Origin of the sequence: Nostoc sp. NMS8, from assembly GCF_017115045.1 — a bacterium.
Taxonomy (GTDB): domain Bacteria; phylum Cyanobacteriota; class Cyanobacteriia; order Cyanobacteriales; family Nostocaceae; genus Nostoc.
Genome location: NZ_JABXKK010000068.1, coordinates 230,454 through 272,110, shown reverse-complemented (window position 1 = coordinate 272,110; position 41,657 = coordinate 230,454). Strand labels below are relative to the sequence as shown.

At 40.4% G+C, this 41,657-nt stretch carries 45 protein-coding genes and 2 tRNA genes; 27 read left to right on the top strand and 20 right to left on the bottom strand.

Annotated elements, in window-relative coordinates; genetic code table 11:
- The first annotated feature begins 702 nt into the window (after positions 1-702).
- The 5 genes from rsmA to HWQ39_RS14055 all read left to right on the top strand — a co-directional run bounded on the left by rsmA (position 703) and on the right by HWQ39_RS14055 (position 4,415).
- Positions 703-1,551 (top strand): 16S rRNA (adenine(1518)-N(6)/adenine(1519)-N(6))-dimethyltransferase RsmA, encoded by an 849-nt coding sequence (rsmA, locus tag HWQ39_RS14075; RefSeq protein WP_292845662.1) that lies wholly within the window; start codon positions 703-705, stop codon positions 1,549-1,551.
- Positions 1,552-1,649: 98 nt separating this feature from the next.
- Positions 1,650-2,603, top strand: coding sequence for a 4-(cytidine 5'-diphospho)-2-C-methyl-D-erythritol kinase (ispE, locus tag HWQ39_RS14070; protein ID WP_292845659.1), 954 nt, complete (start codon positions 1,650-1,652; stop codon positions 2,601-2,603).
- Between the two features lie 237 nt (positions 2,604-2,840).
- Entirely contained in the window at positions 2,841-3,170 is a 330-nt protein-coding gene (locus HWQ39_RS14065; RefSeq protein WP_292845656.1) for a DUF3082 domain-containing protein, read from the top strand.
- Between the two features lie 304 nt (positions 3,171-3,474).
- Positions 3,475-4,080 (top strand): GerMN domain-containing protein, encoded by a 606-nt coding sequence (locus tag HWQ39_RS14060; RefSeq protein ID WP_292845653.1) that lies wholly within the window; start codon positions 3,475-3,477, stop codon positions 4,078-4,080.
- Between the two features lie 263 nt (positions 4,081-4,343).
- Positions 4,344-4,415: transfer RNA gene (locus HWQ39_RS14055), tRNA-Gly, on the top strand.
- Between the two features lie 115 nt (positions 4,416-4,530).
- On the opposite strand, the gene HWQ39_RS34405 is transcribed toward HWQ39_RS14055, so the two are convergent.
- Both HWQ39_RS34405 and HWQ39_RS14045 read right to left on the bottom strand, forming a co-directional pair.
- Positions 4,531-4,656 carry a hypothetical protein gene (locus tag HWQ39_RS34405; RefSeq protein ID WP_366932271.1) on the bottom strand — a complete coding sequence of 42 codons (126 nt, stop codon included), beginning with the start codon at positions 4,654-4,656 and terminating at the stop codon, positions 4,531-4,533.
- A gap of 147 nt (positions 4,657-4,803) precedes the next feature.
- Positions 4,804-4,992, bottom strand: a complete 189-nt coding sequence (locus HWQ39_RS14045) for a hypothetical protein (RefSeq protein WP_292845650.1) — start codon at positions 4,990-4,992, stop codon at positions 4,804-4,806.
- Positions 4,993-5,410: 418 nt separating this feature from the next.
- Here HWQ39_RS14045 and HWQ39_RS14040 point away from each other — a divergent pair, with 418 nt between their 5' ends.
- Complete coding sequence (locus HWQ39_RS14040) at positions 5,411-5,629, top strand: hypothetical protein (protein ID WP_292845647.1); 219 nt, start codon at positions 5,411-5,413, stop codon at positions 5,627-5,629.
- Between the two features lie 420 nt (positions 5,630-6,049).
- Here HWQ39_RS14040 and ftsH3 read toward each other — a convergent pair whose 3' ends face one another.
- The 4 genes from ftsH3 to HWQ39_RS14020 form a co-directional block, all read right to left on the bottom strand.
- The gene (gene ftsH3 / locus HWQ39_RS14035; protein WP_179067843.1) at positions 6,050-7,891 is read right to left on the bottom strand and encodes an ATP-dependent zinc metalloprotease FtsH3; all 1,842 of its coding nucleotides are present in this window, start codon (positions 7,889-7,891) and stop codon (positions 6,050-6,052) included.
- A 140-nt stretch (positions 7,892-8,031) separates the two neighbouring features.
- Complete coding sequence (locus HWQ39_RS14030) at positions 8,032-8,826, bottom strand: aminotransferase class IV (protein WP_292845642.1); 795 nt, start codon at positions 8,824-8,826, stop codon at positions 8,032-8,034.
- A 17-nt stretch (positions 8,827-8,843) separates the two neighbouring features.
- Positions 8,844-9,266, bottom strand: coding sequence for a GNAT family N-acetyltransferase (locus HWQ39_RS14025; protein WP_292845638.1), 423 nt, complete (start codon positions 9,264-9,266; stop codon positions 8,844-8,846).
- A 170-nt stretch (positions 9,267-9,436) separates the two neighbouring features.
- Positions 9,437-10,225, bottom strand: coding sequence for a hypothetical protein (locus HWQ39_RS14020; protein WP_292845635.1), 789 nt, complete (start codon positions 10,223-10,225; stop codon positions 9,437-9,439).
- Positions 10,226-10,834: 609 nt separating this feature from the next.
- On the opposite strand from HWQ39_RS14020, the gene HWQ39_RS14015 reads away from it, so the two are divergent.
- The 3 genes from HWQ39_RS14015 (at position 10,835) to HWQ39_RS14005 (ending at position 13,346) form a co-directional block, all read left to right on the top strand.
- Positions 10,835-11,299, top strand: a complete 465-nt coding sequence (locus tag HWQ39_RS14015; protein ID WP_292845632.1) for a hypothetical protein — start codon at positions 10,835-10,837, stop codon at positions 11,297-11,299.
- Between the two features lie 224 nt (positions 11,300-11,523).
- Positions 11,524-12,399, top strand: a complete 876-nt coding sequence (locus tag HWQ39_RS14010) for a hypothetical protein (protein ID WP_292845629.1) — start codon at positions 11,524-11,526, stop codon at positions 12,397-12,399.
- The gene (locus HWQ39_RS14005) at positions 12,399-13,346 is read left to right on the top strand and encodes a hypothetical protein (protein ID WP_292845626.1); all 948 of its coding nucleotides are present in this window, start codon (positions 12,399-12,401) and stop codon (positions 13,344-13,346) included. Before HWQ39_RS14010 ends, HWQ39_RS14005 begins: the two co-directional genes overlap by 1 nt.
- Before the next feature lie 32 nt (positions 13,347-13,378).
- Here HWQ39_RS14005 and HWQ39_RS14000 read toward each other — a convergent pair whose 3' ends face one another.
- Entirely contained in the window at positions 13,379-14,596 is a 1,218-nt protein-coding gene (locus HWQ39_RS14000; protein WP_292845623.1) for an acetate kinase, read from the bottom strand.
- 110 nt (positions 14,597-14,706) lie between these two features.
- Here HWQ39_RS14000 and HWQ39_RS13995 point away from each other — a divergent pair, with 110 nt between their 5' ends.
- Positions 14,707-15,237, top strand: a complete 531-nt coding sequence (locus HWQ39_RS13995; RefSeq protein WP_292845621.1) for a hypothetical protein — start codon at positions 14,707-14,709, stop codon at positions 15,235-15,237.
- Between the two features lie 4 nt (positions 15,238-15,241).
- On the opposite strand, the gene HWQ39_RS13990 is transcribed toward HWQ39_RS13995, so the two are convergent.
- The 3 genes from HWQ39_RS13990 to HWQ39_RS13980 form a co-directional block, all read right to left on the bottom strand.
- A complete protein-coding gene (locus HWQ39_RS13990) occupies positions 15,242-15,736 on the bottom strand; it encodes a hypothetical protein (RefSeq protein ID WP_292845618.1) in 495 nt (164 codons plus the stop codon).
- Positions 15,737-15,872: 136 nt separating this feature from the next.
- Positions 15,873-16,958 carry a HAMP domain-containing sensor histidine kinase gene (locus HWQ39_RS13985; RefSeq protein ID WP_292845615.1) on the bottom strand — a complete coding sequence of 362 codons (1,086 nt, stop codon included), beginning with the start codon at positions 16,956-16,958 and terminating at the stop codon, positions 15,873-15,875.
- A gap of 112 nt (positions 16,959-17,070) precedes the next feature.
- Positions 17,071-17,346, bottom strand: coding sequence for a hypothetical protein (locus HWQ39_RS13980; protein WP_292845612.1), 276 nt, complete (start codon positions 17,344-17,346; stop codon positions 17,071-17,073).
- A 239-nt stretch (positions 17,347-17,585) separates the two neighbouring features.
- Between HWQ39_RS13980 and HWQ39_RS13975 the strand changes: the two genes are divergently transcribed.
- The 5 genes from HWQ39_RS13975 to HWQ39_RS13955 all read left to right on the top strand — a co-directional run bounded on the left by HWQ39_RS13975 (position 17,586) and on the right by HWQ39_RS13955 (position 21,863).
- On the top strand, positions 17,586-18,464 hold the full coding sequence (locus HWQ39_RS13975; RefSeq protein WP_292845609.1) for a M48 family metallopeptidase: 879 nt from the start codon (positions 17,586-17,588) through the stop codon (positions 18,462-18,464).
- A gap of 318 nt (positions 18,465-18,782) precedes the next feature.
- On the top strand, positions 18,783-19,922 hold the full coding sequence (locus tag HWQ39_RS13970; protein ID WP_292845695.1) for an alpha-hydroxy acid oxidase: 1,140 nt from the start codon (positions 18,783-18,785) through the stop codon (positions 19,920-19,922).
- Between the two features lie 94 nt (positions 19,923-20,016).
- Positions 20,017-20,100: transfer RNA gene (locus HWQ39_RS13965), tRNA-Leu, on the top strand.
- Positions 20,101-20,133: 33 nt separating this feature from the next.
- Positions 20,134-20,385: a hypothetical protein gene (locus HWQ39_RS13960; protein WP_292845606.1), complete on the top strand. Its 252-nt coding sequence runs from the start codon at positions 20,134-20,136 to the stop codon at positions 20,383-20,385.
- A 680-nt stretch (positions 20,386-21,065) separates the two neighbouring features.
- On the top strand, positions 21,066-21,863 hold the full coding sequence (locus tag HWQ39_RS13955; protein WP_292845692.1) for a WecB/TagA/CpsF family glycosyltransferase: 798 nt from the start codon (positions 21,066-21,068) through the stop codon (positions 21,861-21,863).
- Positions 21,864-22,404: 541 nt separating this feature from the next.
- On the opposite strand, the gene HWQ39_RS13950 is transcribed toward HWQ39_RS13955, so the two are convergent.
- Positions 22,405-22,587, bottom strand: a complete 183-nt coding sequence (locus HWQ39_RS13950; protein ID WP_273768282.1) for a CsbD family protein — start codon at positions 22,585-22,587, stop codon at positions 22,405-22,407.
- A 560-nt stretch (positions 22,588-23,147) separates the two neighbouring features.
- Positions 23,148-23,612 carry a hypothetical protein gene (locus HWQ39_RS13945; RefSeq protein ID WP_292845602.1) on the bottom strand — a complete coding sequence of 155 codons (465 nt, stop codon included), beginning with the start codon at positions 23,610-23,612 and terminating at the stop codon, positions 23,148-23,150.
- 257 nt (positions 23,613-23,869) lie between these two features.
- On the opposite strand from HWQ39_RS13945, the gene uvrB reads away from it, so the two are divergent.
- The 4 genes from uvrB (at position 23,870) to HWQ39_RS13925 (ending at position 27,135) form a co-directional block, all read left to right on the top strand.
- Entirely contained in the window at positions 23,870-25,867 is a 1,998-nt protein-coding gene (uvrB, locus tag HWQ39_RS13940) for an excinuclease ABC subunit UvrB (protein WP_292845599.1), read from the top strand.
- A gap of 103 nt (positions 25,868-25,970) precedes the next feature.
- Positions 25,971-26,201 (top strand): hypothetical protein, encoded by a 231-nt coding sequence (locus tag HWQ39_RS13935; RefSeq protein WP_292845596.1) that lies wholly within the window; start codon positions 25,971-25,973, stop codon positions 26,199-26,201.
- Entirely contained in the window at positions 26,198-26,467 is a 270-nt protein-coding gene (locus tag HWQ39_RS13930; protein WP_292845593.1) for a hypothetical protein, read from the top strand. Before HWQ39_RS13935 ends, HWQ39_RS13930 begins: the two co-directional genes overlap by 4 nt.
- Before the next feature lie 107 nt (positions 26,468-26,574).
- The gene (locus tag HWQ39_RS13925; protein ID WP_292845591.1) at positions 26,575-27,135 is read left to right on the top strand and encodes a Uma2 family endonuclease; all 561 of its coding nucleotides are present in this window, start codon (positions 26,575-26,577) and stop codon (positions 27,133-27,135) included.
- Between the two features lie 469 nt (positions 27,136-27,604).
- Here HWQ39_RS13925 and HWQ39_RS13920 read toward each other — a convergent pair whose 3' ends face one another.
- Positions 27,605-28,504: a transposase family protein gene (locus HWQ39_RS13920; protein ID WP_292845689.1), complete on the bottom strand. Its 900-nt coding sequence runs from the start codon at positions 28,502-28,504 to the stop codon at positions 27,605-27,607.
- A gap of 898 nt (positions 28,505-29,402) precedes the next feature.
- Between HWQ39_RS13920 and HWQ39_RS13915 the strand changes: the two genes are divergently transcribed.
- Genes HWQ39_RS13915 through HWQ39_RS13905 form a run of 3 tightly spaced genes read left to right on the top strand, consistent with a single transcriptional unit; the run spans position 29,403 to position 30,663 of the window.
- On the top strand, positions 29,403-29,633 hold the full coding sequence (locus HWQ39_RS13915; protein WP_292845588.1) for a DUF2281 domain-containing protein: 231 nt from the start codon (positions 29,403-29,405) through the stop codon (positions 29,631-29,633).
- Positions 29,630-30,061: a type II toxin-antitoxin system VapC family toxin gene (locus HWQ39_RS13910; RefSeq protein ID WP_292845585.1), complete on the top strand. Its 432-nt coding sequence runs from the start codon at positions 29,630-29,632 to the stop codon at positions 30,059-30,061. Before HWQ39_RS13915 ends, HWQ39_RS13910 begins: the two co-directional genes overlap by 4 nt.
- 20 nt (positions 30,062-30,081) lie before the next feature.
- Positions 30,082-30,663, top strand: coding sequence for a Uma2 family endonuclease (locus tag HWQ39_RS13905; protein WP_292845582.1), 582 nt, complete (start codon positions 30,082-30,084; stop codon positions 30,661-30,663).
- A gap of 35 nt (positions 30,664-30,698) precedes the next feature.
- On the opposite strand, the gene HWQ39_RS13900 is transcribed toward HWQ39_RS13905, so the two are convergent.
- The 4 genes from HWQ39_RS13900 to HWQ39_RS13885 form a co-directional block, all read right to left on the bottom strand.
- Complete coding sequence (locus tag HWQ39_RS13900; RefSeq protein ID WP_292845579.1) at positions 30,699-31,619, bottom strand: ABC transporter permease; 921 nt, start codon at positions 31,617-31,619, stop codon at positions 30,699-30,701.
- A gap of 138 nt (positions 31,620-31,757) precedes the next feature.
- Positions 31,758-32,174 carry an ATP-binding cassette domain-containing protein gene (locus HWQ39_RS13895; RefSeq protein ID WP_292845576.1) on the bottom strand — a complete coding sequence of 139 codons (417 nt, stop codon included), beginning with the start codon at positions 32,172-32,174 and terminating at the stop codon, positions 31,758-31,760.
- A gap of 36 nt (positions 32,175-32,210) precedes the next feature.
- A complete protein-coding gene (locus HWQ39_RS13890; protein ID WP_292845573.1) occupies positions 32,211-32,639 on the bottom strand; it encodes a hypothetical protein in 429 nt (142 codons plus the stop codon).
- Between the two features lie 63 nt (positions 32,640-32,702).
- On the bottom strand, positions 32,703-33,215 hold the full coding sequence (locus tag HWQ39_RS13885) for a hypothetical protein (protein ID WP_292845570.1): 513 nt from the start codon (positions 33,213-33,215) through the stop codon (positions 32,703-32,705).
- A 391-nt stretch (positions 33,216-33,606) separates the two neighbouring features.
- Here HWQ39_RS13885 and HWQ39_RS13880 point away from each other — a divergent pair, with 391 nt between their 5' ends.
- Together HWQ39_RS13880 and HWQ39_RS13875 are read left to right on the top strand one after the other, a co-directional pair.
- On the top strand, positions 33,607-34,158 hold the full coding sequence (locus HWQ39_RS13880) for a hypothetical protein (RefSeq protein ID WP_292845567.1): 552 nt from the start codon (positions 33,607-33,609) through the stop codon (positions 34,156-34,158).
- A 417-nt stretch (positions 34,159-34,575) separates the two neighbouring features.
- Positions 34,576-34,779, top strand: a complete 204-nt coding sequence (locus HWQ39_RS13875) for a hypothetical protein (protein ID WP_292845564.1) — start codon at positions 34,576-34,578, stop codon at positions 34,777-34,779.
- Here HWQ39_RS13875 and HWQ39_RS13870 read toward each other — a convergent pair.
- The gene (locus tag HWQ39_RS13870) at positions 34,776-35,399 is read right to left on the bottom strand and encodes a hypothetical protein (RefSeq protein WP_292845561.1); all 624 of its coding nucleotides are present in this window, start codon (positions 35,397-35,399) and stop codon (positions 34,776-34,778) included. The two genes, HWQ39_RS13875 and HWQ39_RS13870, sit on opposite strands and share 4 nt — an antisense overlap.
- A 120-nt stretch (positions 35,400-35,519) precedes the next feature.
- Between HWQ39_RS13870 and HWQ39_RS13865 the strand changes: the two genes are divergently transcribed.
- From HWQ39_RS13865 to HWQ39_RS13855, 3 genes are all read left to right on the top strand, one after another.
- Positions 35,520-35,999 (top strand): MEKHLA domain-containing protein, encoded by a 480-nt coding sequence (locus HWQ39_RS13865; RefSeq protein WP_292845558.1) that lies wholly within the window; start codon positions 35,520-35,522, stop codon positions 35,997-35,999.
- 134 nt (positions 36,000-36,133) lie between these two features.
- On the top strand, positions 36,134-36,853 hold the full coding sequence (locus HWQ39_RS13860; protein WP_292845555.1) for a rhomboid family intramembrane serine protease: 720 nt from the start codon (positions 36,134-36,136) through the stop codon (positions 36,851-36,853).
- Positions 36,854-36,980: 127 nt separating this feature from the next.
- Positions 36,981-37,652 (top strand): rhomboid family intramembrane serine protease, encoded by a 672-nt coding sequence (locus HWQ39_RS13855; protein ID WP_292845686.1) that lies wholly within the window; start codon positions 36,981-36,983, stop codon positions 37,650-37,652.
- An 80-nt stretch (positions 37,653-37,732) separates the two neighbouring features.
- Here HWQ39_RS13855 and HWQ39_RS13850 read toward each other — a convergent pair whose 3' ends face one another.
- Together HWQ39_RS13850 and HWQ39_RS13845 are read right to left on the bottom strand one after the other, a co-directional pair.
- The gene (locus tag HWQ39_RS13850) at positions 37,733-39,907 is read right to left on the bottom strand and encodes a polysaccharide biosynthesis tyrosine autokinase (protein WP_292845553.1); all 2,175 of its coding nucleotides are present in this window, start codon (positions 39,905-39,907) and stop codon (positions 37,733-37,735) included.
- Between the two features lie 219 nt (positions 39,908-40,126).
- Positions 40,127-41,485: a polysaccharide biosynthesis/export family protein gene (locus HWQ39_RS13845; RefSeq protein ID WP_292845550.1), complete on the bottom strand. Its 1,359-nt coding sequence runs from the start codon at positions 41,483-41,485 to the stop codon at positions 40,127-40,129.
- Between the last annotated feature and the right edge of the window lie 172 nt (positions 41,486-41,657).

The window sequence follows — 41,657 nt, the reverse complement described above, 5'->3', positions numbered from 1 at the left end:
TGTTAAGCATACCGCCAGCGTTCATCCTGAGCCAGGATCAAACTCTCCGTTTTGTTGTGTTTCGAGTTTGTGGCTCTGAAAAAAATATTTTTCAGAATCCTAGTTACAATTTCGATTATCTTTTTGGAAAATTCCAAAACTAAAATCTTTTGACGAGGATTGGTTTTTTCTTAAGCTTTCAAAGTATTATTTTTTTTAGGTTCAGTGGTCGTTTGCGTCTTTCGCTTCCCGACTTAACTAGAGTAACTAGTCATCCCCTAGTTTGTCAAGGGGTAAATTTATTTTTTTTCCTAAAATCGCAAATCGCTTGACTGGTAGTACTTTCAGATGAATTGCTTCAGCAACCAGAGAGAAGCGAAAACAAAGTGGCTAAACCTGACTATGTGAAGAATGCAGCTTGCTTGTCTTCAAATAGGATCTGAACGTAAGTTGAATGATTATCGAAAAAGGCAGGAGATAGTATTGCTAGAGGGATTTATCCTGAATTCTCATACTTGAACTAACTGTACTAAGAAGAGCAGAATTGTTGTGGAGCTTGTGGTTGAAGACTCCTATTCTATAGAGTGAGCCCCACCCCTGTATTTTTGGAGCGTTGGGAATGGAAGATAGGCGTTACAGTGAGTCTAGCGCTGTAGAGGGGCTTCAAAATCTATAATGAATTTTTGAGAAAAAGCTAAAAACTAGACTAGGCAATAAATACAGATGATCCGACCGCGCAAGGTCTTTGCTCAACATTGGCTCAAAAGTGAAAAGGCGCTCAACGCAATTATAAAAGCAGCAGAGTGTACGGAAAGCAATGGCTCCGCCAACGCCAAAAGCGATCGCATCCTGGAAATTGGCCCCGGAACCGGGATTCTGACTCGTCGTTTATTACCTTTGGTGCAATCTCTGATTGCAGTTGAAATAGACCGCGACTTATGCCAAATGCTATCAAAGCAGCTTGGTAAGACTGAAAATTTTTTACTGCTGCAAGGGGATTTTCTCACTCTAGATTTACCATCTTATCTGGCAGCCTTTCCCAATTTCCACAAGCCAAATAAGGTAGTGGCTAATATTCCCTACAATATTACAGGGCCAATCATTGAGAAACTACTGGGTACGATCGCTAACCCCAATCCCGAACCATTTGACTCTATAGTGTTGCTGGTACAAAAAGAAGTAGCAGAAAGGTTATATGCTAAATCAGGCTCAAAAGCTTTTGGAGCTTTGAGTGTGCGAGTGCAGTATTTGGCTGAGTGTGAGTTAATCTGCACAGTCCCAGCGGCCGCATTCCATCCACCGCCAAAAGTGGATTCAGCAGTAGTGCGATTGCGTCCCCGAAACATAGAAATACCAGCGCTTAATCCCCGACAGTTAGAGAATTTCTTAAAGTTGGGGTTTGGTGCCAAGCGTAAAATGTTACGAAATAATTTGCAATCAGTTATAGAACGCGATCGCTTGAGCCACTTACTGGAACAATTAAAAATAAATCCCCAAGCTAGAGCCGAAGACCTCAGCGTTCAGCAATGGGTAATTTTAGCGAATGAGTTGGGAGTGGAGAGTATGAAGTAGGGGACAAGGCAGATTTTTTCCCATTTCTTATTTTCCATTCCCTATTGCCCCTAATCCCCAGAAGGGGCCCCGAGTTCCCCATTCCCCACTCTCAGAAAATGCGTTCTTACAGCCTAATTGCCCCTGCTAAAATCAACTTGTATCTGGAAATCATTGGCGACCGCTCCGATGGCTATCATGAGTTAGCCATGATACTTCAAAGTGTTGGACTTGCAGACCAAATTGATGTGCGTTCCATCAGCACTGAAAATATCCATGTTCATTGCAGCCACCCACAAGTACCGACGGATAAAAGTAATCTGGCATACCGTGCGGCAGAATTAATCGTGAGGCAATTTCCCGAAGCCTTTGCTAAATATGGAGGCGTGGAGATTACCATCAACAAGCAGATTCCTGTCGCTGCTGGGTTGGCTGGGGGTTCGACGAATGCAGCAGCGGTATTGGTAGGGATAGATCTACTGTGGAAGTTGGGGCTAACTCAGTCAGAATTAGAGGAGTTGGGAAGCACACTCGGTTCAGATGTACCGTTTTGTGTGGCGGGTGGAACTGCGATCGCCACAGGTAGAGGTGAACAACTTTCTCCCCTGCCGAGTTTAGATGACATATGTATACTCTTAGCCAAATACCGCAGCTTAGAAGTTTCCACCGCTTGGGCATACAAAACCTATCGACAGCAGTTTGGTCATTCTTATATTAGAGATATCGACAACTTAGCAGCACGTGCTAATGCAGTTCATTCAGGAGCAATAGTAAAAGCTATTCTGAATAAAGATGCGGGAGAAATTGCCCAAAAACTGCACAATGATTTAGAACGTGTGGTATTGCCAGCCTATCCCCAAGTCTTGCAACTGCGGGAAATATTGGCAAATCAGGAAGGCGTTTTAGGAACAATGATGTCTGGTTCAGGCCCAACAGTATTTGCTCTTTTTGAGTCTCAACAGCAGGCAGAAAAAATTAAGCTGCAAGTTCGGGAAGCAATTGTTGATAAAGACTTAGAATTGTTTGTGACTCGGACAATTACACATGGTATTCAGGTGACATCTTCAGTTTAAGTAAATCTTTACGCTTAATTCAAATGGCTAGTAAAGATGCAGAGATGCAATTTTAAGGACGATTAGCTAAGGATATTAACAATTCAAAATTCAAAATTCAAAACATTTCATATGGGGATTTAAACACCGACTGAAATGGTTAATACATGTAGATTGCAGGTTCTTAAACCCTTTAATTTACGATAATTATTTTCTAATCCTCCAATCGAAAATCTAAAACCTAAAATCCCAAAGATTATGAATGACCAAAACCTCACGCCACAAACAGATGCTAAAGAACAGGTTACAGCGAGTCCGTTACGCTGTTTTACGGGGGCGGTGATTTCTGGAGGAATGGGATTTGCAGTATATTCGCTGATGATTGCGATCGCTACAAATTTTGCAACTAAACCTGTCCATTCAATTAATCCCTTGGTGGTGAAGATTTCTTCTGCTGTTCGTACTCTGGTTGTTGGTGTAGTTGCTCTAGGTAGTGGGATATTTAGTATAGTGGCAATTGGTTTGTTGGCTTTGGGAGTGCAATTATTAGTGCAGCAATTGACTAAGCAAAAAAGTAGTGAAAACTAGTAATTTGCTTTAGAGTAAGTAACCTCAAGGCGTAACTAGTAAACCACTAGCGGTTAGGCGATCACAACTGCAAAGCTTCAGTTGAGTATTCTTCTCATCAGTAAAGTAGATTATTTATACCTTTTAATTGCAGCTAGTACAGATACCGTTATACTTGCTGAGTCTCTGTATGTACTGCAATTCTTGACTTTAACAAATTTTGGGTTGACACTTTGTAGAGTGGCTCAATATTCAGAAATTTATGCGGAATTGATACCAGTGACACTGAAATTGATAGCAGCAACATTATTTATAAGCAAAAATTATGAACACAACTCAGAGATATTTTTTACCCTTTATTTTTGTGGCAATCGTCGTCAGCCTCAGCAGTTGTAGTTCTAACCCCACTGCTCGGAATATTGACAGTGGCAAAACATCCCCTACCGTAGCGGCAACGAATAGCTTGCCGTCTCAGACTCCCAGCCAAATTCCTAGCGTAGCTCAGTTGAAAGAAAAATCTCTTAATCAAGAACCTCCTAAGGAAAATACACCTTCCTCATCAACTTCTAAAACTGCCATTAGTAAAACTACCAACGTCACACTATACACAAGTGATGCTCAATGTCAAAAGCTAGTTCCAGAAAAGGTTTCAGTGCCAGCCGAGGAACCAGTGAAAAATGTAGTAAATAAAATCTTAGAAAAACGAGATACAAGCGACTTTAGCTTGTCTGGGTATCGTGTCAACGTCAAAAATGGCATTGCTACAGTTGATTTGCGAATATCCCCTGAGTCAAAGCGGCAAATAGCTTCTCTTTCTAGTTGTGAACAGTTTGCTCTGTTTGGTAGTCTTCGCAAAACCTTAACAAGTAATGCCCAATGGAATATTAAAGAGGTTCGCTTCACTGAGCGAGGTGAGGATATTGTTCTTTAGTTAAATATGGTAGCAAGTACCGTCGTTAACTATAGCGGTTCTCGTTTGGATGCAATACACAATAGGGCACAGCAATGCTGTGCCCCTACAAATGGTCTGTATTCTATGCAATTAAGAACCGCTATAGTTAAAAAAATTTTTCAATCTGAACAGTCACAGGACTTATGCATCAGCATCTCTAAAACAGTGTATGTTATAGCCAATTGAAAACAGCTGTAAATAGTGGTATGCTTAACTTTAAGCCTAGTTTGTGGTAGCAATTCGCGGGTGTAATTCAGTGGTAGAATGTCATCTTCCCATGGTGAACGTCGTGGGTTCGAGTCCCATCGCCCGCTTTAGAAAAAAGTATTATTTAACAAGCGTTTCAAGGATTTGCTTTGTAAACTATTGCCTTGACGAATAAGCCATTTGCTGCACTGAGTAACACTTCTGAATCAATATATGTTATTTTCATTCTTCACTACCTTGTAACCCACCTCTGCGGCTGACAAGTTCTTTTGCTATTTCATCTTCATTTAATAAAGGCTTACCAGAACCAACAATTCTAGACCGAATTTTTCGTAAGCGTACTCCCAAGGGAGGTTTATTTGCAGAGTTTTTTAAGTGAAGAAATTCTACAAAATCTAAAACTTCCTGTTGTTTATCTTAGGGAAGAGAACGCCAGTGTGTTAATAATTCTTGTTCTGCACTCATTAATATTCACTCACTAAGATTACTCATATTTCATATTCTAAATGTTGGCATCCCTACAGAAGAATTAACGGCCTCTACTGCTTCTTCTCCTTCCAGCAATATCATCAAGGCTTCTTTCAATAGAATCCCGCGTAAAGCAGCGAAAACGCCCATCTTCACCCAAGACTTGGAAACCTTCACTGTAGCGTTTGGCTTGGTGCAATGCTCCTTCAGAGACATCTTTACTCTGACACTTGGCTTTCCACTACTCCGACAATCTGCAAGCCACAGAATAAGGCATAGTCGGCTCGTCCATTAGCTGTGGGATATTCTGCGCTCGTCAACTATCCTATGAGGTATTTTATACAAAAAACAAATAAATCTTTACATAGTTATTTAAAGATGATGTAATCTCAGCGTTCAAAATCAAGGCTGTAAAGCTGAGAACTCAACGCCTTACCGTCTATCGGAGGTAGCAAAAGCAAAGGAGAAATGTCAAGATTAGAACATGTACCTTTGGGGAATGATGTCAAGCAGGTGAAATATTTATTAATATTATTAATAGGAAGTGTAAATTCAGCGATAAGAGTCTGAAAAGATTTCTCATGGCGTTATTTCGCATCAATCACCCGATTCTTCACCAACGGAGCAGAAGATCATGAACGACCAACAACCATCAGACTCTAAGAAATTCGTCGGGAATCTCAAGAATGGTATTTGGCTGTTTGGCCTATCATCCTGGGTATTTGGCATTACCGATCGCAGTATTGCTTCATTTGCAGATGGCTATCTATCTGCTTTGGATTTGACGCAACTATTTACCGCTGCGACGTTTTTTGTGGCGTGGCTATTTTTAAAACCGACATCCAGAGTTTAAATTAAGCAACTGATGAGTATCCAGGCACTCTTGATGCCAGTCTGATTAAGATGCATAAGTTGCCAATTTTGCTTCATCCTACCTCTGCATCCAAGAAAAGTGTAGTTAAATTGCGCTTTTCTCTTGCGAAGTCAGAGTTATAGCTCCTGTGATTTTGATGTATCTAGAAAAATTTTTCTAATTTTCTGGAATTGATTACGCTCATGTAGTAGTCTCTATCAGATTACCGATTTATACTGAAACCCTATAATGAACTTTCGGGGAATATAACCCCATTTCGGATTAAAAGCCCAGCCTTCATGGCTGGGCTTTTGACAAGTAATTAAAAAAATTGGGGTAACTCTGGAAAATCCCAGAGTTACCCCGAATTTTAACAGTGATGAATTAAAAACAGTTTTTAACTCATCACTTCTCATGAAATTAGGCAAAGGCGGCGGTTGTCACGTCGTTATTCGATAGAATTTCTTGCAACTCTTCAGCGTCTACGGTTTCTTTATCAACTAACATTTCGGCTATCTGATCTAAAATGTGGCGGTTACGCACCAACACTTCTTTAGCGCGTGTATAGGCTACATCTACAAGTTTGCGGACTTCTTCATCAATGGCGGCGGCGGTTTCTTCAGAGAAATCGCGCTCTGACATGATATCTCGTCCGAGGAACATGTTACCTTGTTGACGACCAAGGGCAACAGGGCCTAAGCGATCGCTCATTCCAAATCGGGTGATCATCTGACGAGCAACACGGGCTACTTGTTGTAAGTCATTAGAAGCACCAGTGGTAACTTCTTCTTCACCAAAGATTAATTCTTCAGCAATCCGACCACCTAAAGCTACAGCCATCTGATTTTCCAGATAAGCGCGGCTGTATAAACCAGTGTCCATCCGGTCTTCGCTGGGGGTAAACCAAGTTAAACCACCTGCACGACCGCGAGGGATGATGCTAATCTTCTGCACTGGGTCATAGTCTGGCATTAAAGCACCAACTAAGGCGTGACCAGCTTCGTGATAAGCTACCAAGGTTTTGCGCTTTTCGCTCATTACTCGGTCTTTCTTCTCTGGCCCAGCTAATACGCGATCAATCGCGTCATTGATTTCATCCATCGAAATTTCAGTCAAATTCCGGCGTGCTGCCAGAATTGCGGCTTCATTCAACAGGTTAGATAAATCTGCGCCAGTAAATCCAGGGGTACGACGGGCGATTTTATCCAAATCCACATCTTTCGCCAAGGTTTTGCCACGGGCGTGTACCTTGAGGATTTCACTGCGTCCGGCGTAGTCGGGACGGTCAACCACAACTTGACGGTCAAAGCGACCAGGACGCAACAAGGCTGCATCTAATACATCGGGACGGTTGGTAGCAGCAATAATGATGATGCCTGTGTTGCCTTCAAAGCCATCCATTTCTGTAAGCAACTGGTTGAGGGTTTGTTCCCGCTCATCGTTACCACCACCTAAACCTGCACCCCGTTGACGACCTACGGCGTCAATTTCATCGATGAAGACGATACAAGGAGCATTGGTCTTAGCTTGTTCAAACAAATCGCGGACGCGGGATGCACCCACACCTACGAACATTTCCACAAATTCTGAACCGGAGATTGAAAAGAAGGGTACACCTGCTTCACCAGCTACAGCACGAGCTAGGAGGGTTTTACCTGTACCAGGAGGGCCAACTAACAGTACACCTTTAGGAATTTTTGCACCAACAGCGGTAAAGCGATCGGCGTTTTTCAGGAAGTCGACGACTTCGTTTAATTCCAACTTGGCTTGGTCAATACCAGCGACATCGCCAAATGTCACCTGAGTTTGTGGTTCCATTTGCACTCTGGCTTTGGATTTGCCAAAGTTCATTGCTTGGCTACCTGGGCCACTTTGAGCGCGACGTAGCAAGAAGAATAAGCCAACCAAAAGTAATACAGGGAAAAATAAGCTGCTCAGTGCCTTAAACCAAAATCCTTCGTCGGTTTGGGGCAAAACAGAAATATCAACGCCTTTAGAAGTCAGAGTATTAATCAAGTCTGGATCGTTGACTAAGGTAACAATCCTTTTTGCTGGGTCATATTTTGGTGTAACCAGTGCTGTAGACCGATCTGCACTCAAACTGACTTTTTCTACTCTGCCTTGCTGAACTTCTTGAATAAAGCGACTGTATCGCCATGTTTCTCTGCTTTGGGGTTGTTTGTCAAAAAATGCTGTTCCCAGCGCAATGACGACAATAAACAGCAGCGCATACAGCCCTGCATTTCTCCATCTTTTATTCACTAAGGTCTATCCTCCGGTATTTTTCGCGCGTTAGCTCTCAGTGGCCGCTTTGCGCGATCGCCTAGCGTCTCTGAATCACAAAGGTGATTATTAAGAATTATGTTAACTTATCTTAAGATATAACAAATTTGGTGTGAGTGTCATGCTAAAAAAAGCTCCCTTATTAGCTGAAAACTTTGATGGTAGGGATTATATTGTAGCGACCCTGAAGGCTGATGAACGGTATGAATGGGAATAATTTCTACCACACTATTAGTGTAGGCGATCGCTTCAAATCTCTGGACTAACTCGACGCTCCAAGTTTTTTCTCGTACTGGCTGCTGATGGTTTTGCAGCCAGTTTACAAGTTGCGATCGCCCAATTCCTGGCAAAATCCCGGCTGTTAAGGGTGGCGTGTACCAACTGCGATCGTACCATCCCCAAAGGTTGCCTGTACTGGTTTCTAGCCAATTTCCTTGAGCATCGACTAATATTGCTTCTTGAGCATCTGAGCTAGTTTTTGCCAACCAAGCACTCAAATAATTTCCAGTTTTATGAGAAGGGAGAGAGCGAGAAAATTCTGAACTGGCAACAGCGCACAAAATACCATTTTTTTGTTTTTCTATCAAATTTTGTGGTAATAATCTACCAGTTATCCATTCCCGTCCATCGGGAAAGAGGGTAATTCTGAGAATGGAGAAGTGCGTGAGTAGAATTTGAGCGCCTTTGCGTAGACGGTTCCAATCTGGTTGCTGCCAACCAAAGGTTTGTAGTGAGAAGAGTAAGCGATCGCAGTGTGCTTGCCAATTAGTTAAATTACTATCTAGCGAGTTCTGATAAACTCGCAATGTTGTAAAAACAGTCGCTCCATAAAGTAAACCCGGATCGTTAATGTTGATTTCTAGGGTTTGAGAGTGAACTAATTTGCCGTCATACCAAAAAATATTATTTGTCACAACCAGATTATTTATCTCTACAACTCCATTGAAAAGTGGTGACTTGTAATACTCATACGCTGCATGAGATAAAATCTATGAGCTGCAAATCGCTGAACACCAGAATCAAGACTTAGGTGTTTACAGTCATGATTTCTAGCATATTCAATTAGCCACTGAAATAACTGTTGACCATAGCTGTGTGAACGATTAAACTCATCAACAACTAAATCATCAATGTATAAAATTTTTCCCGATGCTAAACAATTATAAATCCGAAATCCAGCGACCGCTACAGTTTTATTTTCTGCTTCCAAGAATGCAAGTTTATATCCTTCTTGCATTTGATATCTAACTTGTTCTACAAACTTAGTCTGCTCAAGGTGAGGACGCAACTGGGAAATCACAGCAAAACACCCTAATATTTGAAAGTCAGATTTTGCCAATTGTATTGATATCATTATTATCCTACTAAATCATGTGTGAGGAAAATAGAATTGATTACATTATTACTCAATACGCTTTTATTAAGGAATACTGGCAACAACTTTGGCTTTTATAAACGAGATAAATCACCGTCTGTACAATTATTTTGGGCTTGGCTGAACTGGATTGCATTATTACTAATAATTTAATCTTTTGGGGGAAATATAATTTTATTAATACCTTCAGGGGTTGTAATTACTTTTCCTCCCAAAGCTTCGATTTCCCTAATTGCGCGTGTTCGAGTTCTCTCATCAACTTGATTACCTAAAACTATTGCCCAGGTAGCAATTTGAGCATACTTACTGTTAGGATTTCGACTCAGAAATTCAGCAGTTCTTTGAGAAGTATTTGCAATCATCTGACTTTCTGCATCTGAAAACTTACTTGCCCAGTTTGCCGCCATTACAAAAGACTTTTGGGCAGCTTTAGCATCTCCCAAAAATAATAACTCATCAACTCCTTTATAACGCCACACGTAATAAGACTTGTCAGGAACCGAAGGAGATAGTGATTTTAAGCCTTTCTCTGATAGTGCGATCGCGCGTTCTGGCATGGCAGCATACAATGAAGTACTGACAGAAAGGCTGCGATACGCTGCTAAAAATCGCGGGTCACGTTCTAGAATGATTTCAAAATATTCTGGGCTTAAACTATAACCTGTTTTATCCCGAACTTCATCATCTCCAAAATATTGTAGAAAGTTAAGATACACTAAGTCTGCAATGAAGTTATTATAACTAAAACTAGGAATTTTTTGGAGAAATTTCAGACGGACATTTTCAGATCTTATTTCTTTCTCTAGAGTTTCTAAAGAGGCGGATTGTTTGCGATTTATTAGTTTTTGCAATTCGGGAAATTGAATCAAGCCAACTCCTAAAATACACGCACAAATTACAACAGGTGTAGTAATAGCTTTACGCGATGACAACAACATATCTTTCTTGTTTTCCCAGACATAAGCAACTTATTGTGTATAACTTAATTGTATATAATATGCTTTATGTAAAATTACTCAGTGATAGAGTAAGTAGAATAACATCCACAATCAAACAGATAAAAAAACCTTTAATTAGAAGAGTTTTGTGCTGATGTAGTGAATAAACAGAAGCTTTTTCAAGGTTGTAATGTTTGATCCTAAGCCGCTACTTTACTCTTTGGTAACAACTAGAAGTGAACGAGTCTATAGTAATCCTATTTAATTTACTCTCCACCATAGCCTCAGATCCCTGAATTCTTAAATAACTCAGGGATCTTTTTGTTTGTAACTCCTGCATAGATTGCTATGTCTTTTCCTAAAAAAATCTATTAATAGGTATATTATCAAACTCAGTATAAAAATGTTAAGTGTTTACTGCAAATTTAATATTTAATATTGTGAGGTATAAATTTTCCTTATTTACTGCCAGTAGTTTGAACAATAAGTTCTGAAAATTTTAAAGCTTCTTTGCTTTTACTTAGTTTTATTAAGCAAAACTGGTAAAATTTTCAACATCATATAAAATAAGATTTTGTTGAAATTTAAACCTTTTACCTCTAGAAGATTATGATAAATACTGTAATTACAGATAACTTGGAAAGTAACGGACTAGCTGTTAGTGCAAGAAACAGTGATTTTAAAACAATAGTCACTAATCTTAATGCTGATAAAAAGGGACTGGATGTTGACGAAATTATTAATGCTATCAAAACAGTAATCGTTGAAGTTATTGATTTAAAAATAACTACTTGGGTCGCAGAGTCATCAGAGCAGTCACAAAATGAGATAACATCGGCATCTGCTAAACCAGGAAATCGAATATATACTCGAATTAATCTTGTTAATGGGGATATCGAAAATGAAATTGGGAGTCAATTTACTGATAGCGGGCCCTATAAAGAAATTCGCGAATTTCATTTAACTCAAGTTAAAGACAGTCGGGAGATTATTCATAAGAATATAGAAAGCGTGGAAAAATTGTATGGATTTTTAATGGAAATAGTTAAATCTCACAAAAAACCACAACTATAACGATTATTTTGTTAACTACTCATTCCAAATAAAGCATCGACAGCAACCTAGTACCGCAAGGCGGAAGTCAAAAGAATTGTATTCTAAGCTCTTACGCCATTTGAAATGCTCTGTTTATTTACGCCGTGCTGTACTAGCAACATCTTTAGGTTCATTTGCGTATATCTTGCTATCAACACAAAGCTACAGCCAGATCAGTCAGAACTATAAGAGGATGAGACATTATGTCTAATGAGATTAAAATTAAAGACCGAAATGTTATTCAGGCTGACAACCGAAATGGTACTCGACCTGAAGATATTCAAAACAAAGCTAGAGGCTTGTTAAACAATTTAGTATCGTCTGTACAGACATTAGTTTCTGACATTACAGCTTTAGAAGTGAATACGATGATTGTGGATAGGATTAATGCCTCAAAGTTTAATGCTTGGGAGGCATATCAAGAGATTTATTCTATACATGACCCAGATTATTTTGACGCCAAAGGAATTCCAAAAGAAGATTCTCAAGCTCAAGAACTGCGTAAGCGCTATAAAAGTCTATTTGACCAACTTGAAAGAGAATATTTTTACCTTCTGCTTGAGGAGAATTCAGGTTTTTATAATCCACACGATGATAGAGTAAAACAATATCGTCAGAGGCTTGCATACGCGAAGAAATATCAACAAAACCTGGTTGAAGCTGCTAAGGAAAATGTGAAGCTAGCTGAACCAATACTACCTGCTCCAACTCCCATTATTGATGATCAAGATGGAAACAATCAAGGAGATTGGATTGAAAATTTTAAAGAAATTCAAAGGCTTTTAAATAATGATAGATTTGTTCGGACTCTGCGTAAAATGACTGAACTAAAAGCTGCACTTGATAGTAGTAATGTTACAAGTACCAAAATTGATATTATTTATGCTCAAACTGTCATGCAGATAGATGGAGATATTATCACTCGTTATCATAAAGAACTGTTTAGTTTATCTGAAGAGGCTAAAAACTTGATCATTAATACACATAATCAAGGAGTAGTTTCTGGTGAAAAACAGTGGCGTGGAACATTTAGTTTTTTGATTAATTTGGTACAAAGTATCGCAAATTTATCTCGATAATGAACGCTGATATAACAAAAATAGATCGCCAAACTGATGTTGCACTCTCTCTTTCTCTACAAGTTCCTCAGGGCGATCGCTTTGAACTTAAGGTCGAGCGAGGACAGTGTAGTTTTTACCTAAATGAGAGAGTTGTAGAACAGATTCAGCAAGCGCAAAAAATTGGCATTTCTCTATATATTCCACCAAGGCTGATAATTTCTCTCTGGTATTACGCCTGTTTCAGCAAAAATATTGTAATTGAAAACAAAAAGCAAATTACCGAAAAACAGTTTAATAAAGTTTTTTACGTTATTGTTATAGTTAATCTTTTAAAATTATTTTTGAGTAAAACTGCACGTGACAAAATAGCGTTACAGCCTGGAGTCACCTTTAATTCTTACTATCAGCAGCCTCAATCAACTTCAGATACTTATGAAGAAGACATTATTTTACAAAGCACTATTCTTCTTCATGGTGATATATTTAACAAAATTAAGTGGAATTTCATGCAGAATTCCAACTGCTCAATAATTATCTCGGCTCATTATTGGCTGACTGAACAAGTATTAAGTTCCTTGCGGACTAAATTAAATCTGCTAGTTTGGGAGCTAGCTTCGCTGTTTCCTGCTGCGTTAGTAGTCTACAATCTGTATCCAGCAAATTTGATGCTATCAATATTTGCTTGGATAGGCTTGACTATATTATTTGCAATTACCCGCTATGTACTTGTCAGTCAACTGCAAAGACGTACTTCTATCAACTCTAAATTTATAACTTGGTGGGCATGGTCGCTAATTTGTCTTATCCCTAGTGTTTTTATTGGTGCTACTAACGGCTTTAAAAATGTTAATGCATTATTATTACCACTTTTGTCACTTATCGCTCCAAAACTTGCGGAGTATATTTTAAATTTTACCGGGCCACTAGTTGGGAAACTGCTCATCCGTCGGCTCTTATCATTTTGAGTATATAAATAATAAATTTTATAATTATTTTTTTACTGTTTCAAAATTTGCCAACATTGTTGAGCGATCGCCCAATCTTCTTGAGTATGAATAACTAATACTCGTACTGCTGAATCGGGTGTAGCAATATCCTCATCCACTGGCTGCTGTTGATTCTTCTCAAGGTCTATTTTTAGTCCGATAAATCCAAAAGCTTCACAGGCGGCTTGACGAATTTCTGGAGAGTGTTCGCCCACACCTGCTGTGAACACTAAAGCATCTAATCCCCCCAAACTAGCAAGCATTGCGCCGATCGCAGAACGCAAGCGATGCACGTAGATATCCCAGGCCAGTTGAGCGCGGGAATTACCTTGAGCGATGGCTTCTCTCACTTCACGCATATCGCTAGATACACCCGAAATTCCCTTTAATCCAGAAGCTTTATTTAATAACTCATCCAACTTTTCTACAGAGTAATTACAGTGCCGCAACAAATAAATCAGAATCCCCGGGTCGACTGAACCAGAACGGCTACCCATCATTAATCCGTCTAGGGGCGTGAATCCCATAGTAGTATCAATACTGCGACCGTTTTTAATCGCTGCTAAAGAGCAACCATTGCCCAAATGGCAGATAATTAACCGCTCAGATGCAACATCTCGACCGAGAATTTGGACAGCACGTTGAGAACAGTATTGGTGACTAATACCATGAAACCCATAGCGGCGAATACCTTGTTCTACCCACTGATATGGGCCGGGATAGATTGCTGCTGCATCGGGTAAAGTAGCATAAAATCCGGTATCAAACACTGCTACTTGAGTGGCATCTTTTAAGGTGTTTTCAATTGCTTCTATGCCTTCCACTGCGGCTGGATTATGTTCGGGAGCAAGATTAGACAGACCAGCGATCGCCTTTTTGACATCCTCCGTAATTACCACACTATCTCGATAATCTTTTCCACCATGTACGATTCGATGCCCCACCACATCGATTTCTGACAAGCGATCGATTACCTTCGTAGGGTCATGATTAAGTGTATTCAGCATATAGGTGAGGTGCGCCTGTGGAGAATCACCAGAGATTGATTTTTGCAGCGTTCCACCCGTAACGGTTTTCACCTCAATTTCTGCCACACCACGATCTTGAGTCCAGTTGATTTTCCCTTCCCAAAGGGGTTGGGGTGCTTGGCTGGGGAGAGTTTCATCTGCAATTTCATACAGACAACTCTTTTGGCTGCTCGATCCGGCATTCAGTACCAATATCTTCATAGTGACAACAGAAAAAGACGATCTCTTTTGATGGTGCCATTAATTCTAGCTTCATGCTTAGTACAGTTTTGCGTAACGTAGGGTTTTTGATGCAGGGGAACGCATTAACAATGCAGGCTGACGCATTAACAATGCAAGCTGACACATTAACAATGCAGGCTGACGCATTAACAATGCAAGCTGACGCATTAACAATGCAAGCTGACACATTAACAATGCAAGCTGACGCATTAACAATGCAGGCTGACGCATTAACAATGCAGGCTGACGCATTAACAATGCAAGCTGACACATTAACAATGCAGGCTGACGCATTAACAATGCAAGCTGACGCATTAACAATGCAAGCTGACACATTAACAATGCAAGCTGACGCATTAACAATGCAGGCTGACGCATTAACAATGCAGGCTGACGCATTAACAATGCAAGCTGACACATTAACAATGCAGGCTGACGCATTAACAATGCAGGCTGACGCATTAAGAAGGCGGACTAAGTGGCTTATCAAGTCAAAGCGCGTAACTTTTTGCACAGCTGCTCATTTCACCCCTCCTTCTACTGTTCGGGGATACGGTACACAGTTTGAAGATGCAGGTTTTATCTTTACAAGGGCAGGAACTAGAAGCGAGGAGAAATAGTTGATCAGTTATCACTTCGTAGCTTAATTGGGCGGATGTCGCGGATCTTGAGGGTTCTTTTGCCTGCGTTATCGTCGTCATCAATCGTTACGAGGTATTTCACAACTGTATAGTTTGCATTTCCACCAGTTACGGTGACTACAAATGCCGAGTAACTGTTAGTGTTTGTGCCACAACCACTTCGGTCATGGAAAGTTTGATTCCATTCACCAATATGGATACCCTCGCCTCGTGGCTCATCACCACTTTGTTTAATTTCATTGAGGAGAGCTACTTTCAGTTGAGATAACTTTGATTTTTTATCAGCAAGCATAAGTTTAAGAAACTTATCGCGATTAAACTGGTCAAGGTTGTTGCCGTTGCTGCATTTATCTTCGTAGTTGGCTTCAGCTGAATTCGGACTAGTCATCACCAGTGCTGGGATCTTGGGAGACTGAGCGGCGTGCCCAGAAGTTGTTGCTAGTGCGAGAACACATAAAGTAAAAAAACCAAAGCGCATTCAATTCTCCGAGCCTAAATTAGTGTGTCCAATCAAGATTAACTGCAAAGAACACTAAAGGACAGAGTTTGCTCGGTAGGCGTATGCAGCAAAGAGGTGAAATGAGCGCCAACACTATCTGATGATACTTGTACTTCTAATAGGGGAGTTTAGGCAACTTAACGATAAAGCTTGTCCCCTTGCCCTGGGCACTTTCAACTTCAATCGTCCCCTGATGCGCCTCAATAATACTCTTTGCTAAAAATAATCCTAATCCCCATCCCGTTTGATCCCCAGCAGAGATGGTTCGACGAAATTGTTGAAATAAAATTGATTGAGCTTCTGAAGAAATCGGATTACCTTCATTGTGGATAGTGAGGCTGATATGCGTTTCAATTTGTTCAAGCGTGAGTGTAATTGGTGTATTAACAGCACCATACTTCACGGCGTTAATAGCTAAGTTTTCAATTACCCGTTGTATCTCTTTACGGCTGCAATTGCTCCTGATAGGAGTATCACAAACTACGACAAACCGATCTTCATAAGCAAAGTTTAAGTCCTCTACTACGTCCTGAACAAGACTGTCTAAACTGCATTCTTCAAATTCAAACTTTAAGCTTTGCCCTGCCCGCAGCCGACTAGCATCGAGCAGATTTTGAATCATCGAATTCAAACGCTCGACTGCTTTTAGCATTTTCGCCGCGATATTCGTATGGGTGTCTCCTTGTTCAAGCCGACGCAAAGTCAGGTGAATACCCATTTTTATGACATTGAGTGGGTTTCTAAGGTCGTGAGTCAGTGTCACCATAAATAATTCTTGAATATCTCGCAGCGTCTGGGAAAATTGAGTCGCCGCATCGTTAACGGCTTGCTCAATGGAGTCGATAATAATATCCCGTTCCCTTACCTCTAAAGCCGCTTCTTCTTCTAAAATCTGAAATATGACTTGACGGAGAATGTGGTACTCAAAGATGAGTTGAGTCATCGAGTAGTCAGCATAACCTGCCCGCTCATGTCCATGCTTTTTCCCAATCCGAGTGCTTTCTAGCTTATCCGTTCTTATTCTCGCTGGTGTCCTTTCAATCTTTGTTGACAATTCATCCACCAATTGGTTTAAATACTCAGGTAGCGAATTTTGTAGCATCAGAGAGTCCTGATGCATTGATGCACCAACTTCATCACGCGCCCGCTCCTCCCACATCTGCATAATCCTTTCAACATTTTGCTTAAGACGCTCAGACACGTGATTATACATAGATTGCAAGAACACCAAAACTAGCAAACAGTCAGCTTTAAACCACTTGACATTATACACAATTGTCTTGTGATGTTAAGTGGTTATTAGAAAAGTCAGCCTATATTGCTGTTGCTACTTTAATATGTAGTTTTCTAGTTGCTTCTAGAACTACTAATGTTGGATTTTTTGTTTTTAGCCGTTCTACTAATTGAGCAATCTCTATTGGAGTATTGTCACATGAAAAAGCTTCACCTGTCGGACTAATGTAGATATCTAAACGTTTTTTTGAAACATCAATGCCGATCCACTGTTTTATGATAACGACCTCCGCCTTTGGATCAAATCCAAAGGTTACTCGCGCTTGCGTGATGCGGGCTTTTTTTGCCCCAGGCAACTGTTCGAGTTCACTTTTGAGAGTTTAGCGACCACTGCTAAGGTCGGTTTCTTAGAACCAGCGTACATTCGGTCTACTACACTCCTTCAATATACAAGCGTAACTTTCTGTACGATTACTCATTTACCCCCAAGTATGCAAGAAAGGAAACCCCTACTGAAATCGTTATACTAACTGTGGGAGGCTGTTTATCTATTCAGCCAGATTCCATAATTGTGTTTTTTATAGCTTGTTGCACTATGTCCTTCTTCAAAACCCCGCTGATTGGTTTAAAAGCTGACTCATTTCGTCATCCATTAGACCTGGAAGCTACCAGAGCGCTCAAGCAGATACCAGGCATAGATATGTTAGTGCGAAATTGGCTCGGGCCAATGGCAGAGCAGGTTTTCTATGTGGAAAATATTGCCTCCAGTGTTTTGGTGGGTGAAAACCAACTGCCCGATTTATACAAATTGTTGTTAGATGCCTGTAAAATCCTGGACATAGATCCTCCCCAGTTATACGTTCGGCAGCATCCGGCTCCCAACGCCTATACTTTTGCTATGCGGAGTAAGCAGCCCTTTGTTGTGCTACACACTTCCCTGATTGATATGCTCACACCAGAGGAAATACAGGCAGTAATTGCCCATGAGTTGGGGCATCTCAAGTGTGACCATAGTGTTTACTTGACTCCTGTAAATTTATTAATATTAGCTGCGGCAATTGTGCCCAATGTTGGAACCTTCGTTGCTCAAGCCATACAGGCACAGCTTTTAGAATGGGTACGTTGTGCTGAGTTTACCTGCGATCGCGCCGCATTACTAGCAACCCAAGATCCGAAAGTTGTTATGTCAGTGTTGATGAAGTTGGCAGGTGGTTCTCCCGCCTTATCGCCACAACTAAATCTCGATGCCTTTATTGCTCAAGCCCGCGCTTACGATGATATTAGCAAGACCGAACTAGGTGAAATGGTAAAAGCTGCCCGTACAGCACAATTAACCCATCCAGTGCCAGTGCTACGGGCACGAGAAATTGATCGTTGGGCAAGCAGCACAGAATATCAAACTCTTTTGCAAACTCACGGACTGAAGTCTACTAATAATGAAGTTGCACCCAAAGGCGGATGGCGCAATTGGTAGAGTTACTAATCGCAACCATTTTTATACTTTGTGCAGGGGAAGGCGAGATCCTTGTCATCTACTAGACATTTCCAGAAATTAAATATGCATTATCCAGAATCCTTGTAGAAACGTAGCAGTGCTACGTTTCTACATTCTTTTTTACCAGAAATGCAGAATATTTAGTAAAGCTTTAGCAGTAGTTTTACGCATTAATTAATATATTTGTCAATATGATAAATGCAATGTCTGGCAACAAGAAGTGACTCTAGCCATTTAAAATTTTATGCAGAGCGATTTATCGCTTACTACGAACAAAAGTTATGCTTAAATTTAATGATGTCTACCTACTTTTCCAACAACGATCGCTTTCAACCCATCAACCTATTTGAGTACGAAAAGCTAGCAAAAGAGCGTCTGCCCCAAACGACACTTGATTACTATAGCAGTGGTGCTTGGGACGAAATCACATTACGAGATAATCGTGCTGCCTTTGAGCGAGTCAAGCTGCGACCTCGAATATTGGTCGATGTGAGCGATCGCAATCTAACTACCTCCATTTTAGGACAACCCCTGCAACTACCTTTGTTAATTGCGCCGATGGCTTTTCAGTGTCTAGCCCATCCAGACGGAGAAGTTGCCACAGCCATAGCTGCTGCATCAGCTGGTGTAGGCATGGTATTAAGTACAATGGCAACAAAGAGCATTGAAGAAGTGGCGACTGCATGTAACCAGTTTCCAGATTCTCTGCGATGGTTCCAGCTTTACATTCATAAAGACCGAGGATTGACTCGCGCTTTGGTAGAAAAAGCCTATAAAGCTGGCTACAAAGCACTTTGTCTGACTGTAGATGCACCTGTTCTCGGACAGCGCGAGAGAGATAGACGTAATGAGTTTGCTTTACCCCAAGACTTACACCTGGCTAATCTTGCCACCATCTCAGGATTAGATATTTCCCATGAAAAAGGCGAATCTGGGTTATTTACCTATTTTGCCCAACAGCTAAATCCAGCAGTCACTTGGCACGATTTGGAATGGTTACAGTCCTTGTCTCCGTTACCTTTAGTCATCAAAGGAGTTTTACGGGGAGATGATGCTGTGCGGGCTGTAGAATACGGAGCCAAAGCAATTGTTGTTTCCAATCATGGCGGTAGACAGCTTGATGGTGCGATCGCTTCTTTAGATGCCCTAAGTGAAATAGTAGCAGCAGTAGACGATAATGTAGAAGTACTGTTGGATGGAGGCATTCGTAGGGGCACAGACATTCTTAAAGCTCTGGCATTAGGAGCAAAAGCAGTACTAATCGGACGACCTATTTTGTGGGGACTAGCGGTAGCAGGACAAATCGGCGTATCTCATATCATCTCACTGCTGAAAGATGAGTTAAATGTGGGAATGGCACTTAGCGGCTGTGCCAAACTACAGGATATCGACCCTAGTTTATTGACCCTGCCAAGTCTTAAGCGGGAAAATTATTAAAACTGTTTGTTATTCCAGCAAAACTTTGAGAAATAATTTTCAGACTTGTTACAAAATCACTTAATTAGTGTATACTAGTTAAGGTTAGATATAAGGGCGGGTGGCGGAATTGGTAGACGCACCACACTCAAAATGTGGCGGCCTTGCGGTCATAGGAGTTCGATTCTCCTCCTGCCCACTACCAAGCAAGTGCTAGAGAGGTAAAAAACCGATGCGCCTGAAAAGATGGGAATCTCCCCGGAAAGAAGGTAGGAATGATAAAGGTAGAGGCGGTTCTGCAAGAAAGCGCCAACTCAAAAAACAAAGGCAAATGCTACGGCAAAGACTTAAAGAAAGTAACAAACCAGACAATAACAAAAACGAGAGAGCAGGGGGAGATAAGTTTATCTTCCCCTTGTTTTTTGGGCTTTTATCTAGGAAAAAAATAAAATTTAGGGAAGGGATTTTTCAACATAGAGAATAAATTCAATCATCTGTAATAGATTTGGAAATCTATAAGAAAAAGTTATTATACATTGTTTAAAATGTACTAAATTTAAATTAAACCTCTTAAGCGCATACTTACGTATCAAAATCGGTAGACTTGTCTGGCATTTTGCTTGGCGACGCGAGCATTCTGTGTAATAAATATTACTAAACCAAATACATATCTATAGAAAATTATCGCAATTATAATGTTTGTATGAACCAATCAAAAATTAATTATGAAGGAAGTATGAATTTTGTCATACTGCCCCTAAAATGCCTAACTTAAAACAGTAAGCTAGGACACAGCAGGAAACAATTACAATATTACCGATTGAGTCAAAAGTATACTAAGAAGGCAATTGCATCTCCATGTGTTAATTTCCAACGATGACACAAGCCTACAAAAAGTCAGGAGTCATCCGATGCGAACTATTCAATATTCGGAATGGTCTATGTAATCTAGGACTTACGCATTGACAGAAAAGCCAAAATAAGAGGTATAGTTTTCAAGGCTTCTAGGTAGGTTTTTCAGTCATATTTTGGCGATCGCCAGCAATCAAAAGTGACCGCCAAAAGCCTTAAACAACGTATTTACGTTAATACACAAGATAGTTTTTTTTACAGTGCGTAAGTCCTATAATCTATGGATTTTTTTCTTGGACACAGGAGTTATTAATTGTGGCGAGAGTGCTTCTACCTACTAAAAAAGTGCTTGATTTTTCTATTACTGCTTTACGCTTTGACGAACAGATACAAACAATACTGAAGTGGGCGAGTAAGCGTGAGAGTAAAAGTGTATATGTAGCAAATGTACACATGCTCATTGAAGCTCATTGGAATCCAGAGTTTGCTACCATATTGCGAAATGCAGATATAGTTACTCCTGATGGTATGCCTCTGGTATGGATGATGCGGAGGATGGGAGCTATTTGCCAAGACCGAGTAGCAGGGATGGATATTTTCTTAGCATTGTGTCAGCTAACTCAAACACAAAATATTAGTATTTTCTTTTTAGGTTCCCAAACAGAAATTCTTTCTAAGATGCGAAAAAGGTTAGAGCAGGAATTTCCGCAGGTGAAGATTGCGGCGATGGAACCTCTACCTTTTCGTCCCTTGACTGAAACTGAAGACGAAGCTTTGGTGAAAAAGATTAATTCTAGTGGTGCTACTGCTGTCTTAGTGTCTCTGGGATGTCCTAAACAAGAAAATTGGATAGCTCAACATAAGGGCAAGATACAAGCTGTAATGATTGGACTGGGTGGAGTTTTCCCTGTTTATGCAGGAATTTACAAGCGGGCACCCCGTATAGTTAGAGACTTAGGACTTGAATGGCTTTATCGATGTATTCAAGAACCACGGCGCCTTTTCAGTCGCTATGCTAAGACTATTCCACTCTTTATATGGCTGGCTACTAAGCAACTACTATCATCAAGTCGGATTGCAGCAGTCTTTCTTCACGAAACTGGGGAGTGAAGAAAAATAAATGGTGTGTTCCTGCTTAGGAGGAATAGACCTTAAGCCATTATCAAGTGAAGCATATTTTAGATGCAGAGGAAATTGCGATCGCAGAATTTTGTGCTTTAAGCCTAGCATCACCTTTATTTTTAATTTTTAGCTCCTATTTTATAAATAATAAGACTTCCTTCTCTGCGTTCGCGCAGCGTGTCGCAGACAGACGCTACGCGAACATTTAGCAATTTATTTAACAACTCTTCTAGCTTTGATAATTTAGAGCAGAACATCAAAAAGCCAAAATACCCGACTTCTTCAGGAAGTCGGGTATTTTGTATCTTGTCAAGCATAACTAGTTTTAAAATTTTTGGAAAGTGTAGAGACGTGATGAATTACGTCTCTACAAAAATTTTGCTAATCAAGCTAGCACTCTATTCTCTACTCCTTGCTCAGGGAATATCAAAAAAGTTTCGCTTGGTTCTCAAACAACTCATATTTTTCTGCAAAAATGGAATTTACCCCATTTATATTCCTAGAGTTTCTGCAAAAAAATTATGAATTCTTAGTCAATATTTTTCTTCACACCATCTTTCACGTCTTCAATCCCATGACGTACTTCGCTTTCAGCTTGCTTTGCTTTACCCTTTGCTTTATCTTCTGGATCTCCAGTGATATTTCCTAATGCTTCTTGGGCTTTACCTTCAACATTTTTAGCAGCAGCTTTTGCGCGATCTTCAATGCTCATTTTGTACTCCTGATTTAATGGAAAGCTCATTTCAAAGCTGTATAAATCACTTTGAAATAAATTCTTTGTGATTACTCTTACACAGTAGCTTAAAGTTTTTGCTAAAGCCTTCCACCACAAGGCATATTAAATAATTCATAATTCATAATTCATAATTCATAATCAAGAAAAGCAATTGTAGTAAGCATCCTAGCTTTTAGCTGAATGGAAATTACAGCCAGAAAAGTTTAGTTATCTATGCTTAAAGACATAGAACAAGCAAATATACTAGTCTCTTAGAAATCGCGGCTACACAAACCTACTCCTTTGGAGAACCCGGAGGGTAATCCGCCTACGCGGACTCAAAGAATTTGAAACCCACGGAGGTGGGTAAAGTCTCGTATAGCTGGGAATTTCATTCGCGAGGGCAAGGCGTGTTTTTACCATACTCAGCACTTTTCATAAAAGTGAAATACTCCCAACAAGTGCAAATATCGTAATCTCTACTCTCGACTCTATTAACTAAAAAACCCAGTTGCTATATGAAACTGGGTTGATAAAGTTATGGGGATGTTTTTTGTCTAATCTAGAAAACCCATCAGGCTTTCAGAATTGTCAATTTCATTTGGTGCTATGGGACGATTCCCGAAGGTGGAATAACTGTCAGAAATTGCCAATGAACTTGAGGCAATTGGACGAATCCCAGAGAGATTTATACTTTCAACAACTTGGAATGTATTAGCACCAATTGGACGAATACCCATTGAGTTATAGGTTTCAACTACTTCTAATGTACTGATGCTAACGGGACGCACCCCAGCAATTGAGAGGTGTTCAGCAACTTCTAAGTCGCTAGCGCCTATAGGACGAATTCCAGAAATGGCGAGTGTTCCAGAAGCTCCCACTGGCAGTTCAGTAACCTCCTCGACTTTATCAGCATTCAAGCTCTGGTCTTGTTGATTTTCAACTTCGTCTTTACTTGCCCCTGGAGACTTGGCATTGTTTTGCCGAGAACCGATTGCTTTGCCAGCGCTACTAATAGCCATAAACGAACACCTCTGGTTTGTTAATTGAATTTTACAATAATTAAGGAAAGATGAAATTTTTTTCCATATACCTTAGAGTTTAACCTTAAAAAACCTCATATAGATATAAGAATCTTTAAAACAGACAGATAGATAAGTAAATTTAAATAAATAATTTTTGTAAAGAATTATTACTATTTATTTGCTCTAATAAGCCAGCTAGAATGGATACAGGGCGGAATCGTCACCATGAGATCGGGTATTTCCAGCAAAACTGTATGACAGAATTTTGTCTTCAAGCTCCCTTTAGTCCCACAGGCGATCAACCACAAGCGATCGCACAACTTACTGCTAGTATCCAAGCGGGTAATCGTTACCAAACTTTACTAGGAGCTACTGGAACTGGTAAGACATTTTCGGTAGCAGCAGTTATTGAGAAAATTGGCAAGCCTACTTTAGTTCTGGCGCATAATAAAACCCTGGCTGCACAGCTTTGCAACGAGTTGCGAGATTTCTTCCCCAACAACGCAGTTGAGTATTTTGTCAGCTACTACGATTATTATCAGCCAGAAGCGTATATTCCCGTTACCGATACTTATATTGAAAAAACGGCGGCAATTAATGATGAAATAGATATGTTGCGGCATTCAGCGACGCGATCGCTTTTTGAACGCCGTGATGTCATTGTCGTTGCTTCCATCAGTTGTATCTACGGTTTGGGAATGCCAGCAGAATATCTAAAAGCTGCCATCCCTCTTCAGATAGGTATGGAAGTAAATCAACGCCAAATCTTACGAGATTTAGCAAATGTTCAATATAGCCGCAACGACATAGAAATGGGTCGGGGAAAATTTCGCGTCCGTGGTGATGTCTTAGAAATTGGCCCAGCTTATGAAGACCGAATTATTCGTGTCGAATTTTTTGGTGATGAAATTGACGCGATTCGCTATATTGATCCAGTGACAGGGGAAATTCTCAAGAGTTTGGAAGCGGTGAATGTTTACCCCGCACGCCACTTCGTAACCCCAGAAGAACGGTTAGAAGTAGCTTGTAATGACATCGCAGCCGAGTTAAAACAACAAAAACTAGACTTAGAACAAGCTGGGAAATTATTAGAAGCGCAACGCATAGATCAACGTACACGCTATGACCTAGAAATGCTACGCGAAGTGGGTTACTGCAACGGCGTTGAAAATTATTCCCGTCACTTAGCAGGAAGACAAGCTGGAGAATCACCAGAATGTTTAATTGATTATTTTCCCAAAGATTGGCTACTAATTATCGATGAATCTCACGTTACCGTGCCCCAAATTCGTGGGATGTATAACGGCGATCAAGCTAGAAAAAAAGTTTTAATTGAACATGGATTTCGGCTTCCTAGCGCTGCTGATAATCGTCCTTTGAAAGCCGAGGAATTTTGGGAAAAGGTGAATCAGTGTATTTTTGTATCAGCAACTCCGGGAAATTGGGAAATAGAAGTTTCTGAAGACCATGTAGTTGAGCAAGTGATTCGACCAACTGGGGTGGTTGATCCAGAAATTTCCGTGCGTCCCACAGAAGGACAAATTGATGATTTGTTGGGAGAAATTAAAGATAGAGCCGATCGCCATGAACGAGTGTTAATTACCACGTTAACCAAACGCATGGCGGAAGATTTAACCGAATATTTGCAAGACCACGGTATCAGGGTACGGTATTTACATTCTGAGATTACTTCTATTGAGCGCATTGAAATTTTGCAGAACTTGCGCGAGGGGAAATTTGATGTTTTGGTTGGTGTAAATTTGCTGCGGGAAGGCTTGGATTTACCCGAAGTTTCATTAGTAGCAATTATGGATGCAGATAAAGAAGGTTTCTTGCGAACCGAGCGTTCCTTAATTCAAACTATTGGTAGGGCCGCGCGTCACGTTCAGGGACAAGCAATTTTGTATGCCGATAATATGACAGGTAGCATGATTAAAGCTATTGATGAAACAGATAGACGACGTGGTATTCAAACAGCACATAATCGACTGCATGGGATTACACCACAACCAATTGTCAAAAAATCAAGTAACGCAATTTTAGCTTTTTTAGATGTATCTCGGCGGTTAAATGCAACTGACCTGAAAGTAGTAGATGAACATCTAGATGAACTGCCATTAGAACAGATTCCAGGGTTGATTACTCTGTTAGAAGCGCAGATGAAAGAAGCGGCGAAGAAACTGGAATTTGAAGAGGCGGGAAAATTGCGCGATCGCATTAAGCATCTGCGGGATAAAATGTTGGGACGTTAACGTGAATCTTATGCTCATGAATGTTCGCCTCATTAGCGTCCAACTTGCTGCCAAGAAGCGATAATGGATCAGATGCCATTTACGTTTTAAGAGTGTGGTAGCAATGACTGAGTTACTTGAGCGTGCGATCGCCCAACTGAAAACTCTACCTGTTGCCGAACAGGATGCGATCGCTGCTCGTCTACTTGCCGAGATAGAGGATGAGCAAAGATGGAAGGCTCAGTTTGAATCTACAACAGATGCTCAGTGGGATCGTCTAGCTGATATGGTACGGCAGGAAATTGCTGCTGGCGACATCACTCCTTTAGCTGACGTTTTTCCCTGTGAGCAATGAAGTCAAGTGTTACAAAGGTATTTCGCAAAAAACTTGATGAACTTCCTGCATCAGTTCAAGAGCAAGCTGCCAAAGCCTATGCTATTTGGCGTTCAGACCCTTACCACAATAGTCTTCAGTTCAAACGAGTTAGCCAGCGCCAACCAATCTATTCGGCTCGTGTTAGTTTAGACTACCGCGTTCTTGGCTTGTTGCAGGATGATCATATTTACTGGTTCTGGATTAGCGCACATGCAGAGTATGACGAGTTGCTTCAGAGGTTGTAGCGCCAGCAGCCTAACCCTTAGCTTCTCCAAGCGCGTAGGCGTAGCCCGTCGTAGAGATCGCATTAAACACCTGCGGGATAAAATGCTAGGAAGTTAACGTAAATTTTATGCTCACCAATATTCGCCTAATTAGTGTTCGAGAATATCACCAAATGGCGGAAATGGGAATTTTTCATCCTGAAGAACGCTTAGAATTAATCGCGGGACAAATCATTAGAATGTCAGCAAAAGGTACTGCTCACGAATCAGTAATCACCCGCACAGAAAGGTTATTACGTCAACGTTTGGGTGACAAAGTTTTATTAAGAATCCAGTCACCAGTGCAACTTGATGATTATTCGGAACCAGAACCAGATATTTCAGTGGTGAAGCTCAATCCATTAGATTATGAGGATCACCATCCCAATGCTTCTGAAGTATTTTTACTGATTGAAATAGCTGATTCCAGTCTCAAATACGATCGAGAAGTCAAAGCGATCGCATACTCTAAGTCAGGGATTATTGAGTACTGGATTTTAGATGTGAATGGACGCAAGTTGTATATGTATCGTCTCCCTAGTCCAGACGGCTATCACAGTGAGAGCATACTTGCAGAGGACGTGACAATTTCACCTTTAGCTTTTGGAGATTGTGCGATCGCTATTCGGGAATTGTTGCGGAAAGTTTAGGAGGCGATCGCCATAAAGCATCTACGAGATAAATTAGTGCTTGGTTAGGGTAGCAATTTGGTGGATGTGGAAATAGCGATGTATACAACAGGCTACACCTACGTCCATTTGTACTGTCAAGTGCAGTTAACCAAAGCTACAGACAATTGAATAGATGAGCGATGAGGATGAGTAGACGCCTAGAGGCATATACAGAACATTTCCGTCTATATTGACCGAAAAAGGATAATATCTAGAAAATTTCAATATTTTCACTCCCAATTAAATATTTATGCGTAAAAGTTTTGTATAGTTTTTTGATATTAGACCCATCCGAAAACTCGCAAGCCAATATTTACAAGGCTTTGAGACCAGTCCTTGCAGATTCTGTTTCAACGAAGAAATCAGGGTTTGATATAGTTACTGATAGTTTAGAGCAGAAAAATACATAATCTTGTCTGACGCAAACATAATTTTTAATTAATATGAATTATGTCGGTAAGACAACAGTTCCGATTCGTAGGCGTACCAGACCACAAACTAACAAAACTATTTCATTATAAACATCAGCATTGAGTCTAAATCTTTGTGATGCAACTTGGAAAATTTTCACAACACGTATTAAATGCTCTACAAATATACGCTTGCTAGATAGAACTTTATTTGACTCTTTTTGTTGCTCGCTTAATTGTTGTTGCTTTTTTTTCTTATGAGGTGTACTAATATTTGTACCGCCTTGATACGCTTTATCACCTTCAAATTCTTGTTCTTTATCAAATTTGGAAAGCTGCTCTCGGAATATTTTTATGTCTGCCGTTGGTCCAGGATAACCTACTTTAATATCAATTAAATCTTTTCCCTCGGGTAAGCAAACTATTTGGTTTTTGATAGTATGCTGCTTTTTCTTTCCTGAGAAAAACTTTTTTTGATCTTCGTTGTCAGATGGTCTCTCTATAGGTTGTTCTACACTATCTACTAACAACTTAAAACTAGTTAAAATTTCTTGGACAATTATTAAATCGCCTTCATTTTCTTCCACTTGTTCTAGTAAACTAGCAGGCAGAATTTGACGCAGAATTTTTCTCCAGTAATGAAAAGTATCATTCGCTTCAGTCTTTGATATACCAAATAACATTCCCAAAACCTCAAATGTCGGTATTTGTCTCAGATAAAACAAGCATAAACATACTTGTTCTGGGATTGATAATAATTCTTTACGTCCACCGCCACGGCGATGTATTCTAATTTTCCTCTTTTCTAATTTGAGTTTTTCTTCTTCATGATATTGTTTAGCATGATTTACCAGGTCGATAAATTGCTCATAACTAATTCCTAACAGTTGTTTGGTGCGCGCGGGATATTTTTGTATATAATCGAAAGTACTAATCATTTCATTACGTGGTGGTAGATAGTCAATTTTACTTTCTACCATTTTTTTGTGCCGAAATCATATTCCGGACGTGTCTATTGTCAATATCAAAAAATATTAATATCATGATTATAAGGCTTGTAACCCGTTATTTGTCTGAATCTATTAGTAGGATTTTAAAAAAATTCCGTATACTAAATAGTTAGATGCTGAAACATTAAAGAATAGGCTAATTTCATGAATCAAAATGATTTATACACTGATTACAACAACATTGACTTGGACGTTACTCTCAAGACAGGAACCATCCATAATGGACTAAAGTTAAAATGCTTTTTGCTTCGTACATACTCCGAACAATATGATGCATGTGATGCTCATGCATTAATCTACTTTTCCGAAATTAACGGAATAAGAGTTAATGGAAAAAGAATTGAGCTTACTGACTATTCAACTTTCCAAAACTCCCAAGGTCAAGTGTGGAAAATTGATAATTACCGAGAAAACTCTCCTCCAGAAGCTCCTGGACTGATCTTTCGTCTTAAAAGGTCAAGTTAAGTTTTGAGATCCAAGGCTAAGTGGATAGTCAAATGAATTTAATTGCAGTAAGTAGGTAGGCACAAATAAACCTAACAATGTGACAAAATATAAAAAGCTTATAACCCTTGCGATTGCTTCACTTCGCTGCGCTCTGTTCGCCATGACATAGTTAAAAATTTTCCCACCCACTTATCTCTTCAGCGCAGCAGACAGAAGCCGCTGGTTCTAAATTCTAGGTTATCTAGCTATGTCCAGGACAGGCTACGCCTACGCCGATTTGTACCGACAAGTGCAGTTTTAAACCGAAGACACCGAAAAATAAGATCCCTTCCAGAAATTCCCCTAAAATTACAAGTAGGAGAACCTCTAAGGAGAAATCATGGCTATTGATGCAGAAATTTTACAAATACTAGATCAAATGCCAGAGTCCCTTAAACAAGAACTCTTGCATTATGCCAAATATTTAGTTGAGAATTATTCAAAAGCTGTTTCCCAAGAGAGTTTACTACAAACAAAGCGTCGATCTGGCATCTTAAAAGTAACTTTTGTTTTACCTTTGCCTGATGACTTTGATGAACCTCTCGAAGTTTTTAAGGAATATATGGAATGAGTGCTTTCCTTTTAGATACTCATGCCTTTATCTGGCTAACTGAAAATGACTCCAACCTTCCAGATAATCTGAGGATGACGATCAATACCGCAGATATAGTTTATCTCAGCATCGCTAGTCTTTGGGAAATTGCCATCAAGTTGAACCTTGGCAAATTATCGCTTCAACAGAGCTATGAAACGATAGGTTCTGCAATCGACGATTCAGATATCCTCATAATTCCGATATCTTTTGCCGATACAGTTCAAGTTCGGAATCTCCTGCTACATCATGGCGATCTATTTGACTGGATGTTGATTGCACAGGCTATCAATCACTCCTTAATTATTATTAGCAGGGATAAAAATTCGATGCTTATTCTGTTCAGAGGATGTGGAAATAGTCATACCAAAAGAGAACGCCCTTTTTTCGCTATCCTAAAAAAGTAAATCATTAAGAGATCGCCCCAATGGTTGCTTTACCCGACAACATTTTGATGAGTGCAGAAGAATATCTAGTTTGGGAACCTACCCAAGAGGAACGCTACGAGTATTGGGATGGTGAAGTTGTGATGATGAGTGGTGCTACACGCAACCATAATCGGATTTCTCTCAATTTCTCAAAGCTCTTAGATGATGCCCTAGCAAATCGCTCCTGTGAAGTCTACATTGTAGATGTTAAGGTGCAGGTAGAACCTGGGCAAAAGTATTTTTATCCAGATGTGGTGGTAACTTGCGACGATCGCGATACCGATCCACAATTGGTACAATTTCCCTGCTTAATTATCGAAGTGCTATCACCTTCAACGGAAGCAGCCGATAGGGGGAAAAAGTTTGCCAAATATCGTCAATCTCCAACCTTGCAAGAATATGTCTTAGTACAAGTAGCTCAACCGATTGTAGAAGTCTTTCGGCGCAACGAACAGGGAAAATGGGTGTTGTCGGAGTATAGTTTAGGCGATATATTGCGGCTGGAATCTGTGGATATAGAAATAGCCATTGCCGATTTGTACCGCCAAGTGCAGTTTGAAACCGAAGTAAAAGATGCGTAGCAAATAAGAGTCTACATGCAATCCTGTTGAAGTTACTAAACGGTGCGATCGCGCTGATAAGACCAAGCCGCTAATAAACCAAAAGCACCACAAGCCCAAAGTAGCCAAAGTAAATGTAGAATTAGGTGGTTATCGTGGTTCAAGTTAACCGCCGATAGAATTAACTGCCGAAAGTGGTAGAACGGCGAGAATGCAATTAAATCTTGGACGATTTGCGGTACTGGAAGTGGAATTGAACCGCAAGCAACAGGAATAACAATTAGCGATAGGCTAAGAATGGAATCAGCACTTTTGGGATTTAGCAAGTACCCCAATGCAAGACCGAGAATCGCAAAAGGGATAATTCCTAAGATTAGGCTTAATATCAGAGCTAACCCTTCAGTCAAACCCATTCTCATCTCAAGTTGCCAGCTTCCTAATCCGAAGATTAATAAAAGGCTCACTGTACAAATGAGAAGCGAGGTAGCAATCTTAGCCGCCATATATACTGCTGGTGGTAAAGGTGTGGCTCTCAAAAGCTTCAGCCATTTTTCCAATCGCTCAACTGCAATTCGTTTACCCAATCGGTCGATGACAATTGTGAAAAGTATGATGCCAGACAGGTAAACGACTGTTTCTGTTGCCCCTTCTCCTTTCAATCCTTGCAATTTTAACAACGGAACGAATCCCACCAGTGCGAGTGTTGCAATTAAAAAGACTGGAGTGCGAAGTAGTTGAAGGATTTCAAACCAGAATTGTTGTTGAAAAATCCGTTGGATGTTCTGAGAAGAAGTTTCAGGTAAATTATTTGTATTTATAGTATTTTCAGGCTGATCTAATAAAGCGTTATCTTCTAAATTTATTAGCTCCTGAGTTAGCTGTCCTTCAGGGGGAATTTCAGTAATTTTATGAACAGTGACATGGCGAGTTGCTAAAGTACTTAATTTGTCCCAGTCGGATTTATTATTTGTCACCATTATAATAGTGACTCCTCGTTTACGGCAGAGTTTGATTTCCTGCCAAAAATTTTCATATCCTTTTTCATCTAGACCTATAGTTGGTTCATCAAGGATGAGTAGTTCGGGATTGCCTGCTATAGCAAGGGCAAAATTAAGTCACTGTTTATGCCCACCATTGAATTTAATTGCCCAATCGTTTTCTTCATCTTTAAGATTAACTTTATTCAATATTTCTTCAGTTGAAAGTGGATTAGGATAGTAGCTTATAAACAATTCAATAAGTTCCTTTACCTTAACATTTGTTGGAAACCGTATATCTTGGAAAGCTACTCCAACACGGATTTTTGAGTTAGGACTCTGTGGTGAAAGCCCCATTAGCTCAACTTCTCCACTACTGGGTTTGAGTAACCCTAAAATCAGATTCAGTAGAGTAGTCTTGCCAGCCCCATTTTCCCCGCGCAACCAGATGAATTCGCCTCGCTTAACAATCAGATTGATATCCTGTAAGATAGGAACTTGCTGGAATTCTTTGGAAACTACCTTAGAAACGTGCTTAAGTTCGATAATATTCATAGCTTGTCTTAGAGAAAATATAGATAAGATTTAGAGTTAATGGAGTGTCATTTGCATTAGAAACCAAACCGCAAAAGAAGCGGCAACAGCAGGCATTAACGAAACACCGAAAAAAGTGGTTAAAATTACGAGTGCTGCTGTTCCTCCTGCCAATCCCCAAAAGTTCATCGCAAGTGAGTTGGTGGAATCAATTGGCTGCATACAAGTGCTGAATAAGCAAAATTCACTTCCTTTCGTTAAAAGAAAGAATGTGGCAACCATTACAACTCCGAAAAATCCTAAAACAACCAATTTGTTCAGGTGTAATGGAAATCCTGAACCGACAATTTTCAAGGAAACGGCTGGAGTTTCTATAGGATTGGGATGAGATTGTATTTGCCCATCTGAACTGGGAACGACTTGCGGGTTGTTGGAGGAGGATTGCACAAGATCGGGAGATTGTTGAGGGTTTTTAGAAGGTTGCATTTTGGTTGATTACTCCTTTATTTCGTGAAATATTCGACAAAGTTGAAAATTAAGATAGTGTTACTAAGGCGTTGTCTTAATTGCAAGCCAGACTGCTGCACCAACTACTACGGCGGCAGCTAGAGGAACACCGCCAAGAATAGCCACAAGAGTTGCAACTCCAATTCCAATAACACCGCCTGTGATCTCTGGATGCTCTTTTACTATCTTGAGAACATCTTCTCTCTCTAGCAGTTTAGGTGGTGGAGATATGCTAGGTGTATAAGGTTGAAGAGTAGGCGAGGATTTAGGTGATAGACTACGATCGCTCTTTGCTATTTGTTTTTGTTCTTGAGAGCGATCGCGCCGAGTTTCAGGTTTCTTAGATGAACTAGAATTAAGTTGCAGCAGTTTAGGTTGGCACTCTACTGGGAGTGTACCAGACCAGTGAATCATGGGATGGCAAGAATGTTGAATCTGCAAAGTTTCTATGACTAAAAGCGGTGTCCAAAGTAAAAAACATCCAACAAGGATTGTTTGGAACTTATAGCGAAGCCATCGGTCGATTAAACTGGGAAAGTTTGTGAGAATTTGCATGATTTAATTTGCGATGTTTTACTTAAAGTGCGTTATTTATCTGCTCTAGTGAAATATGCGATCACATATCTCTCTCACCTTCTTTATCTCTCCAGTTTCCTATATCTCCCTCCTCCTTAGTTGACTGAGAAATTTCAAGAGCCATATTTGTATAATTCCCAAAAAACCTATCGAAATAACAGTTTCAGATTCAAAATAAGATTAGTTCGGAGGATGTTCATAATAAGATTCCAGATAAAGGTTATAAGAATCTTAGCAATCTGACCTTCCGACTGTCTTTGAATTTGATGCTATCTTCCCAAACAAGTCGCATACAATGGTAAAAATTCTGAAGAATTTGTAAATAGTTACACTTCCTGAAAGCCTAATTTTGCATTAAAGTACTTGTCTTATGCAAAGTATTCCATATCAATACCGACTGCTGATTTTGTTTTTGCTGATGGGTTTAGTTGTAGCGGTAGACTACTGGCGTAATCCCACAAAACCGACAAAATTTCAGGAATACTCGTTTTTAATAGTGTCTGGTTTAATCGGTGCTGCGTTTGGTATCGTTAATGATCAGATTACCTGTACTCTCTCACCCGCTTACTTTTATTACTTCAAAAATGTTCCTTATGGTTCTAATTTTCGTTGGGAAGTCAGTGAGGTTGGATTTCAAGCAGGGTTTTTTGCTGGTTTTTTAAGCTACGGCATATTTCTCTTGGTTAATCAGAGACGAAAGTTACCTTTGTCTTATCGTCAATTACTAAAAATGGCACAGTATCCGATTATTTGGGCAATTGTAGTTGCTCAAATCACAGGATTCATATTTGATTATTTTCAATTTCCCTTCTTTGCTGATCAGATTACGCCAGTCGTTCAGCCAACAGAAGTTTCTAGATTTATGTTGGTTTGGGGAATCCATATTGGACTTTACATCGGTGCAGTGTTAGAGGATGTTTGAAAAGTTCTCTTGTCGGTATCAAAAATTTTAGATCCCCCTAAATTCCCCTTAAAAAGGGGGACTTTGATTCCGGTTCCCCCCTTTTTAAGGGGAGCCAGCGCGGTCTTGGGGTCTCCCCAAGTGGAGCGACTGGCGTGGGTTAGGGGGGATCTAAAGTGCCTAAAGTCATAGCAAAACACTTTTCAAACAACCTCTTAGGAATTGTGCATGGTGTAGCAAAGATTCGTCGAAGAGTGCCATATCTACCACAATAACAAAGCTAACAATTCCCTTGGAGTGGACTAACGAAGGTTATCTGTTGAAATACAATCGGAAAGTTTTTGATGAGAAGCGATCGCCTGGCGCTCGAAAAGGTGGGTTTTTAAGAAAAGCGTAGGGAAAGTAGCTATTGATTAAAATGCTTGTAATCCTTTTTTTATGGGTATTGAAGCCAGCTATAGGCGTGTAACACCTCAAGAGTTTGAAAGATTGCAAAATGACGTTACCCATGCAGGTGTCTATTTTGGTGATGACTTAGAAACGGATGAAGAGATTTATACCTACTTTGAAAACCTAAGAAATAGCGATCGCTATCTCGATATCGATAGTGACCAGCAAACATTGGTAGCTTATCTAACTTAGTTTATGCTCGCTCGTAGCTTCTTATGTACCTGCGCTAAATACCACATATAATCATCAATTTTGTAATTATCAGCAGCTTTAACTATATAATCCTGAGCTAAATCAGTATTATTGTGGGCTTCGTAATATAATCCCAAGTAAAGATGACTGTAAAAATTTCCTTTTATCTCTTCTGATTGACCAACAATTAAAATATCATCTGGTGTACAATTCCCAGAATACAAATCATATACGCGCTGCATAATACGTCGAGGATCATTTTTCACAGTGAGTAAAGAATTACGTGCCTCTTCAACACCTAAAGAACGAGCTATGCAGAGATATCGCCATACTGTTTCTTCTACATCTTGAGCATTCACTGTCAAATCTATTTCAAATTGTTCAGCGCCTTCAGCAAATCTTTCTGCATAATAATACGATAATCCCCGTTGCCAGAGGTAAGGTTTGATACGATCATCCAACTGCTCCGCCATATCAAAATCTTGAATAGATTCATCAATCTTGGCTAGTTGAAAGTTAACCATACCCCGGCGAACGTAAGCATTGGGATTTTTCGGCTGATTGCGAATGGTTTCGTTCCAGCGCTGGAGTTGATTTTCCAGAGAATTTAAAAAAAACATGGGTTTGCTAACTAATATGCATTAAATAGAATATTTTCAGGCTTTGGGAGAAATCGTCAACCCCTAAAATGAGTCAAGTTTTGTCATACTAAATTCTTGACGTTATATTTCTACTTTTTTATGACCAGTGTGATTGAGTTTCCTTGGCAGCAAGAGGCTATTATTCTCCACAGTCAATATCTAATAAATAGTTTTCAGCATTGGACAGGAAATTGTTTGCTAGATGCCAATGCTTCTGAATTTGAAACAGCAAAGGCGTTATTTGAAGCACCTTTTGTCTTAGTTTCTCACGGCACTGAGTCAGATCCAATTTTCAACTATGGTAATCGCAAAGCGTTGGAACTATGGGAACTTTCTTGGAAAGAATTTACCAAAATGCCTTCCCGGAAATCGGCTGAAGAGGTTGTGCAGGAAGAACGCGATCGCCTATTATCAGAAGCAGCAACTAAAGGCTTTATCAATAATTATTCCGGTATCCGCACTTCTAGCACTGGTAAACGCTTTTACATAGAAGATACCATCCTATGGAACATTTTAGATGAACAAAATCAGCACTGTGGTCAAGCTGCTTTTTTCTGTAACTGGAAATTTATCGCATGAAACCTACTGTTTCAGGGGGAAATCCTACAATAAATCTTAAATATAAAACTGAGATCCATCCATGAGGTAGAAGAAACTACTTACAAGATTCAGTATTCTAGAATCGCTGTCTTAACAAATCAGGAAAAACGCCCGTGGTTCCAATTAGCGATAATAATCCGACAAAAATCACGCCCTATGTAACTTATGGGCTGATTGCTGTCAATGTCCTCGCTTTTCTGTATGAAGCTAATCTTCCCCCACAAGCATTAAATGGGTTTTTACACCTTGCGGCTGTCGTTCCACGAGAACTGACTTTAAGCTTTGGTGGTACTTCTTTACATCAACCGGTGCCAGAGTGGGCAACTTTGATTACTTCACAATTTTTGCACGGTGGTTTCTTGCACTTAGCCGGTAATATGTTGTTTCTCTGGATTTTTGGCAATAACGTTGAAGATAAGTTAGGTCATGCCAAATATTTGCTATTTTATTTATCTTGCGGAGTTTTGGCATCTTTGACACAGTGGTTCTTCGCTCAAGATTCTAGCATTCCTTCTTTGGGTGCGAGTGGTGCGATCGCAGGTATTCTTGGTGCATACATTCTCCGCTTTCCCAACGCTGAAGTTCTCGGTGTTGTACCTTTAGGGTTTTTCTTCCCAACTTTCCGCGTCCCCGCATATTTCTTTTTAGGATTCTGGTTTCTCGAACAAGCCTTCTACGGACTTGCCAGCCTTGAAACACGTACTAACATCGGTATGGAAAGCGGTGGTATTGCCTACTGGGCCCATGCGGGGGGGTTTATATTTGGGGCAATTCTTGGCCCACTGTTGGGTTTATTTAGCGATAAATCCCAGGAAGAATCTTGGTATAAGTAATTTTTCATAGGATTGTAGTGGCTTTCAATTATACTGATTGATTTAATAGATGAAATTATCTAACGTTCGCAACCGCTAGCCATGACAAGCTATATTGCAGTTAGTCAATAATTTAGGAAAAACACCTGTGTTTCCCCTCTACGACGAAAATCCGACGCGAATCACCCCGTATTTCACCTACGGGTTAATTGGCATGAATATTATAGTTTTTATTCACGAGGTGAGCCTGTCAAATGCACAATTGAGTCAGTTTTTGAGCCAGTATGCAGTAGTGCCTCAAGAGTTAAGCACTAATTTGAATGGAGAGTGGATAACATTATTTACGTCGCAATTCTTACACGGCGGTTGGTGGCACTTAATCTCAAATATGGTGTTTCTCTGGGTTTTCGGTAATAATATTGAAGATCGTTTAGGTCATGCCAAATATCTGGTTTTTTATTTGGCGTGTGGTGCTTTAGCTGCCTTGTGCCAATGGTTTATTGGCATGAATTCTGAGATTCCTTCCTTGGGGGCAAGTGGTGCAATTTCTGGAGTTTTAGGTGCGTACATTATCCGCTTTCCCCACACTAAAGTTGTCACCTTAATATTTTTAGGGTTTTTCATTACCACAATTAGGGTGCCAGCACTAGTAATAATTGGACTTTTTATTGTCCAAAATGTCATATCCGGTCTTGCTGCCCTGCAAACAGCCGCTAACATGACTGTGGAAACTGGTGGAGTTGCTTATTGGGCACACATTGGTGGTTTTGCTTTTGGGATAATTCTCGCTCCCTTATTTGGCTTGTTTCGGCGAGACTAAATTCAGCATTTCCGAAAATTCGTAACTAAACAATTACTACTTCTCAATTCTCTGCGTTAAAGTTTGCACATTTTACAACTTTAGTTTTTGTTAGCACTTACCGAAACTTCTTCAGATTCTTCTACCTCAGATGTAAATGTTGATGATTTTACAACTTCTTCAGGTGCGGAAACGATGATATCAGCACCATTGATAATAGCTCCCAATAACCCTAGTTCAGATTCAACCAATTGATCGATAGCTTCACCTAGCATATTTTCTTGTGTATAGTGTGGTCGTGCCACTAGTACGATCCCATCGCTGTAGGGTTGGATTAACAAAGGGTCATTGGATATACTGAGTGGACTAGTATCTAAAATTACTAGATCGAAACGTTCGCGGACATCTTCCATCAGCCGCCGCATTTCGCTTGATTCAAGAATCGCAGCAGATTGCCGCACCGGGCCAGGACTGGGAAGAATATATAAATTTTCCACATCAGGAACTAAACGGATACATTCACTCAAATTAGCGTAATAACGCAGGGGTTCAATACCGGCTTCAGGGTCAGGAATTACTTTCAGGGATGCACTACGGGAAGGCGATCGCAAATCTGTTTCGATAATTAAGGTTCTTTTACCAGCACGGGCTGAAGCAACACCCAAGTTATAAGCACTTGCCGTTTTTCCCTCTAAGCTACTGGTGCTAGTAATCAACACTACCTTTAAGGTTTTACCACCAATCCGGCGCAGATTACTACGGAATTTTTCATAAAATTCTAAATAAGGAGAGTCGCCGGAAAGCACCACTGGCACAGCGTCTTGATCCAAATCATCAACTGGCATTAAAGGCAATTCTCCCAACACTGCCACTTCCCGTTGCTTGAGGCTCTGGCGGATATCCTCTCTGGTTTTGAAAGTTCCTTCCAACGCTCCTAGCAAAAATATCACCCCGCCACCAATTACCACACCTAAGAAACCGCCCACAGCAAGGGTAATAGGTACACTCTTCGGAGGTTTGACATCGACCGTGACTGTAGGGCGTCTGGCAATGCTGAGACTGCTAGTAGTTTCTGCCTCTGCGGTTTTAGCATCGGTTAGCTTCACCTGCATTTGATCGTAGATAGCTTTTTTCAGTGCAACTTCCTGTTCTAAACGCGATCGCTCTAATTGCTTATTGGGTATCAGAGAATACTCTTGTCGTAGTTGCGCTTCCTGGCGGATTTCTTGAGATAGTTGTTGTTGCAGCGTCTCCCGTTGGGTTTGCAAAGACACCATTTGGTTTGCCAATTGCTGGCGGGCTGGATCTAAGCTACTTTGGGTGCGAATACCTGCAACATTACCCTGAAGCGGAGCCGCTGCGCCATCACCACCTAACACCTCAGCCGCACGTTGTTGCAGCAATTCCTCAGCAGCTTGTTTCTGACGCATCAACTGAACCATTGTTGGGTGTTCCGGTCGCAAATCTTTTCTGAGTAGAGCGATTTGCGACTCACTTTGATAAATTTGCGCTCGCAAATTACCAATAATTGGATCGGCACTCAAAGCCGAAGAAACATACGCCTGTCCGACTGTTAAGCCTAATTTATTTTGTAAACTGCGAACTTGACCATCAACCCCAGAAATAGTTAATTGAATTTGCCGTTGGAGATTTTGGCTGGCAGTGATAGCGCTTAACAAACTACCATTCTCTGCCGCTAATATTGCTGTTCGCTCGATGCGATCGTACTGTTCCAACTTCTTCTCAGCGATTTGCAACTCACGTTTAGTTGGTGGTGTGCGATCGTTAATTTTTTCAATAATTGCTTGTAATCGCCCAGTATTGATATCACTGCTCAACTTGATCATTGATTGCATCAATTCTGTCAAGACCTGTACACCTCGTTTGGGATCAGTATCTACATATTTCAATTCCAAAATACTAGATTCCAATTCTCCACTCCTGGGGTTTTTTTTCGGAATAGAAAGTACGACACTAGCACCGAGCTTTGCCGGTTTGACACCGACTTTTTCTGCCACTGCTGCAACTATCTGGTTTGAGAGTAAAACTTCCTGACTCAATTCCTTTCCTTGCTGTTGGATCTCAGTACCAGTTGCAGAGAAAGAAACTGGTGGCCCACTATAGGTAAGTGCGGCAGATGCTATATAGCTAGCAGGTGGGTCTGGTTGCATAGCGACCACAGTTGACCCAGCGACAACTAAAGCAAAACTAGCTAATCCAATCCACTTGTACTTATCAAAAGCAATAAGATAGCGCTTAACAATTGGTGGGGTCATGGTCGCTTCACTCCAATTAAAAATTAAAAATTAAAAATTAAAAATTAGGAAGCACCAAACTAAAGATAGTGGCTTTGATCCAAGGACGCTATCAACTTCCTACTTTATATCTTGGTTGATATCTTTAATATTTTTCCATTAGTGAATTCAAAGACAAGTTGGAGATGTGACTTTCTCGACTTGAAACTATGTCCAGCTTGTATCCTTTTTTTAGAGTCACTAATTTGACCCACCACCGAAGTTGTCAAAAAATCGGAGAAAGGATTGAACATTGAAGAAAGGTTGAGTAATGGTAGTCAGTAAATTGGTAATTCTACCAATGAGATTCCGACCAACAACAATGACATCATTATCTTGAAGTGCCACATTTTGAGAAGCATCACCGCCTAGAGCTTTTTTAGCATCAAGTTTTTGGGTAACAGCTTTACCTTGTTCAGGATCAAAGCGAACCAAAGCGATATCGCGGAGGTTAGCGGTGTCAAGATTTACTCCTCCCAAAGCATCTACAAATGTACTACCGTTAGGCAGCGCTTGAGTGGAAATACCTCCCGCAGCGTAGTTTAAAACCCGGACTCTAATCTGTGGCACAGCCAAGGATGAACGTGCTACCAAATTGCGGTCATAGCCGTCATCATTACCAACTTCACGACGGGGTACGAGTATGGCATCTCCATCTTGTAAGCGTAAATTCGGAATTGAACCGCCATTTTGCAGTGCTGCATATAAATCAATAGTTTGTGAAATCACAGAACCATCCATTAACTTGCGGCGTACTTGCACCTGTCGTAAGTCTGCATTCAAGGTTGAACCACCAGATATTAGCAAAGCATCAGCAACGCGAGGTGTTGATGAATTAATCGGATAAATTCCTGGTCGAAATATTTCCCCGCTAATGGTCACTTGAACTGGTCGCGTCCCTAACAAAGATACTACTACAATTGGATCTGGGAAAAAGCGACTCAAACCCAAGCGAATTTTTTCTTGAGCTTCTTCCAAGGTTAAACCTTGTAATGACACTGTTCCTACTTGCGGCACTATAATATTGCCTTCTGGACTAATTACAGCTTGAAAATTTAAGTCTTGACGCTGCGCTGCTAAGGCTAAAACTATCACTGGATCAACCACATAACGATTTAAACCCAAGCGAATTTTTTCTTGAGCTTCCTGCAAAGTTAAACCTTGTAAGAAAACTGTTCCCAGTAACGGCACTACAATATTACCTTCTGGGTTGATTAAAGCTTGAAAGCTCAAATCTGGAAAGCGCTGAACCGAAACGCTAATTCCATCACCTATACCTAAGCGGTATGGGCCAGGGGGGCGCTGAAGCACAACGCCAACTCCATCTCCTGGCCCCAAGAGGTAGCGGCTGAGTTGTGGAGAAATTTCGTTATTTGCACTTGGGGGTACAACCTCAGTACCAGGCACCGGTGAGGGAGGTTGCCCTGGTGATTGTCCTTGAGGTGGAAAAGGCTGGGCAACAACCAGTTGGATAGGTGTTGTTAAGAAAACTCCTACTTGAAGACTGACAAGACACAGGGCGCTGAATCCACGCATATAATAACTGGGATCTATGAACATCGTTGTAGAAAATACTGATATAGAAATTAGTCGCGCCGAGTCGTTATTTTACTCTAAAAATGTCTTATATGTCTCTTTTGTATGCAAGTATTTACCAAGGAAAAGAGAAAAGTTTGGAGTACTTGTTATGCTAAATACGTCTGCCAATAAGCTTAAAATCCTTGCTGGGCTA

Coding starts and splice junctions, on each gene's coding strand:
- rsmA (WP_292845662.1), top strand. CDS start 703: ATGATCCGACCGCGCAAGGTCTTTGCTCAACATTGGCTCAAAAGTGAA.
- ispE (WP_292845659.1), top strand. CDS start 1,650: ATGCGTTCTTACAGCCTAATTGCCCCTGCTAAAATCAACTTGTATCTG.
- HWQ39_RS14065 (WP_292845656.1), top strand. CDS start 2,841: ATGAATGACCAAAACCTCACGCCACAAACAGATGCTAAAGAACAGGTT.
- HWQ39_RS14060 (WP_292845653.1), top strand. CDS start 3,475: ATGAACACAACTCAGAGATATTTTTTACCCTTTATTTTTGTGGCAATC.
- HWQ39_RS14045 (WP_292845650.1), bottom strand. CDS start 4,992: ATGTCTCTGAAGGAGCATTGCACCAAGCCAAACGCTACAGTGAAGGTT.
- HWQ39_RS14040 (WP_292845647.1), top strand. CDS start 5,411: ATGAACGACCAACAACCATCAGACTCTAAGAAATTCGTCGGGAATCTC.
- HWQ39_RS14025 (WP_292845638.1), bottom strand. CDS start 9,266: ATGATATCAATACAATTGGCAAAATCTGACTTTCAAATATTAGGGTGT.
- HWQ39_RS14020 (WP_292845635.1), bottom strand. CDS start 10,225: ATGTTGTTGTCATCGCGTAAAGCTATTACTACACCTGTTGTAATTTGT.
- HWQ39_RS14015 (WP_292845632.1), top strand. CDS start 10,835: ATGATAAATACTGTAATTACAGATAACTTGGAAAGTAACGGACTAGCT.
- HWQ39_RS14010 (WP_292845629.1), top strand. CDS start 11,524: ATGTCTAATGAGATTAAAATTAAAGACCGAAATGTTATTCAGGCTGAC.
- HWQ39_RS14005 (WP_292845626.1), top strand. CDS start 12,399: ATGAACGCTGATATAACAAAAATAGATCGCCAAACTGATGTTGCACTC.
- HWQ39_RS14000 (WP_292845623.1), bottom strand. CDS start 14,596: ATGAAGATATTGGTACTGAATGCCGGATCGAGCAGCCAAAAGAGTTGT.
- HWQ39_RS13995 (WP_292845621.1), top strand. CDS start 14,707: ATGCAGGCTGACGCATTAACAATGCAAGCTGACACATTAACAATGCAG.
- HWQ39_RS13990 (WP_292845618.1), bottom strand. CDS start 15,736: ATGCGCTTTGGTTTTTTTACTTTATGTGTTCTCGCACTAGCAACAACT.
- HWQ39_RS13975 (WP_292845609.1), top strand. CDS start 17,586: ATGTCCTTCTTCAAAACCCCGCTGATTGGTTTAAAAGCTGACTCATTT.
- HWQ39_RS13970 (WP_292845695.1), top strand. CDS start 18,783: ATGTCTACCTACTTTTCCAACAACGATCGCTTTCAACCCATCAACCTA.
- HWQ39_RS13960 (WP_292845606.1), top strand. CDS start 20,134: ATGCGCCTGAAAAGATGGGAATCTCCCCGGAAAGAAGGTAGGAATGAT.
- HWQ39_RS13950 (WP_273768282.1), bottom strand. CDS start 22,587: ATGAGCATTGAAGATCGCGCAAAAGCTGCTGCTAAAAATGTTGAAGGT.
- HWQ39_RS13945 (WP_292845602.1), bottom strand. CDS start 23,612: ATGGCTATTAGTAGCGCTGGCAAAGCAATCGGTTCTCGGCAAAACAAT.
- uvrB (WP_292845599.1), top strand. CDS start 23,870: ATGACAGAATTTTGTCTTCAAGCTCCCTTTAGTCCCACAGGCGATCAA.
- HWQ39_RS13935 (WP_292845596.1), top strand. CDS start 25,971: ATGACTGAGTTACTTGAGCGTGCGATCGCCCAACTGAAAACTCTACCT.
- HWQ39_RS13930 (WP_292845593.1), top strand. CDS start 26,198: ATGAAGTCAAGTGTTACAAAGGTATTTCGCAAAAAACTTGATGAACTT.
- HWQ39_RS13925 (WP_292845591.1), top strand. CDS start 26,575: ATGCTCACCAATATTCGCCTAATTAGTGTTCGAGAATATCACCAAATG.
- HWQ39_RS13920 (WP_292845689.1), bottom strand. CDS start 28,504: ATGATTAGTACTTTCGATTATATACAAAAATATCCCGCGCGCACCAAA.
- HWQ39_RS13915 (WP_292845588.1), top strand. CDS start 29,403: ATGGCTATTGATGCAGAAATTTTACAAATACTAGATCAAATGCCAGAG.
- HWQ39_RS13910 (WP_292845585.1), top strand. CDS start 29,630: ATGAGTGCTTTCCTTTTAGATACTCATGCCTTTATCTGGCTAACTGAA.
- HWQ39_RS13905 (WP_292845582.1), top strand. CDS start 30,082: ATGGTTGCTTTACCCGACAACATTTTGATGAGTGCAGAAGAATATCTA.
- HWQ39_RS13900 (WP_292845579.1), bottom strand. CDS start 31,619: ATGGTGACAAATAATAAATCCGACTGGGACAAATTAAGTACTTTAGCA.
- HWQ39_RS13895 (WP_292845576.1), bottom strand. CDS start 32,174: ATGAATATTATCGAACTTAAGCACGTTTCTAAGGTAGTTTCCAAAGAA.
- HWQ39_RS13890 (WP_292845573.1), bottom strand. CDS start 32,639: ATGCAACCTTCTAAAAACCCTCAACAATCTCCCGATCTTGTGCAATCC.
- HWQ39_RS13885 (WP_292845570.1), bottom strand. CDS start 33,215: ATGCAAATTCTCACAAACTTTCCCAGTTTAATCGACCGATGGCTTCGC.
- HWQ39_RS13880 (WP_292845567.1), top strand. CDS start 33,607: ATGCAAAGTATTCCATATCAATACCGACTGCTGATTTTGTTTTTGCTG.
- HWQ39_RS13875 (WP_292845564.1), top strand. CDS start 34,576: ATGGGTATTGAAGCCAGCTATAGGCGTGTAACACCTCAAGAGTTTGAA.
- HWQ39_RS13870 (WP_292845561.1), bottom strand. CDS start 35,399: ATGTTTTTTTTAAATTCTCTGGAAAATCAACTCCAGCGCTGGAACGAA.
- HWQ39_RS13865 (WP_292845558.1), top strand. CDS start 35,520: ATGACCAGTGTGATTGAGTTTCCTTGGCAGCAAGAGGCTATTATTCTC.
- HWQ39_RS13850 (WP_292845553.1), bottom strand. CDS start 39,907: ATGACCCCACCAATTGTTAAGCGCTATCTTATTGCTTTTGATAAGTAC.
- HWQ39_RS13845 (WP_292845550.1), bottom strand. CDS start 41,485: ATGTTCATAGATCCCAGTTATTATATGCGTGGATTCAGCGCCCTGTGT.